Consider the following 57,671-nt stretch of genomic DNA (forward strand, 5'->3'; position numbering starts at 1 on the left):
GGCTAAAGGATTAGACATCTCCTGATTCACATAGTGAGATATACCGTAAGGGTTTCCGTTGGCATCTCTTATGATGTATTGATTATTATAGTCTGCCGGAAAAGGCTGATTTTGTATTCCGTTTGTTACAACCACCGGCGTTATAGGATCTAAGTTGATAGCTGAACTTAAAGGTCCTCCAAATTCACCATTAGCGGTAATTCCTGCTGATTTGGTATGCGTGTAAGCAAAAGTCTGTCCTACCGTTAAAAAATCAAATACCTTATGAGTAGAGTTTAATCTGGCGTTGATTCTTTTATAGTTAGAAATATCTCTCATTACAATCCCCTGTTGATCGTAATATCCAAAGGATGAATAATAAGTGGATTTATCATTCCCGCCACTGATACTGAATTCATGCGAAGAGCGCTGAGCACTGTTGAAAATAACTTTTTGCCAGTCAGTCCCCACGCCATAGGATGAAGGATTTGCAAATATATTACCATGCCCGTCATTTGTACTTGCCTCATTCATAATGGTAGCATATTCAGTAGCGTTCAACAGGTCTAGTTTATTTGCTGCGCTGCCTACACCAAAAAAACCGTTATATGAAAGGTTTAATCTTCCTTTAGTCCCTTTTTTGGTTGTGATAAGAATCACCCCTTTTGCGGCGGATACTCCATAAATAGCAGCTGAGGCTCCATCTTTCAGGATTTCCATGTTTTCAATATCAGATTGATTCAACCAACCGATATTATCCACAACAATCCCGTCAACAACCCAAAGAGGATCGTTACTTCCGGCCCCAAAACTGGTAACCCCACGTACCCTGATGGTTGCTGCTGAGCCAGGTTGCCCTGAATTTGAAATTACAGAAACCCCCGCGGCTCTACCCTGCAGGACCTGCTCCGGTCTTCCGGCAGGCACGTCATCAATATCTGATGCTTTAATACTTGAGATTGCTCCGGTTACATTGCTTTTCTTCTGAGTACCATAACCGATCATTACCACTTCCTCTATTTTCTGCTCTTTCGGAATGGTATCATTCGCTGTGTTCTGGGCATTGAAATTGGCTGTGAAATAGAGTACAGCAACCATCCCTAAACTTCTAGATATTCTTACATTCATATACAGTTAGTTTTTAATTCTCAAATTGAGACAATAAAAATATATTTTTTTTTAAATAATTAACATTATATTAATAAATATTTTAATTTTTCGTTTATTTTTGGGGGTTGAAAGGCATAATTCAACGATCATAAATCATAAAAAATCATAAAATCCAAATAAAAAAATTCCCCAAAATGATTACCAAACCCTCCGAAATCTCACTTCCATTAAAACTTACTTTTTTGATTTTTTCAATGGTTCTGAACTGTATGGGTATCGTAATCTTACAGCTTTCCGAGGCAAAGATTACCTTTGAAAAACTGGGTTTTCTGGAATCTTTTAAGGATCTTCCGATTGCCTTTATTTCACTTTTTGCCGTAAACTTTATCAGTAAGTTCGGAACCAAAAAATCATTGATCTTTGCGTTAACGGTTGTTGGAATCTGCTCTTCGGTCCTTCCTTTTGTAGAAGTTTTCTGGTTTTATAAACTTTGGTTTTCCATAATAGGGATTTGCTTTGCCATCGGTAAGATCTGCGTTTTTGGAATTATCCGAAACAACATATCTGAGGAAAAATCGCTCGCAAAAACCATGAACAGCGTGGAAGCTTCATTTATGATCGGGATATTTGTTGTCAATACCGGATTTGGCTGGCTTATTTCAAGCCGGTATTCTGAATTCTGGAAATTTGGCTTTATGTCTATCTCTGTACTCTCTGCCATTGCAATTATCCTTTTCTCAAAACTACCCGTTTCGGAGCCTCCGGCTACTGATAACAAAGACATTCTTTCGGATCTGTCGGGATTTGCCAAACCTCACGTTATCCTATTTTTTACAGTCATTTTCTTCATTGTTTTTATAGAGCAAAGCTTTAACTCATGGCTTCCTTCCTTCTATAAAAATCATTTAAAGGTAAATTCCTTTTTCGCATTGCAGGCATCCTCGTTCCTGGCTCTTTTTTCCTATATAGGAAGAACCGTCACTGCCAATATCATCCAAAGATTCTCATTATCGAGATATTACACTCTTTGCCTTGTGCTGATCATCTTTATCCTTTTTATTATTTGGGGTGTTGAGCATTTCGGATCATCAGATTCCAGAGTATTATTATTTTTATTCCCGGTCATTGGATTATTTTTATCTCCCCTTTACCCTGTTATCAATTCCAAAATGATAGCTAAAATCGACAGGGAAAAAATAAATCTTCTCACTTCTTTTATTGTTATTTTCTCTTCCTTGGGCAGTTCTGTCAGCTCAATCATCATGTCATTACTGTTCGCAAACCAGCTCCTGAACCTGTATTCCGTTTATATTTTACTCGCTGTATCACTGTTGTTTACGATAAGTTTACTATATTTTTATTCCTTAGGGAAAAACATATAAAAAATAATTTTATTTTTACTCCCATGAAAATCGAAGACACTAAAAATAAACAGACCCTTCAGGAGCTTATTGATACAAAAGATTTTGTAGCACATGTATCTGTTGACTGCACCATATTTGGTTTTCACAACAATATTTTGAAGGTTTTGCTTTTGAAATATCATGACCTGGATCTGTGGTCACTTCCGGGAGGATTTGTTTTCAACGATGAAGACCTTCGGGAAGCCGCCGCACGCGTACTGTATGAAAGAACACACCTTAAGGACCTTTTTCTGAAGCAGTTTCATACTTTCGGAAGAATAGACCGTACAGAAAATAATGTTCATCAGATCCTGCTTCAGAATAAAGGGATTGAAGTGCCCAAGGACCACTGGATCTTTCAAAGATTCATCACCGTAGGATATTGCAGCCTCATCGATTTTTCCATCGCCGATACTTTTCCGGATGCCTTTAATGAGACCTGTGAATGGTTTGAAGTAAATAAACTTCCTAAAATGGCTTTCGACCATGACAGGATCATTGAAACAGGCCTTGAATACCTTCGTATGAACATCAATACGGAAGTAGCGGCAAGTAATCTCCTTCCCGAAAAATTTACAATGAAGGACCTCCAGTCTCTTTATGAAACCATTTTGGGTGAAAAATTCAGAAGGAACAACTTCCAACGTAAAATTTTAAGCCTGAATATTCTTGAGAGGCTTGAAAAACTCTATGACGGCTCCGCCAATAAAGCACCGTATCTTTATAAATTTAAGAATAAGGGACATAATTCAACCAGCCAGTATCCTATCTCCGGTAACGAACAGAACTAGTCTCTTTCCGTAGCTTCATATAAGAAACTAAAAACCAGGCCGTTCAAGGCACTAAAAAAAATTTCTCCGAAATACTGAAAAGTCTTATTTTTAGAAAAATAAAAAACATGTCATATTATCCTCTTACAAGCATTCCCGATTATTATGGAATTGATGCTTTGCTTACTGAAGAACATAAACTGATCCGTCAGTCAATAAGGAATTGGGTAGAAAGTTTCGTTATGCCTAAAATTGATCAGGCAGCACAGAATCATACCGATCTGCCTGGTCTGATGAAAGAATTAGGAAACATCGGGGCGCTTGGCCCATATATACCTGTGGAATACGGAGGTTCCGGCCTGGATCAGATTTCTTACGGCCTTATCATGCAGGAGTTGGAAAGAGGAGACTCAGCGGTGCGATCTGCTGCGTCAGTACAAAGCTCCCTTGTCATGTTTCCGATTCATGAATTCGGTTCTGAAGAGCAAAAAAGAAAATATTTACCTAAGCTGGCTGCCGGAGAGATGATCGGTTCGTTCGGACTTACCGAGCCTAATCATGGTTCTGACCCCGGATCCATGGAAACCCACTTCAAAGATATGGGCGATCATTATCTTTTAAACGGAGCCAAAATGTGGATTACCAATTCTCCTTTATGCGATATCGCCGTAGTCTGGGCTAAAAATGAAGAAGGAAAGATCCAGGGACTTATCGTAGAAAGAGGTATGGAAGGCTTTACCACACCCGAAACCCATAACAAATGGAGCTTAAGGGCCTCTAAAACAGGCGAGCTGGTGTTTAATAATGTAAAAGTTCCCAAAGAAAATCTACTTCCCGGCGTTACAGGCCTAAAAGGACCTTTATCCTGTCTGAATTCAGCCAGATATGGGATCTCATGGGGAGTAATAGGCGCTGCCATTGACTGCTATTGTACTGCCGTTCAGTATGCTAAGGAAAGAAAACAATTTGGGAAACCTATTGCTTCTTACCAGCTCCAGCAGAAAAAACTGGCGGAATTTTTAACCGAGATCACCAAGGCCCAGTTACTCTGCCTTCAGTTGGGAAATCTTAAGAATGATCATAAAGCTACTCCCGCTCAGATCTCAATGGCTAAAAGAAACAATGTGAAAATGGCTATTGATATCGCAAGGGAATCAAGGCAAATCCTGGGCGGTATGGGAATCATGGGTGAATTTCCGATGATGAGGCATGCTGCGAATCTTGAATCTGTAATTACCTATGAGGGGACCCATGACGTTCATTTATTAATTACCGGCCTGGACATTACAGGAATCAACGCTTTTTAAAAAGATAAAAAATTATATATTTCAGATCCCGGCTATCGCCGGGATCTTATTCTTATATTTATTCTCTGAATAACGAAAGAAATCCGGCAAGAAAGTGAAATGAATCATTTCTTCTCATCCTTATTGAAAGCAACTTGGCGACGGTTGTTTTTTAACCGGTATAAGGTTTAACCGTTTCCGTGAAATTAATGTCAGGATTCAATATTTCAAGGATCAGGCTTTTCACAGACTCCATAGCATTATCAATACTTCCCTTCTCGAACTGCAGAGTTACCACTCCTTTCCTGGCCTCCGCAAAACTCCAGATCCCTGTTTCAACAGGTAATCCCCAAAATTCGGGAAGACTCTGGATGACATATTGGTAAATGCATAACTGCAATGCCTGCTTCCTGTCGCTGTTATGAAAATATTCAGCAATATTGTCTTCATCTATCTTTACAACCAGATTTCTGATTTTAGCTGTTTTATAGTCGATGATCCTCAAAGTACCGTTCAGGCGGTCGATCCTGTCTATAAACCCGAAAAAGGAAACTTTATCACTACCGTCTAGATAAAAATCTACATTTTCAAATTTCCTTTCAATATCAATGATTTCTAATTTATTTCCTTTTCTGATCAGCTCAAGATCATAATTCAAAATGCTTTCAATGACTTTTTTGGCAATCGCCCGGTGTATGAAGTTCATCCCTTTCTCATAAAATTCAGGCTGATGTTTTAGTTTTTCAATGGCAACATCTATATATTGATCAATCACTTTAATCAACCCGTTCAAATCGCTTTCTTTAAGCACTTTACCTTTTATCACTTCATATATTTTTTGAAGTGAATAATGGACCAGATTCCCGTAATTTTTTACGGACAGCTCTTCTTCAATCTCATCCGTTTCAGAGGTATTCAGAATTTTTGACAGGTAGAAATCTACCGGATTATAAAGGTAGCTGGTAAGGTGTGAGGCGGATACCTTTTCTTTCCATTTCTGTAGCCTTTCAAGGACAATCTCTGTCTTTGGAATCTCAATGGGTTGCATGACAATCGGCTCCGAAGAATTTTCAATGATGAGATGTTCTATCCGGTGAGAGCTTTCCATTTCGATCTGTGTAATGAACCTGCTTTTCTCTCCGGTATTTACTCCCGAACTGAGCGCGTTATAGAGCAAATGCACATTCTTTGCATCCTGAATAAGCCTGTAAAAATGATAGGCATAAATACTGTCGTTTTCTATAAAAGTATGCAGATCAAAATATTTTCTGATATCAAAAGGGATATAGGTATTCTGTGAGTTTCCTAGCGGCAGTTTCCCTTCGTTTACCGAAAGCATGATAACGTTTTCAAAATTTAAAAGACGTGTTTCCAGAAGCCCCATAATCTGAAGCCCCCGTAACGGTTCACCCTGAAAGTCAATACTTTCAGAATTGATATGCTGATTGATCAGGATCTCCAGCGTCTCCATTTTGATCTCAAAAGAATAAGGGGCCAGCTGATTCTTGATGATCCTGAAGGCGCTTTCAAAGTGTGAAACGTTCTCATATTGGATATCATCTATTTCCAGCCATTTGATCTGTTGGCAGAAAGCGATAAGCATATCCAGGTATTCCCTTGTGGAGCCGGCTTTCAGAAGCAGATCGAAATAAGAAAGCCTGCCCAGAAGTTCATGAAGCAATTTTTTTGAAATGTACACAATATTCCTTTCCTCTACCCTGGATTTAAATTCATTGATAACCTGCTCATCATCAGCAGACTTAGGCAACTCTTCAAGGATAGTAAAAATATCTCTGTAGTAATATGAGGTTTTATTTTTTTCAAGTTGCTTCTGAAGATAGAACAATTGCTTTACAGCATTGGAAAAGGAAAGATTTTTCAAAGGAAAGCCCATGGTAATATTCAGACTCTGAATACCATACATCACATCAAGACTTGCAGGAAGGAGACTTTCATCCAGGAGCACTACTGCCGTGTCAGAATAGGTTTTATTTTCTATTTCCTTAAAAATTTCAGGAAGTATCTTAGTTTGGGTCACATTTCCGGAAACTTCATAAACCTTGATATTCTTGGGCTGGTTAAAGTCATCCTCAATCCATTGGAATGGTCTATTTTCATTAAATTCTTTCCAGGTCTTATGGTTTCGCAGAAATTTTCCGGCTTCCTGTCTTTCATCATCAAAGTAATAATGATCTGCCTGAAAAAAACATTGAGCCTTGTCCCATTGCAAAAGGCATCTTACCAGCTTTTCCTCTACCGGCGTGAAGGCATTAAATCCACAGAATACAAATTGCTCGGAAGTAGTTCTGGCAAAATCATTGATCCTGGTTCTGGCTGTTTCATGGATCATGCCTGAGGTAGCCCAGTTTCTTTCCTTCAGCTTTTTCTTCAGAACAGGAAGGAAGATATTCATATTCCGCCAGAAATTCAAAAACTTTTTCCTGGGAATATGGTCTTCCTCGCCAAGATTCTGGGCCCAGTCCTTGATCCTTTCTTCATCAAACATATATTGAAGTACCGCCTGGTCACCTTCAGAAAACTTAAGGATATCATCCCAGTCTTTCTGTAAGGTAGGGAACCATTTCAAAAATTCGGCAAAATCATCATTGGGAATGAGATTAAGACTTTTATAAACATCAAAAGCAAACAGCCACAGAGCAATTCCCTGGATCGGCTGCTGATCTGCAATCCTGTCTATCAGTTCTTCGATGGTAAAAAAGTTGGGCAAAAAACCTGAATAATTACGTTCCTCCAGAATCCGCCTGATGAACACAATGGGACGTTTGCCGGGCAGAACGATGTTAAATACGGATAAATCCGTATTCCGGGCCAGCAGTTCATCGATGATTTTATTGAGAAATTTCAAATGGTACTATAGCTTTTAAGGTTTTCCAGTTCTTCAGCAATAATACGATTATATTCGGCTTGTTTTTCTTCATCTATTCCATTTTTGGTGTCTTTATCATAAGATACCTGAAATTTTCTGTAATCGTTCAGAATTTTGTTGTAGATAGACTGGAAATATTTATTATAATCCCCGGAAGTTTTGATTTTCTCATAAACCTCCTTACGCAGCTTTCTTGCAAAAACTTCGGCTATATCAAAATGTTTCTGCTCGTGGGCCAAAACATAATCATTGATGTGCTTGACGTCTTTCCACGATTTATCCTCGTTAAAAACGGTCTCAATAGCAATTTTTACCGGAGATTTCGGATTTGTGGATTTTACCACGGAATATACCCAGCCACAATTGGTATAGGCTACAACATTATTCCCTCTCTGATTGTTTATTTTACTTTTAAAGTTGCTCCACTTAAGCTTTACATCCTCTTTCCAAACTATCCTCTGACCATGCAGGATGCCAATAGCCAGAAAACAAGATAAAAAAATCCATTTCAATATCATTCAACTACAATTGTTTTGGTGATCCAGCTATCACCTCCATTCCAGAATTTAAAAGTATAGGTTCCGGCCTGCTGGGGATTGAAGTTGATCTGGCTGGTTCCTGTATAGCTTCCCTCGGCGCATGGTCCGTTGGTAATATATTTATAGGCAGTTACTGTTCTTGAATGATTATCTCCGTAAATATAGTCATAGCCATAAAAGCCCTCACAATGAGAAGGATAGGTAGAATAGGTCCTGATACTCTGAACGGCATATACATCCATGGTATCATTGGCAATCTTCACGCTATCTATTTTTATCTTATCTATGGATTCTATGGTTTGATAATCATCATCGTCATCACAAGAAATAAGAAATAATGCTAAAACCGCTGCAGAAAGTCCGATGGTAACACATTTTTTCATAACTACACAATTTTGATCAGTTAATAAAATATTCAGCAAAAATTATTCCTCAAATATGTTAAATCAAGAATTAAAATTCCCTTTTGATACATAAACTACTTTCTTTGTATCAAAGAATTCTTCATCAAAGTAATTTTTAAGATTAAAGATTTCACATTTTATTCCGGCCAGCTCTTCTGCAAGATCTCCGCCCTTTAAATATAAAACTCCGTTATGTTTTGGATTGAGCTGTTCTTTTTCAAATTTTCCTTTCAGCCATCTTAAAAATTCCGGCATCCGGGTCACTGCCCTGCTTACCACAAAATGGAATTTCTCCTTTAGCTTTTCCGCTCTGCCGTGAACGGCCGTTACGTTTTTCAGTCCTACCCCTTCAGCCACAGCCTTTACTACCGTTATTTTCTTCCCGATGGAATCAATTAAGGTAAATTCTGCTTCGGGAAATAAGATAGCCAGAGGTATTCCAGGAAATCCACCGCCTGTCCCGATATCCAATACCTTTGTTCCGGGTGCAAAACCCATTACCTTTGCAATTCCCATTGAGTGCAGAATATGTTTCTCATACAAAGATTCCATATCCTTTCTGGAGATCACATTGATTTTTTCATTCCATTCATTGTACAGTTTTTCCAGTTTTGCAAACTGTTCCACCTGTAATTCTGTAAGATCCGGAAAGTATTTTAATAGTAACGATGTAGACATGTAGATTATTATAAGAAAGCAAAAATAAGTTTTATTTCATATTCCATTCAAATTAAGTTTTTATTATATATTTGTTCAAATGCAAGAAATTATATGGATAAACTTTCGGACAGAGTAAAAAGATTAGGTTACTCTCAGACTTTCGTAATGTCTAACAGGGTTAGAGAAATGAAAGCCAACGGAATAGACGTCATCAGCCTAACCTTAGGGGAGCCAGATTTCGATGTTCCGGAAAATATAAAACAGGCAGCTTTCGATGCAATCAATCAAAATTACAGCCATTATTCTCCCGTTCCGGGATTTTTAGAACTTCGTGAAGCTATAGCTTATAAATTAAAAAGAGATAACGACCTGGAATACAAACCCACCCAGATCTGTGTTTCAAACGGTGCCAAACAGGCTATTTTAAATGTTCTGGCAGCCATTATCAATGACGGCGACGAAGTTTTGCTTCCTGCACCTTATTGGGTGAGCTATGATGAAATGGTAAAAATGATGGGCGGAACTTCTGTGATGCTGCAGACCTCTTATGTCACCGATTTTAAAGTTACCGCCGAACAGCTGGAAGAAGCTATTACCGATAAAACCAAAGCAATCCTCTTCAGCTCTCCATGCAATCCTTCAGGCGGATATTACACTTACGACGAGCTCCAATCCTTAGCCAGAGTTATTGCTAAATACCCTCACGTTACCGTTATTTCTGACGAAATTTACGAATATATCAACTATGAAACAAGAACAACCTCTATTGCACGGTTTCCTGAAATTTATGAGCAGACTGCCGTAATCAACGGAATGTCCAAGGCATTTGCCATGACGGGCTGGAGAATCGGATATTCCGCATGTCCGGAATGGCTTGCCAAAGCTTGTGAAAAGATCCAGGGACAAATGACCAGCGGTGCCAATACAATGGCTCAAAGAGCTTCCATTACCGCATTAAGAACCGACCCTTCGGAATATCAATATATGATCGACGCTTTTAGGAAAAGAAGAGATCTTGTTTATGATCTGATAAAAGAAATTCCCGGTTTCAAAGTTCTTCTTCCTAAAGCAGCTTTTTATTTTTTCCCGGATGTTTCTCATTACATCGGAAAAACCCTCAATGGAACGGAGATCAGAAATTCCGATGATTTTGCTATGTTTTTACTGGACCATGCCCATGTGGGGACTGTTGGGGGAGTTTCATTCGGTAGCCCTGAATGCATCAGGTTTTCTTATGCTGCTTCCGAAGAGGATTTAAAAGAAGCCATGAAACGAATCAAGAATTTATTAGACCAATTCAACTAAAAAAAATAACGGAAATGAATTTTTTAAAGAGAATCACAATTGTAACAAGCATTGCTGCGGCGAGCTACTGCGGATATGCTTACGGACAGGATTTCCAATGGAAAGAAGCAACATCCAATGGCTACACCTACAGATATGTAACGAATGATCCTACTTCAGCGAGATATTATACCCTAAAAAACGGATTAACGGTCATCCTGAGCCCTACAAAAAAGGATCCCAGAATCCAGACTTTTATCGCTACAAAAGCAGGTAGTAAAACCGATCCCGCAGATCATACCGGTTTAGCGCATTACCTCGAGCATATGCTCTTTAAAGGAACCGACCAGTTCGGGTCAAAAGACTGGGTGAAAGAAAAACCGCTTCTGGACCAGATCGATGCGCTTTACGAAAAATACAACCAGACCAAAGACGAAGCCAAAAGAAAAGAAATTTACAAAGAAATCGACAGGATTTCCGGTGAGGCCTCAAAATACGCCATTGCCAATGAATATGACAAAATGATGTCCGGAATGGGAGCAGATGGCACCAATGCCTTTACCTCTTTTGAGCAGACCGTGTATACAGAGGATATCCCCGCAAATGTTGCAGACAAGTTTCTGGCTGTTCAGGCGGAAAGGTTCAGGCAGCCTGTCCTGAGACTTTTTCATACGGAATTGGAAGCTGTCTATGAAGAAAAGAACAGAGGCCTTGATAACGACCCAAGAAAAGTGTATGAAGCCATGTTTGCAGCAATCTTCCCCAATAACAATTATGGGAAGCAAACCACCATCGGGACAGTTGAGCATTTGAAAAATCCTTCGCTAAAGGCAATCAGGGAATATTTTAATAATTACTATGTCCCTAATAATATGGGTGTGATCATGTCCGGAGATTTTAACCCTGATGAAATGATTGTAAAAATCGACAAAGCCTTTTCTTACATGAAGCCGAAACCGATTCCTGAATATAAGGTAGGAACGGAACAACCGATCACAACCCCTATAATCAGGGAAGTTTACGGCCCTACTCCGGAAAATATCACGATCGGGTTCAGGTTTCCCGGCGCTACAACAAAAGATGCAAGAATGCTGAACTTCATCGGAAGTATGCTGACAAACGGGCAGGCAGGGCTGATTGATTTAGACCTTGTTAAAAAACAGAAGTTGCTGGCAGCTTACGCCTTTCCGTATGTATTGAAAGATTATTCGGTACTCTTGTTACAGGGAAATCCTAAGGAAGGTCAATCTTTGGATGATGTGAAGGCCTTATTGCTTCAGGAGATCAACAAACTAAGAAAAGGTGAGTTTTCTGATGACCTGATCCAGTCCATTGTCAATAACGAAAGGAAAAACGTTATCCAGAGATACGAAAAATATACATCCAGAGCAGAATCCCTGATGGACGAGTTCACTTCTGAAGTAGACCATAAAACACAACTGGCCTACATTGATGAGATCTCCAAGCTGACCAAGAAAGATATTATGGATTTTGCTTCAAAATACCTTCAGGATAACAATTATGTAGCGGTTTATAAAAGAAAAGGAGAAGATAAGAACATTGTAAAGGTTGACAAACCTGCCATTACTCCGGTTTCCGTGAACAGGGATGATCAGTCTTCTTTCCTGAAAAAGGTGAATGATATGCCGGAAGCACCGATTTCTCCGGTTTGGCTAAACTTTGACAAGGATATTGCCAAAAATAAATTAGGCGATGCAGAGGTACTTTCTGTGAAAAATACAGAAAACTCACTTTTCAGACTTTATTATTATTTTGATTCGGGGAAATGGAGCAATAAGATGCTTCCTTTGGCAGCAGAATATCTTCAGTATTTAGGCACTAAAAATAAATCATCCGAAGACATCAGTAAAGAATTTTACAAGCTGGCGTCCAGCTTCAATGTAAGTGCAGGAAATGAAGAAACTTATGTCACCCTGGAAGGGTTGAATGAAAATTTCGATAAAACGGCAGCCCTGTTTGAAGACCTGATCAAAAACTGCCAGCCTGATCAGGCCGCTCTGGATGCTTATAAAGCACGATTGAAAAAAGCAAGGGCTAATGCCAAGCAAAATAAAAACTCCATTATGGCAGGCTTAAGGAGCTATGCACAATACGGTCCGCAAAATCCGTTCAACAATGTGTTAAGCGATGCTGAACTGGACGCATTAAAGGCCGAAGATCTTGTCAACATACTCCATGACCTGTTTAATTATAAGCATAAAGTATTATATTACGGTCCAAAGTCAGGGAACGAGCTTATCACTTCACTCACTCCTATCCATAAGTCTTCGGGGCCATTAAAGGATATGCCGAAGATCAGGACCTTTACACAGATTCCTACCGATAAGAATAAGGTGTTGTTTGCCCACTATGACATGGTGCAGGCCGAGATCTTCTGGGTAAGGAACGGAGAGCAGTACAATTCGGCAATCACTCCTACTGTAAGCTTATTCAACAACTATTTCGGAGGCGGAATGGGCTCTGTGGTCTTCCAGACCATCAGGGAATCCAAAGCGCTGGCTTATTCTACCTATTCTTACTTCTCCCTGCCGAGCAAAAAAGAGGATAAAGACATGATTATGGCCTATGTAGGTACCCAGGCAGATAAATTCAATGAATCTACAACAGCCATGAATGAGCTTTTAACCAGCCTTCCTCAATCACAGCAATTATTTGAGACTGCTAAAAACGGATTGAGGAAAACCATTGCCGCCGAAAGAATTTCGCAGGACGGGATTATCTTCAGCTATCTGAGAGCTCAAAAACTGGGAAATAATTTCGATATGAGAAAGAACGTATATGAGCAGGCTCCTAAATTAGCCTTTACGGATATCAGCAATTTCCACGACAAGGAAATGAAAAATAAAAATTATACCTATTGTCTGGTAGCATCACAAGACAAAGTAAAAGAAGCCGATATGCAAAAACTGGGCGAAGTCAAAAAGCTCAGTCTTACCGAAATATTTGGTTATTAAATTAAAGAAAAGCTCTGAATTCAGAGCTTTTTCTTTATGACGTACCAAAAACAATTATAGATTTTATTTATCAATAACAACTTGTTCCATAGACAAAATATTTATATATTTGCAACAGAAAATTTAAATAAAACAGAAAATTATGTCTTTAGTAGGAAAAAAATTCCCGAATGTAACAGTAGATGCGATCTCTGAAATGGGTGATGATCTAAGAATCAACATCTTTGAAGAAGCAACAGCTAACCAGCAAAAAGTTCTTTTATTCTGGTATCCGAAAGATTTTACTTTCGTTTGCCCTACTGAACTTCATGCTTTCCAGGAAGCTTTAGGTGAATTCGAAAAAAGAAACACTAAGGTAATCGGCGCTTCTTGTGATACCAACGAAGTACACTTTGCATGGCTAAATACGGCAAAAGACAACGGAGGTATCGAAGGGGTTACTTATCCGCTTCTGGCTGACACGCACAGACAGCTGGCAAACATCCTGGGGATTGTAGATCAGGATTTTGAATATGATGAAGATGGAAACGAAACTTTTACAGGTTCTAATGTAACTTACAGAGCAACTTATCTGATTGATGAGACAGGAAAAATCTTCCATGAATCTGTAAACGACATGCCTTTAGGAAGAAACGTAAAAGAGTATTTGAGACTGATTGATGCTTATACTCACGTTCAAAAGCACGGAGAAGTTTGCCCTGCAAACTGGGAAGAAGGAAAAGAAGCTATGAAAGCTGACAGAAATTCTACTGCAGAATATTTAGCAAAAAACTAAAATAATGTGCTACCTGAAAATGAGATAATTTGAAGATTATCACCAATGGTTTGAAAATTATCTCATTTTCTTTCTTATATACGACTGCACATTCCCAATCAATAATTAATCACATTGAAATTATGTATACAGAATTAACAGAAGACACGCTGCAAAATATTGTAAGCGACAATGAAAAGGTTGTAGTTCAGTACGGTGCCACATGGTGCGGAAACTGCAGGATCATGAAGCCTAAATTTAAAAAATTAGCCTCGGAGAACCAGGATATTCCATTTTTATATGTAGATGCGGAAAAACTACCGGAAAGCCGAAAATTGGCTAAAGTGGATAACCTTCCTACCTTTGCTATTTTCAAAAACGGAGAACTGGTAAACCAGGTTCAGACTAACCAGGCTGAAAGCTTAATTAACCTATTTAATGAATTGAAGTAATGAAGTTACCTATAATCAGACAATTTTATCAGAACCAGACTCCGGAAAACCTCGAAAAGACACTTGAAGTTTTGGAAAGCTTCTGTGAATTCAGAGGAACAAGTGAAGAAGACCTGAATGTTGCCGGAGAATTGATTACCAATATCTGCGGAGCTTTGGAAGTTCATGCCAACGTTCAAAATGGAATGAACGAAAAGGACGCCCTGAACTCTTTTGCCCAAAAGGTCTTGGGATCAATTGACAAATAACGACCAGAGAACACTGAAAGTTTAAACATCCGGATTTAAACTTTAAACACACAATACTTCGCGAAGTTTTTTTCAAAAACCTTAACCATACAACCTTTAAAAAGACACAAGTAATGACCCTGGATCCCGTCATTACAACCGTCACTTCGAGTAGCAAAGCGTATCGAGAAGTGACACCATATCACATTTTAAGCACTTCAAACAAAACAGATCGTTATAAAAAGCAGAACAGCGTGGCCTATCAGGAAACTCAAAAATATATCCAAATAAAAGATCCCAATGAAAACATCAGGATCTTTAATTTATAGTGCATCTATCTCAGGCCTTTTAACTTCTCCTGCTCATTAAAATTCTAAGAATATACCAGAACAACAGCATAATAGAGGCAAAAAGCTGTAAAGAAGCACCTACATACTGCCCTGTTGTATAAGTTTGCTGAAGCTTACTGGTCTCATATAAAATACTGGCTGAGGCTAAGATCACCATTCCCACAGAGAACCAAAGCCCAAGCCCGAATCCGAAAATCGCTCCCGCGATAATCAGCCCAAGGGAGATAAAGCCTCCGATGATGATGATATTCCTCAGGAACGAAAAATCTTTTTTAGAAGTAAATGCTACAGCCGATAATCCGGCAAACATCGCAACCGTAAGCGTAGCCGCCTGGAAAATGACCATTCCGCCTGCACTGGCAACAGCAATATAAATCATCGGAAGGAAAATAATGGCTTCTAAAAGGATATAAAAGCCTAAACCAAAATATTGGGTCGACCGGCTTTGTGATAAAGACCATTTATTCGCTAATACCGAAGCCAGCCAGAAAATTCCGATGACCAAAAGCCAGATATAATTTTTACTTATCATTTTAAAAATCAATTCGGCGGGAACGATTCTTAACAATAAAGCTTCCACCCCGATAAATGCAAGGACGGATAAAGCCACATGCAAATACGTTTTTCTGTAAAAGCTCGCTTTTTCTACTTCTGTAGAATGAGCAACAAGAACATCTGTCATCATAGTTATTTTTGTTAATTATTTAGAAACAGGATTATTTTTTACAGGCTTGATTCCGAGAATTTTTCCATCGTTTTCAAATATAGCCGTAATGATTTCTTTTGGCGGTGACCCCGCATCATCAGTATATTTGTATTCGATCATGGGATAGCTGCTGCCATCTTTCAATGATTTATAGCCGCTTCTGAAAATTTCAAGCTTTTTACTAAAATCAATATCCTCTGAAAGCCTGGTATAAACACGATCAGTCACTACCTTTTTTGCCTTTTCAGAAAGCAGTTCCTCCATTGCCTTACGGTCGGAAGCCTTCAGTGCATTGATAAATTTAAAGAAGGCTTCATTATAAAGGGCTCTTTTTTCCTGATCCAATTCCGGAGCCTGTGTTGTTATTTTCTGGTTGCTATCAGTCTTCGATTGTGAAAAGTCCAACTGAAAAACCAGCATTGCGAATACTAAAAGTATCTTTTTCATATATGGGGTAATAAATGACCCAAAAGATACGAAAAATCAGACCACTTCCAAAAATTTCATTGTATCCACATTATCGGCGTAGGTATCCAGCCCCGGATTCTGCGCTTCCCCGAACGGGATGGAATCCAGCCCCAGATCTGCCTTAGCCACCACGCATTGGATGTTTTCTTCATTTTCAGCAATAAAGGCTTTAACATCTTCCAACGAGGAATACCTGCTGAAATTAATTACGGAAAGCGGGCTAAACAGCCGGTCATCTTCCTTCAGCATTACAAAGTTATTATCCCAGAACTGTTCCTGGTTCAGGAGATAAACCGCTCTGTTATAATCATAATTATTAGCATATTTATTATGATTGATAATATCCTTAAACCCTAAAAAGTTTTCAAAAAGCCTGTCAATCACAAAATCCTGCGGAATGAAAAGCCTGGTAACATTTCTGCAGCCTAAACCGAAATACTGGAAAATGTCTTTAGCGAGAAGCTGTAATTCACCGTCGGTTTCATCACCTTTCAATACCGCTATTGAAGTCCTGTTTTTACGGATAATGCTCAGGTAATCCTTAAAATAATACTCCAGGTATCTCGCCGTATTATTGCTACCGGTAGCAATTACGGCATCAAAGTTTTCAAGCTTGTCAACTATTTCATACCCAACATACCCTTCAGAAAACTCTTTCCATTTTCTCAGCAGATACGGGATCATGTATTTATCCTTTGAAGAAAGCTTGATCACCGGAACATGATTGGCCAACACTACTGAGACCACATCATGAAGCCCTACCAAGGGAATGTTTCCCGCCAGGATAAGCCCTACCCTTTTAGAAATTTTAGAAATAGAATAATTTTTAAGCCAGTTTCTTATATTTTTCTCATTCAATAGGTCCGCCCATTGCTGAAGAGCAAACTTCTGATTATCAATAGTAAACCACGGATTTTCTATTTCAGACTTTTTCAGCAATAATTCAAATTCAGAATCATTCTCATTATAGCTTTCAGGACTCTTTGCCAAAAAACCATTGATGTATTCACCTAGTCTCGTAAGTCCTAAAACTTGATTTTCGATATGCATAATTACTTTTAAATTGGGGAATATTTTGTAATTTTGTGCAAATTTAAAAAAAATTAGCGATGGCTATTAAAATAACTGATGAATGCATTAATTGTGGAGCCTGTGAACCGGAATGCCCAAATAATGCAATATATGAAGGGGCCGTAGATTGGAAAGCTTCTGAAGGTACCGCTCTTAAAGGAACTGTTACATTACCGTCCGGGCTGACAATAGATGCAGATGCACCGCAGGAACCTGTAAGTGATGATGTTTACTTTATTGTTACCGATAAATGTACAGAATGTAAAGGTTTCCACGAAGAGCCGCAGTGCGCAGCAGTTTGCCCGGTAGATTGCTGTGTTCCTGATGAAGACCACGTAGAATCTGAAGAAAGCCTGCTTAATAAAAAAGCATTCTTACACGGTGAATAAAAATGCCGTCTCATACAGCATGAGACGGTTTTTTTAACTATATCTCTGAAATCAATCTTAAAATATTAAAATGAAACCGCAGGAACTTATGTTCCGCAAAAAAACAAAAATATGAGTAAAAAGCACAATTTTAGCGCAGGACCATGTATCCTTCCACAGGAAGTATTTCAAAAATCGGCGGAAGCTATTTTAGATTTTAACGGAATCGGTTTGTCCATTCTTGAAATCTCCCACAGAAGTAAAGATTTCGTTTCAGTAATGGAAGAAGCGCGTGCGATTGTAAAAAGACTGATGAACCTTGGTGATGAATATGAGGTTTTATATCTGGGAGGCGGTGCCAGTCTTCAGTTTGCGATGGTTCCTTATAACCTGCTGAAAGTAGGCGGTAAAGCAGCTTATCTGGATACGGGAACCTGGGCTGCCGGAGCTATCAAGGAAGCAAAAAAACTGGGAACAGTGGACATTGTAGGTTCCTCAAAAGAGGAAAACTACTCCTTCATTCCAAAAGATTACACGGTAGGCCCGGAGTATAACTATTTCCACTGCACCTCGAACAATACCATCTACGGGACGCAAATGAAGTCTTTCCCTGAAGTGGATACCTTGATGGTTTGCGATATGAGTTCCGATATTTTCTCCAGACAGCTGGATTTTTCCAAATTTGACCTTATCTATGCCGGAGCTCAAAAAAATATGGGACCAGCCGGTGTTACCCTGGTTGTGGTAAAAAAAGAAATCCTCGGAAAAACAGAAAGAGAAAATATGCTTTCCATGCTGGATTACTCACAGCATATTGCCAAAGAATCCATGCTGAACACACCGCCCGTTTTCCCTGTTTACGCTTCCCTGCTAACTTTGCAGTATCTTGAAAGAAATGGAGGAATTGCCGCGGCAGAACAGAGAAATGAAGCCAAGGCCAAACTTTTATACGATGAAATCGACAGCAATCCACTGTTTGAAACTTTCTGCGTAAAAGAAGACCGCTCCCTGATGAATGTCTCTTTCAGACTGACAGATGAAAGCAAAAAAGAGGAATTTGACAACGCCTGGAAAGCTGCAGGAATTAACGGATTAAACGGACACAGAAGTCTGGGAGGATACAGGGCAAGTTTATACAATGCCTTACCTATCGAAAGTGTTCAGGTTCTGGTAGACGTAATGAAATCCATCAGATAGTTTTAACCAATAAAAGCCAAAATTTGAAGATTCTGACGGTTATTTTAAATTTTATTAATTTGCGGATCGATTTAAAATTTAAATATCACCCTTTTTAATCTTTAAATCAACAAAATTTATGAAAGTTTTAGCTAATGATGGAATCTCCAAATCCGGAGAGTCAGCTTTAAAAGAAGCAGGGATCGAAGTACTGGATAACAGGGTTGCCCAGGATCATGTGATCAGCTTCATCAACGAAAACAATGTGGATGTACTTCTGGTAAGAAGCGCAACAAAAGTAAAGCAGGACGTCATCGATGCCTGCCCCGGCCTCAAAATTATAGGAAGAGGCGGTATCGGAATGGATAATATAGATGTAGACTATGCCAGAGGTAAAGGTATAAAGGTGATCAATACCCCTACCGCATCCTCAAAATCAGTAGCCGAACTGGTATTTGGCCACTTTTTTTCACTGGCGAGATTCTTACATGAATCCAACAGGCTCATGCCTCTGGAAGGAGAAACCCACTTCAACGCGATGAAAAAATCATTCAGCAATGCCTATGAGCTTTCAGGGAAAACCTTAGGCGTTATCGGATTTGGAAGCATCGGACAGGAAGTGGTAAAAATGGGGATCGCATTAGGAATGAAAGTTATGGTTTTAACAAGAAAGCCTAAGACAGAGGTGCTTACGCTGAACTTTTTCGACGGACAGTCGGTAAGCTTTGAAATTACTTCATCCAATGATACCGATGCATTCCTTAAAAATGCAGATTTCATCAGTATCAATACCCCAAAAACAAATGAATATATAATAGACACCGAACAGTTTAAGAAAATGAAGGACGGTGTTTATATTGTAAATACTGCAAGAGGTGGCGTGATTAACGAGGTGGCCCTGATTGATTTTATAGAATCAGGAAAAGTTGCAGGAGCGGCCCTGGATGTTTTTGAAAATGAACCTAATCCGGAGCTGCCGTTATTAATGAATCCCGCATTGTCCCTTTCTCCGCATGTAGGCGGAAATACGGTAGATGCCCAGGAAAAAATCGGAGTTGAACTTGCACAACAAATTATTAAGCTACAAAAAGAAACTATAGAATAAATATGCCTGTTTTTAAACCTTTCCGTGGAATAAGACCTCATAAAGACTTTGAGAGCACTTTCCCAACGCATCCTCTTGACAACTTCACCCAGGAGGAGATCGCAGAGAAAGCTCAAGTTGAAAATACTTACATCAATATGATAAAACCCTATGTTGTAAGTAAATCCAAAGATATCGACCGCAACCTGAGAAAGATCCGTTCTACTTTTGAAGAACTTCTGGATGATAATAAGCTGGTTCAGGACAGCTCGTCGTACTATCTGTATGAGCAGATCTATCCCGATAAACAGGTTTTCAGAGGATTGCTAGGCCTGGCAAGTATTGAAGATTTCTGGAACGGAAAAATAAAAAGGCACGAAAGTACCATTCCCCAGAAAAAAGAAAAACTTGCACATTATCTGGAAAAGGTAAACCTGCAGGCTGAACCTGTACTGCTTACCTACCCTTCCAATTCCAAAATCGAGTTGCTGATGAATCACGAGGAAAAGAACGTTCCTATTTTCAACCACGTAGATTCAAAAGGTATCAGGCATAAAATATGGAGGATAGACAACCGTCTCAAGCTCCAGCAGTTCAAAGAAGTAATAGACCAGATCGATTCCTTCTACATTGCAGACGGGCATCACAGGATCGGTTCTACCGCCCTGAACGCCAAACATCAGAAAGATAAAAATAAAAGACATAATGGCACAGAGCCTTACAACTTCGTATACAGCTTTATAGTTTCAAACCAGTCAATAAAGATCCATGATTACAACAGAATCGTCACAGATCTGAATGGCCTCTCCAATGAAGACTTCCTAAAACAACTGGAGCAATATTTCCTGATCCACGAAAAAGGCGAAACAGCCTACTACCCCTCCCAGAAATTCCATATTTCCATGTATCTGGATGGAAAATTTTACTCACTCCACGTAAAACATGATCTCCGCTCCCCGGAAATGTCTCTGGATAATCTGGATCATCATCTTTTAGATAAATACATATTCAAGAGCATCCTGAAAATTGATGATCCTGACAGCTCGGAAAAGATCTGTTACGTCAAAGGAACTTCAAATATTGAAGGGATCAACATCCTGAAGAATATGGTTGACAATGGAGAAGGAAAGGTAGGCTTCGGGATCTATCCGGTAAGCTTTAATGATATGATCAAGATATCAGACCTTAAGCTGAGCATGCCTCCAAAATGTACCTTCATTGAGCCTAAATTGGTTACTGCACTGTTAATGTACGACATGAAATCTTAGATTCCTATTTTTTTCCTACTTTTATCATCGGAAAAAGAAAGGTAAATAAAAAATGAAAAAACTGTTCATTATAATTCCACTCTTTTTGGGTGGATTTTTATTTTCTCAAAAAAAAACTTATAAAAAACCGGTCAGGAAAACTACCACAGCCAAATTTAATTATAATGACGAGTTTAAAAAGATTTCTGACGAAATTCTCACCAACGGAACTGCTTATGATAATCTCAGAGAGCTTACCAAAGGAATAGGTTCCCGTTTCAGTGCAACGCCGGGATACAATAAGGCTGCAGACTGGGCTGAAAAGAAATTAAAAGAAGCAGGAGCCGAAAATGTATGGCGGCAGGAAGTGAAAGTTCCTGTATGGATCAGAGGCAGAGAATCTCTTCAGATCAAAACCTCAAACGGTGACTGGAAAAATATTAAAATGCTTTCCTTCGGAAATTCAGAAGGAACAGGCGGAAAAGATCTTATCGCCGATATTCTGCTGGTAAAGGATGTTACGGAACTTAATACTTTAACGTCAGCACAGGTAAGAGATAAGATCATCTTCGTTAATTCCCTGATCGATCAGACCATCGTTAACACCGTTGATTCCTATCTGATCGCTGCTAAATCCAAACTATTATCGGCATCCGTCATCGGAAAAAAAGGAGCCAAGGCATTAATCATCCGATCACTGACAACAGCCCTGGATGATACACCGCATGCCAAAATGGTTTATTATGAGCCGGACGACAGGGTAAAGATCCCGGCGGTTACCATCGGCGTAAAATCTGCCGACGAGCTTGAAAGGCTGCTGAAAAAACAGCCGGTAAAAGCCAAAATCAATCTTTCTGCGGAATCAAAAGGAGAAACCACGAACCCGAACATTATCGGAGAAATTCCCGGAAAAAAGGATTCTAAAGTCATCGTTCTGGGAGCCCAGCTGGATTCCTGGGATTTTGCAGAAGGCGCACATGACGACGGTTCTGGAGTGGTACAGTGTATAGAAGTTTTAAGGGCTCTGAAAGCTCTGGGTATCAACAACAATCATACGATCAGGGTCGTCCTGTATGCCAACAGTGAGAATGGCGGACAAGGAAGGGATGCATATGCCGCCTATGTAAAGAAAAAAGAGGAAAAACACATCTTTGCCCTCGGGTCTGATTCCGGAGGATATTCACCCCGCGGCTTTTCATTGGATATGCCGCCGCAAAGAAGGAGACAAATCTTCGAATGGAAAAATTACTTTCTTCCTTACGGGGTCTACGATTTTGACCAAACCTATGCCATTCAGGACATTTCCCCGTTGAAGAAGCTGGACATTCCTCTGTCTGAGCTTGTTGTGGATACCCAAAGATACTTCGATTATCACCACTCTGTAGAAGATACTTTTGATAAAGTTAACAAACGTGAGCTGCTGCTGGGTGCCGTAGCAATGACACAAATGATTTTCATAATTGATAAAAACTGGTAGAATGAGAAAAATTATAAGCACATCTCTATTGCTTCTCGGAATAGCTGTATCAGGACAGATAAAAGAAGACTCCATACAGTTCAGCAAGATTTCCACAGAGATTTTAAATAACGGAAAAGCATACACGGAATTAAAAGATCTCACTAAGAATATCGGTCACCGACTGAGTGGTTCCGAATCCTATGAAAAGGCGGTTCAATGGGCTGCACAGAAACTTCGTGAGGCAGGAGCCGACAAAGTTTGGCTCCAGGAAGTGATGGTCCCGGTATGGGTAAGAGGAAAAGAATCACTTCAGATCAAAACCCCCGACGGAAAATGGGAAAGCCTGAAAATGCTTTCTTTAGGTAATTCAGAAGGTACCGGAGGGAAAGATGTTTCCGGAGAGATCATCATGGTAAAATCTATGGAAGAATATGACAGGCTTCCCGCTGAGGAGGTAAAGGGGAAAATAGTTTTCTTTAATTACCCTTTCAGCCAGTCTTTTGTGGAAACTTTCAAAGGGTATAGTGACGCCGCTAAATACAGAGTGAACGCTGCATCCTTAACTGCCAAAAAAGGCGGGAAATTTGCCATTATCCGTTCCCTTTCTTCAGCATTTGATGATGTGCCCCATACAGGCTCAATGCATTATGAAAATGAAGATCAAAATAAAATTCCGGCTGTTGCTATTGGAAATACTACGGCAGATCAGCTTGAAGCCCTTTTAAAAAGCCGGAAAGTAACCGCAAAATTAAATTCCAACTGCGGAATGAAGGGAGAAAAGCTCTCCCATTCAGTGATCGGTGAAATTACCGGAAAAAGGGATCGAAGCGTTATTCTTGTTGGCGGGCACCTGGATTCCTGGGATGTGGGTGAAGGCGCCCACGACGACGGGGCCGGCATTGTTCAAAGCATTGAAGTACTCAGAACGTTCAAAAAGCTGGGGATCCAGAATAACCATACAATCAGGGTTGTTTGTTTTGCCAATGAAGAAAATGGCATAAAAGGAGGGATACAGTATGGAAAAACAGCCAGAGAAAATAATGAAAAACATCTTCTTGCCATAGAAACCGATGCAGGGGGCTTCACCCCAAGAGGAATCTCCCTCAAAATGGATGATGCGAAAAAAGATCAGATCAAAAGCTGGGCAAACCTGTTTTTTCCTTATGGAGTATATAATTTTGAAGGGACAGATACCGGAACAGACCTCTTGCCTCTCAATGAGATGGGGATTCCGACCGCAGGGCTGGTTCCTGATTCCCAAAGATACTTTGATATCCACCATACGGAAGAAGACACCTTTGATAAAGTAAACCGCAGGGAGCTACTCCTGGGAGCAGTTATTATGACACAGCTGATCTATATGATTGACAAGAACTGGTAAAATAAAAGCCGCCTTAAAGGCGACTTTTATTTTGTGAATATCAGATCTTCAATATCAGAAATATCGATCTCGTTATCGTTTCCGAAAGAACAGTATGTTTCATCTGAGATATAGCTGAATGCCAGTTTCCCGTCTTCCAGCTTCTTTAAATGAATCCTCGCATTTTTTATTGAGCAATCCGTATATTGTATAAAATATGCCTTTTTTACTTTCACCTCATATTCAGACGGAGCAGGAGAAGAAAGTTCACTTTCATCAATAATAAATTCCTCTTTATTCACATTGATAAGCGAAAACCGAAAAGTTTTACCGGCTTCCCTGATTTGCAGTATAAGCGGGCTTCCTTCCACTTCTGTTTTCCACGTTCCGGATAAGGCTGAGAAGTCTTTATAAGCCTCAAAGCTTTTTTGGGAATATCCAAAGCATACGGTTAATATTCCAGACAGCAGTAGTATTTTTTTCATGACCTGTATCCTGATATGGCTAGGTATTCTTATTGCAAATATTCTTTTTTATCCAATTTAAAATCCAGAATACTTCCGTCCCGGTTAACCTTTACAGTAATGGACCGGGCATCTTTCTCTACTCGGTTCATAAAGTAATGACAGGCGGATTCCTGGTTAAGGTCATCAAGCTTTACATCATTAATACTGATTATGGAATCTCCTGTTTTAAGCGGGAAATTTTCTTCACGGAAAACGAAAGCCACTACCGGCTTATTATTTACGAAACGGTACCCGAAGCCAAAAGATTCCAGTTTTGCATAAGGATCTTTAATAGGTTTCATGTAGACCTTATCGTTTTTCCAATCCATGACGAAAACGAAATTTTTAAAGAAGTCATTTCCTATGAGATCCGAACTTCCGGTAGCGATCAGCTCATTTGGAAAGTTCCGGTTTCCCAAAGGCAGTTCAGCTTTAAAGATATATCCAACCGCTGGTTTTGCCGCTCCATAGGCCCCGGCCGTACTGGAGCCATAAGTTTCAACAAATTGTTTTACTTTCTGCGGATCAAAATAGCTGTCTGAAATTTTCAGCCTTCCGGAGAAACCAGTATCAAAAGTGAGTTCCACATTTTTATCTAAAATCCTGGTTTTCACAACCGGAGTTTTCTGTGGCTTGGCCTCAAACGGAACTATAGTTTCATATCCGTTCAGATCAAATTTAGACAGATCTTTTGTAGCTTCCAGTAAATTCTCAGAATAATTGACCCTCCAGAAAAGCTTGGCCATCTGATTGGCTCCGATGATCCCATCGATTTTAAAACAGTTAAGATCCGAATTATTGAGATCCATAACAATAGCTCCAATATTTTTGAAAACCACATTGTCAACAATCATTTCAGGAAGCACTGTAAAGATCTGTGACTGCTTGTTTTTCTGGGAGTCTTTTACTTTGCTTTTATGCTTTTTCTCAAGACCAAGCTCTGCGTATATAGTACTGGAAATTACTGTTGGCGCTCCCGAATCAAACAGAAAATTGTACTGCTTGCCACCGATATTCACCAATATAAAAGGAAGATCATTGGCAAATCTCAGATTAATTTTCTCAACAGGATGTTGTAATTGCACATCTCCGGTTTCAAAGAATCTTTTACCTTGTGCGGAAAACAAAACGGAACTGAACACGAGAAGCGAATAGAAGATTTTTTTCATGAAAAAATTTTACACGAAAATAGTGTTTTCTACGATTCCGGAAAAATGAAATACGGTTATACACAGATAATATTGTTTTTCCAAGTCGTATTGACCCTGCAAGTCACACAATCCATTCTCTGATTCAATCATTGCTATAAATAAAAAGCCGTCCTTCCGGACGGCTTTTATTTTAATATTTATTTCAATTATTTTATTGCACTTTCACAAGTTCAACATCGAAAATCAGCCATGCATTTGGCGGGATCACCCCTCCTGCACCCCTTTCTCCGTAAGCCATAGCAGGCGGGATCAATAAAGTGGCTGTTTCTCCTTCTTTCAATAACAGGATCCCTTCATCCCATCCTTTGATCACTCTTCCCATTCCGATAGGGATCTCGATGGGCTCATTTCTTTTGAATGATGAATCGAATTCTGTTCCGTCCACTAATTTACCTGCATAGTGTACAGATACATTATCCCCAGCTTTCGGAGCTTTTCCCGTAGTTGTTTTTGTGATTTTATAATAAAGGCCGGATTCTGTTTTCTGCATTCCTGCTTTAAGGTTCTCCACCATTTTTTCCTGGTTGGCTTTGAACTCCTCTTCTTTTTTCTTTCTTTCAGCCTCTTCTTTAGCCATGAATGCTTTATTGTTTTCAGCAATCTTAGCTTTTCCTTCGGTGAAAGTTTTGGCAGGATCATAGTTTTTGTATTCGTCCCCTTTGCTGAATACGGACACTTTTTCCAAAACTACATCCGTTTTAGGCTTGTCATTAGCTCCTTTTTCAACATTGGCAATAGCATCAATCACCTCTTCTCCTTTTACTACTTTTCCGAAAATAGTATGTCTGCCGTCTAACCATGGAGTTGGCACTTCAGTGATGAAAAACTGGGAACCGTTGGTATTCGGACCGGAGTTGGCCATAGAAAGGATTCCTTTTCCGGTATGCTTAAGGTCGTTTTTCTCGTCCTCGAACTTATATCCCGGATCACCCATTCCAGTTCCCTGAGGATCGCCTCCCTGGATCATAAAATCCTTGATCACCCTGTGGAAAATAGTTCCATCATAGTAAGGAACTCCCTTAGCTTTGGCTTTGTTATCAATTTTTCCTTCTGCAAGGCCAATAAAATTAGCTACAGTTACCGGTGCTTTCTTATCTTCAAACTTTACAATCATGTTTCCTTTGGAAGTCTGAAGATTAGCATAAAGTCCGTCATTAAGACCTTCGTAAGTTTCTTTGTCTACGTTCATTTTCTTATAAATTGGTGTACAACTCATCAGCGAGATACTTGCCGCTGCCAGAATCATATTTTTGTTAAACAATCTCATTTATAATGCTTTTAATTTTATGATTAAAGGAATATCGTTATCTATTTTTTTCTCATCTCCATACGTTCCGTACGCAAGAGCTGAAGGAACTAAAAGTGTAACTTCCTCACCATCATGGATAAAACGCAAAGCATTTTCTACAGCTTTTAATTCATCAAAGTGTCCGAATTTAGCATCTCTTCTTTCGACAGGCTGGTCATAGATCCTCGTCTGGTCAAAGTCATACAGCTCATAAGAATAAGAAATCAGGGAATTATCCGGTCTTCTTGTTCTTTTGTCGAAACCTTCCGTACTTACCCAGTAATTGAGCTGTGTGGGATAAAACTTTATGGGCTGTCCGTCGATCCATTCCTGGATATGTTTCCTTTCCATGGCATTAAGGTTCTTCACCCTTTCCTTGGAAACATCCAGGTCTTTCTGGCTTAGCACCCCGCCTACCGGCGGATGTGTCTGTGCATTTCTGTTACAGCTTAGCAATCCTAATATCGATATGAAGAGTATTTTTTTCATAAACTTTTGCGAAAATACACATTTCGGAATCAATTACAAAACATATTGCACTAATGTACTGAACAGATAATTTTTGCCCGGATACAGACAGCTTAAGCAAAAAGCCGGGAATTTCCCGGCTTCATACATATTTTGTATTTAATAGAGAATTAAACTGTTTCAAGTACTTTTTTTTCCACAAGCACTCTCCATCCGAACGGGTCTTCCGCAAGATTGTTCTGGATATCCAGCAGGTCTTTTTTAAGGAGTTCCGCATAGCTTTCCTCAGCCGGAAGTTTTGGCAAATCAAGCTTTTCTCCGTTATACCCTAAAGCCTGGAAAATAGTGGTAACCACAGCAGTTCCTACACCCCAAACTTCTTTTAAAGTACCATTTTTCTGTGCTTCGATCACTTCTTTTACGGCCACAGGCTGTACCTTTACCTCAATGCCTCTTCTTTTTGCCAGCTGAATAAAGCTGTCTCTGGTAACACCGTCAAGGATTTTTTCAGATGTCGGCGGTGTATAGATGGTATCGTTAATCCTTACAAATACATTCATTGTTCCGCTCTCTTCGAAAAATTCATGGGTAGCGTCATCCGTCCAGATGATTTGCTCATAGCCTTCTTCAATAGCCAATTGAGTAGGATAGAAAGAAGCGGCATAGTTACCGGCAGCTTTGGCAGATCCCACACCTCCATTGGCCGCTCTTGAATAATGATCTGATATTTTTACAGAAACAGGCTCTGTATAATAGCTTTTGGCAGGTGTTGCCACAATGGCAAACATATATTTATTTGCTACTCTCGCTTTCAAAGCTTCTTCCGTAGCAAAAATCACCGGTCTGATATATAAGGACATTCCTTCTCCGTGAGGGATCCAGTTTCTGTCTATATCCACTAATGCTTTTAATCCGTCTAAAAACATTTCTTCAGTTACCTCCGGCATGGCAAGACGTTTAGCCGATTTATTGATACGTTCAAAATTCTTTTCAGGTCTGAAAAGGAAAACTTGCCCATCCTTGTCTTTATAAGCTTTCATTCCTTCAAAACAAGCTTGTCCGTAATTTACTCCCATCATGGCTGGGGTAAAAGGTATCGGACCATAAGGTACTAATTTTACTTCACCCCATTTTCCGTTTTCATACTCGCAAATGATCATATGATCAATGAAAGTATTTCCGAATGAAAAGTTATTAGGGTCGAATGTAGAAATTCTGGAGTTTTCAGTTTTTTGAATTATCATTTCTAAAATTTTTTATGATGTTCTACAAATTTAACATAATTTTCTAAATATAAAAATTTTGGAGTAAATTTGGCAAAAAAATAGCTTGAAAAGAGAAATCAGAACTACCAACGACGGAAGTAAAACACTGTTTATCAGTGATTTAAATGAAAACTATCATTCCCATCACGGAGCGTTACAGGAAGCCGAACACGTGTTTATCAAAAATGGATTAAATTTAATAAATCGTTGCGAAATTAATATTTTAGAACTCGGATTTGGCACAGGATTAAATGTTTTGGTAACAATTAATGAATATTTAAAAACTGACAAAAATCATGTGATAAATTATTTTTCTCTCGAAAAATACCCCGTAAATGAATCCGAGATTAAAGATTTGGCTTATTTTGAACTTTTTGATAACCCTGGATTCAAAAATATTTATCAAAAAATTCATCAATCAGATTGGGGAAAATCGTTTGAAATTATTAAAGGTTTCAACTTAAAAAAGATAGAATGTGATTTTTTTGACCTGAAAGACATTGACTTACCAAAAATCAACCTTGTTTATTATGATTGCTTCGGAGCCAGGGTTCAGCCTGATCTTTGGGAAAAGCCCCTGTTTGAAATCGTTGCCGGTAAAATGGATGTTAACGGTCTGTTAACTACCTATTCTTCGAAAGGAAGCGTAAGAAGGATTCTTCAGGAGCTGGATTTTAAAGTGGAAAAAAAACAAGGGCCTCCGGGAAAGAGGGAAATGATCAATGCGATCAAACTTTAATAATAAGCAATCAAGTTGACTACCAGGCCCACTTAACTCATAACTCATAACTCATAACTTATAACTCCCATTTCACTCTCACCAAATTTCCTTACCTTAGCTATACAAAATATGATATATGATAGATAAGATAAACATAAGGGTTTATGCTTGTGCTGTAAAAGACAGAAAGGTTTTGACATTGTTCGAGGAATACGCAGGAGAGCCATTAATGAAATTCCCGGGAGGAGGGTTAGAATACGGAGAAGGCTTGCTGGAATGCTTACATCGTGAATTTGATGAAGAGCTTAACGTGAAAATAGAAATTGTGGAGCATCTTTATACCCAGGAAAATTTCCTGGTTTCCCGTTTCAGGGAAAACGAGCAGCTGCTTACCATATATTATATAGTGAATATCATCAACGAAGAAGACTTTCTTATCCTGGATCCCTGTATTGAAAAAACAGAATGGATTGATATTGCCAGACCCGACAATCCGTTCCCTCTACCGATAGATCAGATCGTATTTGATAAGTTAAAAGAAAAATTCCTGTAGATTTACAGGAATTTTTTTTAATTATTGATCGGTTAGTTACTTTCCGGGTTTGAAGTTATTTGCACCCGGATAAGGCTGGAGATAGCCCGAGTTCCAGTTGGACTGCAACAGTGACTCTATAAATTCATCTGTTCGGTTTACCCGTGGGTTATACCGGTCTTTCAGATCTATATCAGCCATTTTCCCTTTTACATTCCACCAGAAGGCGCTCCATCCGCCTCTCAGTTCCCTGATGATCTCGTAAACATTCTTTCCTGTAGCCCTGTTCATGAGCTTTGCAAATACCTGCCCTTCTGTAGTTGTCAGGTCTCTCAACTGCTTTTCATATTGGTCGGCGAGCATATTCTGCCGTTCTTTTACAAATTTCCTTTTGGCTTTGTTATCCATATCCGTCATATCTTTCTGGATATCTCTGTACTGCTGAAGAGCCGTTAAAAATAAAGGATAAACTCTATATAATTTTTTATTCAGGAAATAATAGTAATTTCGGTCCAGCTGGTTGTTGAATTTCGGTTTATTAAGCAATACAAGCTCATCCATTACCACCACGGTCTCTCCGTTTATTTCATAGATTTTGGCTTTTTGCTTTTCATCGTAATAATATTTGTTCCCAAATTCATCTACTCTTAATAATTCCGCCGGGTATTGGCTCAAAGGTTTTGCGATTACTGAATCTTTCTGCCCGAAAACCCCTACCCCAAAAAAGAAAAGAAAAAGGCAAATAATCTTACTAAAATTCATTATTTTTACACTTATTAGAACAAAAATTCACCGCAAAAATCATTCCTTTTTATGAAATTTGAAAAGAAATCTTTAAAATTTTTAGAAAAATATTTAAACACTTCATCGCCAACAGGTTACGAGCATAAAGGACAGGAAATCTGGATGGATTACATCAGACCTTATGTGGATAAGATTGAAATAGACCATTACGGTACCTGCTACGGTATAATCAATCCTGAAGCAGAATTCAAGGTCGTTATAGAGGCTCATGCCGATGAAATCTCATGGTATGTAAACTACATCACAGATGATGGCCTGATCTATGTGATCAGAAACGGAGGCTCAGACCAGACCATCGCCCCTTCCAAGGTAGTGCATATCCACGGGGAAAAAGGCATTGTAAAAGGAGTTTTCGGATGGCCCGCCATCCATACAAGAACCAACCAGAATGAGCCTACACCAAAGATCGAAAATATATTTATTGATTGCGGCGCCACTTCAAAGAAGGAAGTGGAAGACCTGGGAATCTATGTAGGCTGTATGATCACCTATCCTGATGAATTTTTTGAACTGAATGACCGCTATTTTGTATGCCGGGCACTGGATAACAGGATCGGAGGATTTATGATCGCAGAAGTGGCAAGGCTTTTGAGGGAAAACAAAAAAATACTGCCTTTCGGGCTCTATATCACCAACTCCGTACAGGAAGAAGTAGGATTATACGGGGCGGACATGATCGCAGATACCATTAAGCCCAATATTGCCATCGTTACGGATGTCACTCACGATACCACCACCCCAATGATCGAAAAGAAAAAAGAAGGTGACCAGAAATGCGGTGCAGGCCCGGTAATTTTCTTTGCCCCGAGCGTTCACCACACAATCAGGCAACTAATCATAGACACGGCAAAAACCAAGAAAATTCCTTTCCAAAGGGCAGCTGCAAGCAGGTCTACAGGAACGGATACAGATGCTTTCGCCCATTCCAACGGCGGAGTTCCAAGTGCATTAATTTCACTACCTTTGCGCTATATGCATACTACAGTGGAAATGGTTTCCAAAGAAGATGTAGGCAATGTGATCAGGCTGATCTATGAAACCGTTTTAAGGATAAAGCCTGAAATGAAGCTGAAATATCATTAAGAGGAAAGAATAAAGAGAAAAAATAGTAATAATGTGAATCTACGGTCACTTCCTCTTTGAAAACCGAAAAGTATAAAAGTAAAGTATAAAAAGTAAAATGAAAACGAAGCTTATTGCTCCTTCCCTTTTATCTGCAGACTTCGGGAATCTGCAAAGAGACATTGAAATGCTGAACAATTCTCAGGCTGACTGGTTCCATATCGATGTAATGGACGGCAGGTTTGTTCCGAATATTTCATTCGGCTTCCCGGTGATGAAAACGATCCAGCAACATGCCAAAAAGTTTGTTGATGTACACTTAATGATCGTTGAGCCGGAAAAATATGTTGAAGAATTTATTAACCACGGTGCCGATCTGGTTTCCGTTCATTATGAAGCGTGCACCCACCTGCACAGAACCATTCACCATATCCAAAGCAAAGGAGCAAAAGCCGGTGTCGTACTGAATCCCTCTACCCCTGTTCTGATGCTTGAAGACATTATTGCAGATGTGGATCTGGTATTGCTGATGAGTGTAAATCCCGGATTCGGAGGACAAAAATTCATTGAAAACACCTATAAGAAAATTGCTGAGACCAAAGATCTGATCATCAGCAATAATTCCACTGCCCTGATCGAAATAGACGGAGGAGTAAACCTGGATAATGCAGCCAAGCTCTTTGAAGCCGGAGCTGATGTCCTGGTGGCAGGTAATGCCGTTTTTTCCTCTGAAAACCCTGAAAGAACGATCGAGCTTTTAAAGATCTGAGCATAATGGATATAAAACTAAAGGAGACGGCAGCCGATGGCTGCCGTCTCCTCTTTTGAACCTGCATGGTTATAGTTATTGATTCTGATCCGAATGTAAATTTCCTGATAAAAATCCATACCGCATATCCGTAAAAACACGGAATTTTATGACCTGTAAATTCTGAATACTATTCTGCCTTGCTCCAGATACAACCGCAGATTACAAGTACAACACTGATCACCGAAAAAACGGTCCTGATATGATTAAGGAAATTCCAACGGTTTTCAAAGCCTTTCCGCATCCTGGCAATTGCCTCTTTAGAAGCAGTTGCTATGTCAAACTGGTCCAGCCGGTTATTCAAAGGAACATTGCCAAACACCGTTATTCCAAAAACTCCGATCAGATAAGCTGCCGAAGCCAGTAAAAGAAAAATGAAAACAGGATGTGACCGGAAAACAAATGTAGAAACAGGAAGCAAAACAGCTGTTCCCATAAAGCTCATGAAAAACATGGGATTAAGAATTTCCCTGTTGATGGACTGCATAGCCTTCAGATATTCCATATCCGATAATTTTCCCAGTCCCGGAATCACAGAACAGGAATAAGCATAGAAAAGTCCCGCGATCAGAGCGGTTAAAATGGCGGTAATAAGTAAGAGTAGTGTTGCCATTTTCATATGTTTTTATTTAATGATATCGAAAGATAAAAATACTATATATATTAGTGAAAAGCCGGATTCATCTGATTTTTCGGAATATATTGTCTGTATTCCTTATTTTAGCCTTAAAAAACGATGAGAAGCAGACTGCTCAGTGCTACTTTGTTAGGTTTATTCCTAAATTTCCATGATTTAAAAGCTCAAAATACGGTATCTGATGATAAAAAAATGGAATGGTTCCGGAATGCCAAGCTGGGAATCTTTATTCATTGGGGAATTTATTCTGTTGATGGGATTTCAGAATCGTGGTCGTTCTTTAATAATTACATCAATTATGATCATTATATGAAACAGCTGGGCGGCTTTTCTGCCTCCCGTTACCAACCTGATTACTGGGCAGAAATAATCAAAAGTTCAGGAGCAAGGTACACTGTAATCACCACCAGACACCATGATGGTGTCTCTCTCTGGAACTCAAATGCCAAACACGCGATCACCATATCTAAGAATGCTCTGGCAAAAAGGGATGTCCTTACTCCTTTTATTTCGGAGTTGAAGAAAGCAGGACTGAAGACAGGCCTTTACTACTCTCTTCCTGACTGGAGCCATCCGGATTACGACATCAATACAAGGACCAAAAAACGGTATGAAATTAAAAGTGAACCAAAACGCTGGCAAAGCTATATCCACTACTATCAAGCCCAGCTCAATGAGCTTTTGAGTCTTTATCAGCCTGATTTATTCTGGTTTGACGGCGACTGGGAGCATACTCCGGAAGAATGGAATACTTCCGGAACAAAGGAGATACTGAAAAAGTATAATCCAGGCATCATCATTAACTCCCGGCTTGATCAGCATGGCGATTATGAGACTCCTGAACAGGGTATCCCGGTCACACCGCCTAAAAGCAAATATTGGGAACTATGCTATACCATAAATGACTCATGGGGTTACCAGCCTTTTGACAGCAACTATAAAACCCCGAACATGATTATCAGAACTCTGGCAGACGTGATCAGTATGGGCGGAAACCTTTTGCTGGATATCGGCCCCAAAGCAGACGGCACAATTCCGGCAGAACAGGCAGAAGTTCTGAAAGCTCTTGGCAGATGGATCTCTAAAAATTCGGGTGCGGTCTACGGAACACGCCAGGGTCTGCCATTTGAAAATTATAAGGGAAAATCGGCAATATCCGAAAATAAGAAATCCGTATTCCTGTATCTTGATCATGCCAAAGATTTTGATAAGATCTATGGGCTATCTACCCGCCCTCTTTCTGCAAAAATTGTTGGTGAGGATACCCAGGTCAGTTTTGATCTCAGTAAAAATAAGGTGCTGACTTTACATCTGTCTGATATAAAATTTGACCGGGATGTAACTGTGGTACAGATTACTTTCCAGAATCCTCCTGTATTTCTTACCGGTGGTTTTCAAAAAGAAAAACGTTCCCTTTCTGAAATTCTTGAAAATAACAATACGGGATTGGCTGTGTATGATCTCGCCAGCGATCTGCACCACGGGAATAATCTTTTGGACAATTCAGGCTTAACCAATGACGGTATGGATATGAACATTCAAAAAACAAAACATACCAATCCGGAAACCTTAGCCTGGATAAGCAAACATGCCGAAGCTCTTTATGAGACCGGTAAAGGGCTTCCTGACGGACATTATCCCGGAATGAGCGCCCTTTCCAGAGACAGACAGACCCTTTATCTTTTTGTGGAGGGAAGTCCTACGGGGCCAATAGCCCTGAAAGGCATTAAAAATGGAATCTCCAGAATCAGAATTGTGGGTAACGGCACCCTGCTCAGCCATAAGGTTTATAATAAACTGTACTGGAGCGACAGGCCGGGAATTATCTACATTGATATTCCAAAAGAAAAGCTGGATAAGAACCTGACCGTAATTGCTGTTTTGCTGGATAAGCCCGTAGCATTATACCGGGAGGAAGTGGGTGCAATTGAAAGTAATTTATAATATATTGATCATTCTGGCAGATTTATGACAATATATCCTGCCATCAAAAATAAAAATCCAGAGATATTCTCTGGATTTTAATATGTTAAGTTTATTCTTCTTAGAAAATTTCTCTTCCTGAAAAATGGAACCGGGCTTCAATAAGAGCATTTTCATCAGAATCCGAACCATGAACGGCATTTTCCCCTACACTTCTTGCAAACATTTTCCTGATTGTGCCTTCAGCAGCTTCAGCAGGATTAGTGGCACCGATCAGTTTTCTGAAATCTTCAACAGCGTTTTCTTTTTCCAAAACTGCCGCTACGATCGGTCCTGAGCTCATAAATTCTACCAATTCTCCATAGAATGGTCTTTCAGCATGAACTTCATAAAACTTTTTTGCATCCGCAACTGTAAGCTGAGTAAGCTTCATTGCCTTAATCTTGAAACCAGCTTCTGAAATCTTTCCTAATATAGCACCGATATGACCATCTGCAACAGCATCAGGCTTTATCATAGTGAATGTGATGTTAGACATAAATTATTATTTTTTTAATCCCGCAAAATTACAAAAAATATCTTTGTTTTTAATTTTAATTTTTTTTAACATAAAAATAACTTTTATTAAGAAAATCCGAATCAATCTTTGGCACAGTAATTGTTTATTCTATTGCGATTCTCATGTTTAATTTGAGTTTTCATGGTTATTAGTTTTTACCCAGCTTCGGCTGGGTTTTTTGTTTAATAATCCTTTGAAAATTAAACAATTGTATAACATTTTCCGTCCCCGTGACAGAAAAAATAAAGCAATATGCTAAAAAAATGTGATTATTAAAGGTAGTGACTATTTTTGGGATGCTTCATCCGCTTCTTCCATCAGCTTAATATAAGTAGCATATCTGGAATGGAAAATCTCGCCGGTATCCAAAGCAGCAATTACGGCACATTTGGGCTCATTGATATGAAGACAGTTGTGAAATTTACATTCCTCCCTTTTTTTAAAGATCTCGGGAAAATAATGTTGTACTTCTTCCTTCTCTATATCGATCATGGCAAATTCGCGTACTCCCGGAGTATCGATTACATTTCCCCCAAAGTCCCAGAAATGCATCTGGGCAAAAGTGGTGGTGTGTTTTCCTTTCAGATGAGTGTCTGAGATTTCCGAGGTCTTCAGATTCAGCCCAGGCTGTAACGCATTCACCAATGTAGATTTACCACAGCCCGAGTGACCAAAAAAAACTGAGGTTTTGTTTTGCAGTGTTTCCTGCAGGATATCCAGATTTAGCCTGGAATAGGAAGAAATCTCCAGCGTATCATACCCTATTTCCCGGTAAAGAAATTCAATATCTTTTACCACTTCAATTTCTTCTCCATTCAGAACGTCCATCTTATTAAACAGGACAAGCGGTGTAATGTTGTACGCCTCACAGCATGCCAGAAATCTGTCTAAAAAGCCCAGAGAGGTTTCCGGATATTTAAGCGTAAAGATAAAGCATGCCAGATCTATGTTGGAAGCAATGATGTGTGCTTCTTTAGAAAGGTTAACGGATTTCCGGATCAGATAATTTTTTCGGGGTTCAATTTTAGTGATCCATGCAATATCGTCTTTTTCCAGCTGAAATTCCACAAAATCACCCACAGCAAGCGGATTGGTAAGCCTGGTTTTAATCAGTTTAAACTTACCCCGGATCCGGGCCTCGAAAATTTTACCAGTTTCCAATTCCAAAACCTGGTACCAGCTTCCCGTAGATTTGATGATTTTTCCTTTCATATACTTTGCTGGTTGCAAATATAAGGAATTAGGGCTTAGTATCCAGACCCGAAGATTATATTAATCCTCGCAGTCTATTTTCTAAGCCCCGTTATTTTATCTGTCGATCATGATGCTGTTCTGCACCTCAATGGATTCTTCATGGATAGCTTTGAAAACTTTTTCGATAAAATCCTGGGACATTCCCGTTTCTTTAGCTTTCTGGACAGCGTATTCCGTGATGATCTTCCAGCGTTCAGGCTGAAAAATGGCTACATCATTTTCTTTTTTAAGCTTTCCTATTTTTGCCGACACTTTCATCCTCTGAGACAGCAGTTCAATCAGCTGAAAATCGATATCGGAGATCAGGGTCCTGTATCTTCCCATCTCTTCATCAAAACCTACCAGCTCCGTATTCCTTATTTTCAGGTTCGAGATCAGCTCTGCCAGAACTTCAGGAGTGATCTGCTGTGACGCATCGCTCCAAGCTTCATCCGGATTAGAATGGGTTTCAATGATCGCTCCCTGATAGCCTACATTCAATCCTTCCTGGGTAATATCCGCAAGCCCTGTTCTGTTCCCGCAAATATGTGAAGGATCTATCAGCATCGGAATATTAGGGAACTGGCTTTTAAAATCCAGGGCGATCTGCCAGTTAGGATTATTCCTGTATTTTGTTTTCTGATAAGTAGAGAATCCCCTGTGGATGACCCCAAGCTTTTTTATATCCTGTCCCGCGAGTCTTTCCAAAGCTCCAATCCATAAAGCTAAATCCGGATTTACAGGATTCTTAACGAGAACCGGCTTATCCACACCTCTCAGCGCCATTGCAATTTCCTGCACCGTAAAGGGGTTTACTGTAGATCTGGCACCGATCCAGAGAATATCCACATCAGCCTCCAGAGCTGCAAAAACGTGATGGGCATTGGCTACTTCTGTAGCGGTTTTGAAACCATATTCCTCTTTCACTTTTTTCAGCCAGTTAAGCCCAATCACTCCCACTCCTTCAAAACCGTTCGGTTTTGTACGGGGTTTCCAGATTCCCGCACGGAAAATAGGCACCTGTGCTCCGGTTTCTTTTATTCTTCTGGCTGTTTCCAGCATCTGGGCTTCACTTTCCGCACTGCACGGGCCCGCAATCATCAGCGGCTGGGGAAATTCATTGATCCACTCGTTTTTTAGGTCTTTTAAATTCATTATTCTTGTTTTATTTTTTTAAAATTACGTCAATAGTTTATTCAATTATAAAATTACTTTATAATTCTTTTCAAAAAATATCGTTAAAATCATTTATGGAACCAGGAATTCGGGATGTGAATAATTTTCCTGTATTTTTTGAAGAAGAATCAGCTAGCAATACCAGTAAAATCGGTAATAACTTCTGAATCTTCCGGAGTAAAACAAAAAGCCGTAATAACCGCTAAAAAAATTAGCGGGAGCAAAACCGAAACGGTTTTTTACAGATCGATATGGATTCAACATTATTTCCATTTTTCTCCGAGCTCTTTATTTATGGCTTTTACACGTACTTTTTTGCTTGTTTTGAAACTTTTAAGCAGAAAATATCTGACAAATATATAAAAAATTATGACAAATCAAATTTCATCAGATCATCAAGATCTTTAAGTAAGGGATTTTTTTCAATGAATTTTTCAAATATTTTTCTTTTGGTCATTACTTCTATCTTCAGGTTTTCGAAGTCTCTTTTATATTCCACTTCGATGGCATAGTTATGAACCTTTCTTTTAAAATGGTTGAAAAATTCTCCGCTTACTTTGTCAAATTCAGCCTTAGCCGAATCGGAAGGGTATAAAACCCGTACAACATTTTCGTCTGCCTTTTCCAGTTTAAATGCCTTAATGGCATTAAAAACAAAGGTATCCCTGGATTGGAGCTGTTTTAAAAACAGATTCCATTCCATCTGCAGATCTGTTTCGGTAAAGTGGTTTTGTGGAAGGTTTTCCGGTTTGACGGTAACGTTTTCTTCTTCTTCGGGTTTATCTTCTCTGTTTATAAAGGATGTGATGCTGAAACCGGAAGAGATGACCTGCTTTGTAAGTGGCCTGGATGTCTTTCTGACAGTAATCTCCTGAGTCTGTTCTACAATGACTACCTGTTCAATCTTTTCTTCCTTTACCTGCGGTTTTTCAGGAAGCTTTAATCCCTGTCCGCTATCTGGAAAGGGCGCTAATATTATAAACTTTTTTTTTTAGAAACGTCTGTATTAGCGGTAAGAGAAGCTAATTGCATCAAAGCAATTTCTACCGTAAGCCTCGGATTTTTAGAGTTCTTATAGTTGATATCGGCATGATTACAGATCTCAATGGCATCTATGAGCTGCTGGGCATTCCATTTCTGGCTTTGCTCAACAAATTTTACTTTTGTCTTTTCCCCTACTTCTATCAGATCCATGGTAGAAGGATTCTGGGCCATCATAAGATCCCGGAAATGGTTTCCCAATCCCGCAATGAAAATATGGGGATCAAAGCCTCTTTTTACAATTTCATTAAAGGCAGAAAGCACTTCGGGAATTTTATTCTCTTTGGCCAGATCCACTACATTCAGGTATTGGTCATAATCCAGAATGTTCAATACTTCAGCCGCTTTGGCCAAGGTGATATTCTTTTGGGAAAATGTGGAAAGCCTGTCGAAAATGGAGAGGGCATCCCTCAATGCGCCGTCCGCTTTCTGTGCAATGAGATATAAAGCATCATCCTCATACTGAATATTCTCTTTTTGGGCTATATTCCTCAGGTGTCCCTGAATATCTTCAATAGTGATCCTTTTAAAATCATAAATCTGGCAACGGGATAATATCGTAGGGATGATTTTGTGCTTCTCCGTAGTAGCCAGAATAAAGATAGCATGTGCGGGAGGTTCTTCCAGTGTTTTAAGGAAGGCATTGAAGGCAGCAGAAGACAGCATATGAACCTCATCTATGATATATACTTTGTATTTGCCTACCTGCGGTGCAAAGCGCACCTGATCAATCAACTCCCTGATGTCATCCACTGAGTTGTTTGATGCAGCATCTAATTCATAGATGTTGTAAGCAAAGCCATCTTCTGAGACAGAACCATCTTTTTCATTGATCTTTCTTGCCAGGATTCTTGCGCAAGTAGTTTTACCAACGCCACGGGGGCCGCAAAAAAGCAGCGCCTGTGCCAGCTGATTCTCTCCAATAGCATGTTCTAAAGTATCCGTAATATGGAATTGGCCGACAACAGTATCAAATTCCTGTGGACGGTACTTTCTTGCAGATACAATAAAATTTTCCATTGGCCAAAAGTAAGAAATAAAGTTTTAATTTAAAAGTTTTAGGTTTTCAAGTTTTCAACAAAAACTCATTCCTTTCCGGCAACAGAAAATATCTGGCAATTATTTTTCGTAAGCAAAATCAATGATCTCAACAATAGCTTTTTCAATTTCTTTTCTTCCTTCATCGGTTTTAAGATCTATGCCACAGAATTTGCTTGCATTATAGCCTGTATAAAGATTCAGATAATATGCTCCTGAAACCAGAAGAGCGGCAATAGCACGGTATCTGGTGGCTCTTTCCTTGAAGTGCGGATCCACAATATTGGTAAAAAGCAGCTCCCCTATTTCTTCTCTTTCATCTGCAACCTTTTTCAGAATAGGTTTGCTTTCAGAAAGGCCCCAAAGAATAATTTTCTGAAGCTCCTTATTTTTCTTTATTTGTTCAAACTGATTAAGAATGGCTACCTTAGAAAGTTCCTTCCCGCCATCAGATAAATCGACATGGAGGTTATCCTGATTCATCTTACTCCAGTAATCCTGGGATTTAATATACTCATCTATGAGTTTTTCGGTACTTCCGAAATACTCATAGATAAGTTTTTTATCAAAACCTGCCACGGCGGCTATCTTGCTCACCTTCAGCCCTGAATAACCTTTTGTTCTTAAAATTTTTCCTACTGCTGCAAGCAGTTTTTGTTTTGTTTTCTCTTTATCCCTGATAGGACCTTGTACAACTTTTCTTGGCATTTGTCATTTATTTTTTTGCAATATGCAATTTTTTATTGATATCCTCAAACGCATTGAGGGTTTTATCAAGATGTTCCTTCTCATGTGTGGCCATTATACTCATCCTGATCCGTGCATCTTTTCTGGCTACTGCCGGATAAATAATAGGATTGGTATATATTCCTCTGTCAATAAGTAGCTTTCCTACGTCACCTGTTACATGAGGATCACCAATTTTTACCGGAACGATAGCAGAACATGTAGTTCCGGTCTCCAATCCAAGATCATCCAATCCTTTTTTGAAATAGTTTATATTATCCCACAGTTTAGCACGCCACTGCGGTTCTTCATCAATCAATTCAATAGCCTTAATGATCCCCATTGAAGAGGGAGGCGCTGTTGCAGAGAATATCTGCTGGCGAGACTGGAATCTGATAAATGTAGCCAGCTTTTTATCTGCGATCACATAGCCCCCTAAATTTCCGAAAGTCTTACTAAAGGTTCCGGTTATGATGTCTATTTTATCCAACAGTCCTGTATCTTCTATCGTTCCTCTCCCGGTCTTTCCTAAGATCCCTACCCCATGCACATCATCGATCATTAGATATGCATTATATTTTTTCACCAACTTATAAATCTCTTCTATCGGCGCGATATCTCCGTCCTGAGAATATACCCCGTCTATAACCACCAGCTTGGTACGGTACTGATGCTCTGACGTTTTTAAAATATTTTCCAGAGCTTCAAGGTTGTTATGCGGAAATGTCTTTCTGTTGGTAAGAATACATCCCTCATAAACGCTTGCATGTACCGCCATATCTACAATGGCAATGTCTTCTTTCTGAAGCAGGATCTGCAATGTTGCACTATTTGCCGTATATCCTGTAGTAAAAACCACGGCTTCTTCTTCATTCCTACCGAAAAAAGAAGCTATTTTTTCCTCCAGATTGTTATGATACAGATAGTATCCTCCGATAAGCGGAGTTGCCGCCGTTCCTGTACCAAATTTCTCTATTCCTTCAATCGCGGCCTGCTTCACTTTCGGATGCTGAGTAAAGCCCAGATAATCACTGGTGACAAAACTTATATAATCCTGTGTTGCATCTTCCGTGCCAACATTCATCACAGAGCTACATCCTGTATTATTTCTCAGTCTGTAACGGTGCCCGTTTGATTTCATGTAATCCAGAAAATCATAATAAACATTAGCACGTTCCATCATATCGTACCCCGGGATATTCTCAAAATCCTTAAAAGTTGCTTTCGTAAAGTCAATATTCATCCTTAATTTAGTTTAGCTGTTTAGAGTAACAAATATATGACTAATTCCACGGAAGGCTTTTATCTCATTTAAAATTTATGATATCTGGAATATTTTCCATGTTAGAGATTAAAAAAAATAAATTCTTCATATATTTCGTTTACTTTTTTGTGAAAATTTTCATCACTTCTGTTAAGTTTAGCTAATATGAATATATGAAAATTTTAAAGAACAGGAAAATCTAAGTGCTGATTTTGTTGAAACAGGGTCCAAAATTCTATACTGTTACAGCTCCGGAGCCTTTTAAATAACCCTGGACAGCTTACCATATCATTCTTCCGAAAATATTTAATATTATTTCAGGATTCCACTGTTAAAGGCTGTAATAGAATTTTTCACATTCAGCTTTTCAAGGATGTTCTGACGGTGCCGGCTTACTGTATTAATACTTATGGAAAGCAGATCTGCAATTTCTTTGCTTGTATGTCCCTCTCCTACGAGCCTCAATATTTCCATTTCCCTTTTTGATAAAATATTCCTGTAGTTGAGCTTATCATCTTCTATCACTTCTCCCGTTACGGAATTAACAATCAGGAACTCCGACGGCCTGTGTAACGGCTCATCAATCGCCAGGTTATATAAGCAAAGTGCGAATCTTAATTTTTTATTGAATGGAGAATATACATAGAACATCCTGTGCTGCACCGGTCTGTACCTGGCATTCTTATCTTTCATCCGTAGCCTGGATAAAACACTGTATTCGGGATATTGCGCAAAATTTGCCGATTCCAGCAGTTTAAAGAAACGAAGCTCGTGGATATATTTTTTCAGTTTATCATCAGGGTGTATTTTTTTCAGTATATCTTCTTCCCAGATAGAGTCTATTTCTACAGGGAGCTCCCTGAAGTCCAGTCCTAAAGCCAAAGCGGCGCCGGAAGAATACACGTAGCTTTTATCGGCCTGCATATCACTTAATACAGAAATGGCATTTTCTACTCTGGAATACATTAAAGCCATCTGCTTATAGGCGTTAATATCGAGCAGGCATTCCTTATCCGGATCCGGTTTTCCATTCAGCAATGTTTTATTCAGCGTTTCTACTATTTCCATAAAAAATGGTTATTTATAAGTATTGATGGATCTTTCTCAAAATTATACTTTTGTTATGCTAAAATAATGATTTATAAGCAGCAAAACCCATAGCCGTAATGAATAAAATTTTGAGCCTTTGCCTGTTATTTTTTCTCACTGAAAGCTTTGCACAGACTCTGGAAAAGATGAACTGGTTTAATGAACCTGAAAAATGGGAGATCAGAAACAATTCCTTATCCATGTTTGTTACGCCACAGAGTGATTACTGGAGGATCTCACATTATGGTTTTACAGTGGATGATGCCCCGTTTTATTACAGCACATACGGCGGAGAGTTTGAAGCCAAGGTTAAAATCAAAGGTAACTATAAGGCCAGATTTGATCAGATGGGATTGATGCTGAGGGTGGACAAGGAAAATTATATAAAAGCCGGAATTGAATTTGTAGACGGAAAATACAATTTAAGCACGGTTGTAACCCATCATACCAGTGACTGGAGTATGATCAGCCTGGAAAAACTCCTTCCGAAGTATGGATAAAAGCTGTAAGGAGGCTGGATGCTGTTGAAATTTTTTATTCTTTCGATGATAAAAACTATATCATGATGCGAAATGCACACCTGCAAGACAATACTCCTGTTATGGTAGGTCTTATGGCAGCCTGCCCGGATGGCAATGGTTTCCAGGCAACTTTTGAAAATTTCTCAGTGAAACATCTTCCTGATCTGCGCCGCCTTGAATGGCTGAAGCACCACCAATAGCCCGATTGAATTTGCATTCAATATATAGTCAATTTTTATTTACCTCTCAGCAATGAGGGGTTTTATTGTAATAATCCAGGGTAATATTACAAGCTTTTTCTAACCCAATCACTTAATCTTCATCTTAATAAAAAAACCGGAAATTATTACAATTTCCGGTCTTTAACATAAAAACAAGAATTTAATTATTAACAATTAAATTATATCTTTCAATACGCCATCAGTATTTTTCTATCTGGCCATTATAGCAGAACTTCCGTTTTCTGTTGGTAAGTAAGGCTGAAAAAATCTCAATGGGAACCAAATAATTTCAGCCTTAACATTTGCACTTTTTAGAATCAATCGCCTGGCATTGATCATTAAGAGATCCTGATGACCAATGCATTTTTAAATCTTGTGACAAAAGTATCATTATAAAGGGTACGGAAAAAACAATTCATGTAGAATTAAAATGACATCATATAGAAATATTACTACAAAAAGCGTAGAAAAACTTCTAAAAAACAATAAATATCATCTCTTTACCGGGTTTCAAATGAAAATTTATTCTGAACTTTGCCTGCAAAGTGTCTGCTCAATATTCCAGAATTTAAATGCAAAAGATATGAATACAGAAAAGACAGGAAAAGACAGCCGCCGGTTTAAACGTATCAGGCTATGCATCTTTTTTTCGGGTCTTTCGGTATTTGCCCAGCTTTACCTGTTTCAGCCATTGCTGCCTGCGGTTGCGGAACATTTCAAAACAACAGTTGGGGATAGTTCCTTACTTGTATCGTCGGCCACTATTGGCATGGCAGCCGGTCTGCTTTTTTTTGCCTTTAAGGCGGACAGCTATTCAAGAAAAAGCCTTATGGTCTTTTCATTACTTTCGTCAGCATTGCTTACCATAATTTCGGCGTGGATCCCCAGCCTTCCCCTGCTCATTGCCATCGGTATTATAAAAGGTTTTGTCATTTCCGGTGTTTCTGCCGTAGCCCTGGCCTACCTTACCGAAGAAGTTCACAATACTGTTGTTGCATTAGCGATCAGCATGTACCTCAGCGGAAATACCATCGGCGGAATGAGCGGAAGAATTTTCGCGATCATTCTTGCCGGGGAACTAGGCTGGAGGAACGCCGTTCTCATTATCGGCACGGAAAGCCTGATTCTAGGGCTGGTATTCTGGAAACTGTTTCCCGGCTCACGGTTCTTCAATCCGCAGAAGACGGATTACTCCATGAAAATAAAGCAGATGAAAAGATTACTGACGGACACCTATTTGCTCCGGCTATACTGTATAGCAGCATTGCTGATGGGAGTTTTTGTAAGTATTTATAATTACCTTACCTTCCGCCTGGAGACTGCTCCATTCTCATTGAATCATTTTCTTATCGCATTTATTTTCCTGATGTATATCTTCGGGGTTTTTGGTACCATGATCGTGGGAAGGCTGTCCAGAAGGTTTGAAAAAAGCCTTCTTCTGAAAGGAAGTATCCTGCTTATGCTCATAGGAATCGTGTTGTTGTTTTCAGAAAGCCTTTTCATTGTCATTTCAGGTCTGGGAATCGTAACTCTTTCCTTCTTCGCTGCCCATACCATGGCAAGCCAGATGACGGCCCTGCACGCCAGGGAAGGAAAATCTTCCGCTACGTCTATTTACTGGTTATTCTACTATTTCGGATCAAGCATTTTAGGAAGCGGAACCGGATACCTGCTTCATGCCACTTCGTGGAACTTTTTTATTCTTGTTCTTATTGTTTCTGTTCTTTCAGCCTTGCTGTTTTCTGCCCGCACGGCTACCACGCGGGTTAATACCTTTAAGGGTAATTGATCTGTAATTTTTATTATTGATCCCAATAATTGAAAATAATTAATTTTATTTATAAAATTCACCACGTAAGGCATAATATTTGCAAATTTAAATCTACCAATACACCTACTCATTATACTAAGCTTTAATAACCTTAACACACAAAATATTATGAACGTTGCAGATCTAAAAATTAATAATTTAGTGGAATATAAGAATCAGATTTTCACTATTACTGAAATATTCCAACATGATGAAAAAGATTATTTTGTAAGAATTGAAAATGATGTTCGTAGTGTTTCCGTTCCGGCAGATTCCATCAAGCCTATAAAGATCACAGAGGAATGGCTTGAAAAATTTGGTTTCTTAAGAACATACAGCTCTGATCAGAGGATTCGTTATGAAAGACCGGAATCTTTCATAAAGTATGATATCGATCTGAGCTCAAGAAAAATTGTAGAAGGCTTGAAAATTTATGGTAACTCTATCAAATGTAAGTACATCCATGAATTTCAGAACATTTTCTCTTGTCTGTTCGGTAAAGAACCTGCCACTATGGGTTATGGATTAGTAAAAACTAATTCTTAAATATAATTATATATTTATAAAAATATCCACGGTATTACCGTGGATATTTTTATTTGATGCTACTATAAAACCTTATCGTTAACGAATCTTTAAAACAAGCTTAATTTTCAATTCAAGCCTTTTCCTATATCGAAATCTATTTTTGTCTGAAATATATAAGGAAAGTGAAAAAAATTTTTACATCTGTTTTATTTTGCGCATCTATTTACTTTTATGCCCAGACCGGTACTGTTTCCGGAAACATCAATGACGATTCCAAAATCGCATTACCGGGAGCCAGAATTTCCCTGACACCGGGAAATATTTATACTACTTCTGATGAACGCGGAAATTTCATTTTTTTAAATGTTCCCGCAGGAAACTATACCATGAAGGTGGACTACCTCGGCTATGGTACCCATGAATACAGTGTACTGGTAGAGTCTGATAAAAATACAAGGCAGAACATCATATTCGCCAGAAAGGAAACCGCTATTGAAGAGGTAGTGGTAACCGGAGCCTCGTTGAAAAACCAGGCCAGAGCACTCAATAAACAAAAAAGCAATCCCAACATCACTAATGTGATCTCTTCTGATCAGATCGGACGCTTCCCGGATGCCAATATCGGGGATGCTTTGAAGCGGGTGCCGGGAATTACAATACAGAATGACCAGGGGGAAGCCAGAAATCTGATCATCAGAGGACTTGCACCAAACCTGAACTCTGTAACATTAAACGGAGACAGGATCCCGTCCGCCGAAGGTGACAACAGGAATGTACAGATGGACCTTATCCCCTCGGATATGATCTCTTCTATAGAGGTCAATAAAACATTAACTCCCGATATGGATGCCGATGCCATTGGTGGCTCTGTAAACCTCATTACCAGGGCCTCCCCTAACGGACAAAGGATTTCTGCAACGTTAGCAGGAGGCTACAGCCCGATACGGGAAAAAGGAAATCATACCGCCGGATTGGTGTATGCCGACCGTTTCCTGAATAAAAAGCTTGGTGCCGTCTTCAGCTTTTCTTATAATAATAACCATTTTGGCTCAGACAATATCGAACCCACCTGGAGCCTTGCCGATGATGCCGCACAAACGGCTTATGTAAGTAAAATGGGTATACGTTATTACAATGAACACCGTATCAGGCACAGCTTTGACCTGAATCTGGATTATGAATTCAATTCAAAAAATAAGATCTATGCTTCCGCAATGTACAATTTCAGGAATGATAAGGAAAACAGATATGCACTCGGATACAAGATCGATCCGGTTTATAATGATGACGAAACAGCGATCACAGGATGGGAAGGCAGCATAACCAGGCAGAATAAAGGTGGTGATGCCGATAATGACAATACCCGTCTTGAAAGACAGAAAGTACAGAATTATGCATTGAGGGGCGAGCACGTTCTGGGTTCCAAAATAGATCTTGACTGGTCTATGAACTATGCTACGGCAAGTGAAAAGAAGCCTCATGAACGATATATTGAATTTGAAAATGAAGATCTGACATTCGCCACCGATTTCAGTAATCCCAGAAAGCCGATGGTCAGCCCCATCACTCCTGATAATCCAGGAGATTATGAGCTAAGCGACCTTTCGGATGCCAACAGCTTTACTCAGGAAAAAGAATTCGGGGCAAAAGTGAATTTACGTTTCCCTCTGTCTGTCATCGAGGATCAGAAAGGAAGACTCCGGGTAGGAGCCCGTCTCCGTCTGAAAGAGAAGGAAAGGAATAATGATTACTATGAATTTGAACCGGTAAGCGATATGGGAAGCTTATTGTCTGTTCCTACCGTTTATTTTAACGGACACAATTTCCAGCCGGGGAATTACGTCCCGGGGACATTTGCCAGCGCCGCTTATATGGGCAGCCTGGATCTGTTCAATCCGAGCCTGTTTAATGGAGCACTTAAGCCTGAGGAGTTTCTTTCAGGGAACTACAGTGCCAAAGAACAGATCTATGCCGGATACATCCGGTGGGATCAGGATTTCAATGACCGGCTATCAATGATTGCCGGTGCCAGAATCGAGACAACAAGAATAGATTATACCGGAAATTATATTATGGACGAGGAAGATCTGGTAGGCCAGATCAATAACACCAATACCTACACCAATATTCTTCCGAATATCTCATTCAAATACGTGCCTGTACAGAACCTGGTATTGCGTGCAGCATTTACCACGGCACTGGCACGCCCCAACTATTACGCACTGGTCCCTTATCTGAGCGTGATCTCAGGAGATGAGGAGATTTCCGCCGGAAATCCGAATCTTAAAGCCACCTATGCCTATAATTTTGATTTTATGGCAGAGAAATACTTTAAATCTGTGGGTATTCTTTCAGGGGGTGTATTTTATAAGAATCTTAAGGATTTTATTTATACCTATTCCAGAAAAAACTATTCCGCAGCGGATTTTAATACAGATTTTGCAGGACAGTCCAATCCTATTCCGGTGGGAGAAAATAACTGGAGATTCACACAGCAACGTAACGGAGATAATGTGGGTATTTATGGCTTCGAGCTTGCCTTACAAAGACAGCTTGACTTTATCCCGGGAGCCTTCTGGAAAGGCCTGGGAGTATATGTAAACTATACCTATACCAAATCAAAAGCGAAAGGGATCACCAATGAGGATGGTGTTGAAAGAACGGATGTAGGACTGCCGGGAGCCGCACCTCATATGTTCAACGGATCGCTGTCATGGGAAAACAAGCGTTTTTCGGCAAGGGTTTCAATGAACTACGCTTCTCATTATATTGACGAGCTTGGCGGAAACTCATTTGAAGACCGGTATTATGATAAGCAGCTTTTCCTTGATGCCAACGCCTCATTTAAAATTACAAGTCAGCTCAGGGTTTTTGCAGAGGCTAATAATCTGACCAACCAGCCGTTAAGATATTACCAGGGAATTGAAAGCAGAACCGCCCAGGTTGAATATTACAGGCAAAGGTTTACTTTAGGCCTGAAGTTTGATTTTTAATGATAGAGACTGATATAATTTCATGAAAAAAATAAATCATATAACCGTCTTTTCAGCTTTATCACTGCTGATACATTGTACAGGACAAAACCGGTTAGGAAAAAAAATAGAGCCGGCTGTTATCACAGAAGCCGTAATGTATGATACTGATGATCCTGCTATCTGGATCAATCCTGAAGATGCCTCGAAGAGCATCATCGTAGGAACAGACAAAGATTCAGACGGAGGTTTGTATGCCTTCGATCTGAATGGAAAAATCCGGCATAAGGTATCCGGCCTGAAACGACCCAATAATGTAGATATAGAATATGGATTTCTTTTTAAAGGTAAAAAGACGGATTTTGCTGCTGTTACGGAAAGAGAAACCAATAAAGTAAAGCTTTATTCTCTTCCTGAGCTGAAAGAGATCGGTGAGTTTTCCGTTTTTGATGGTGAAGCTGAACGCGCCCCCATGGGAATTTCAATTTATAAAAATCCTCAAACGGCCGAAACTTTTGTGATCGTGGGAAGAAAATCAGGGCCGAAAGAGGGCTATCTGTGGCAATACAGGCTCGTGGAAAAGAACGGTAAAATGGCCGGTGAGGTTGTCAGAAAGTTTGGAAAATACAGCGGGCTGAAAGAAATAGAAAGTATTGCCGTAGATGATGAAATGGGCTATATTTACTATTCTGATGAACGGTTCGGGGTACATCAGTATTATGCTGATCCGGCCAAAGGTAATGAAGAACTTCTGGTCTTTGGCCAAGGTGATTTTAAATCGGATGTGGAGGGCATTTCCATTTATCCCACTTCCCTGGACACCGGATATATCCTGGTTTCAAATCAGCAGAAAGATACCTTTAATGTATATCTGAGAGAAAACCCTTCCACAGGAAGGATTGCTGAAATCCCTGTTTCCACCAGGGAAAGCGACGGGTCTGAAGTAACGAACATCAATCTGGGACCCAGGTTTCCGAAAGGGATATTCGTAGCTATGAGCAATGGTAAAGTTTTCCATATTTACGACTGGCGAGCCATTGAGGAGAGGATCCGGCTGAACAGGAGATAAGGCCTCACATTTACAATTCAATTATTCAGCTTGTACCATTCGCCGATGATCATTCCGAGCATTCTCTGGGAAGGCTGCCTTTTTGACCTGAATCTGATGGATATTTAGAAACTAAAACCGGTTTATGAGAGGTTCTGTTACCGACTATTCTGAATAATTTCTTCTGAGCTTAACCCGAACATAGGTGGTGTTTTTACCTCCAGCAGGTTCAGGTAAAGATAAAGCTGTGCCCTGTGATGGATTTCGTGCTCGGTCATGGCCCTCAGCCACTTCCATACCGTAATCGGAGCATTCCCGGGAGTAAGGCATTTTCGATGCAGATCTTCATTGCTTAAGTTTCTGAAAATATTCAAAGATTCTTCATGCTTTTCACTGAAATATTTCAGTATATTCTCATATCCGTCCGCCAGTTCCCTGCCACATCCGTTGTAGGTACAGGGGTTGCCCAAAATGGTCTCAGCAAACATATAGCGTTCAATGGCTGCAATGTGGCGTATATGATCTGCAATGGTAAATTTTCCGGTTTTATAGGCCCAGTCCATATGTTCCGGAGAAATTACCGAAATCAGACGATTGGTACGCTGCCTTATTTTTTCATAATATTCAAGGAAGGATCCTATATTGGTGATTTCCATATTCTTTTGTTAAGGGATACCTGCGGTATCATACATAATGTAAAGGTACTTAACTTTCAATACCAATTGTATCCGAGTAGGATTCAAATATATTATTTTTCCAGTTCAATCCATACAGGGGCATGGTCACTGCTCTTTTCCCACCCCCGGACATGCTTGTCCACCCCGGCAGCCTTTAGTCTGCTGGCAACAGCAGGGTCGATAAAATATTCTGGTCATTATCATACTCCTGTAAAATATTTTTCATTTTAATTTTTTTTACAGGTACCAGTCCTTATATCTTTTCAGTGCCTCCAGAAAATAATAATCAGCATAGATCAGGGGAACATCGATTTCCGAATGAAGGGGAAGCCCTCCCGTACTGTGTTTCAGCAGGAAACCTCCGTTTTCACCCGGTATAGCCTGGTATTGGTTTCCGGATAAGCTTACCAGCATCTGACGTGCCACTTCTAAGTATTTTTTCTTTTCAGTTCCCCGGGTATATTGTCCCAGCTCCAGTAATGCGGAAGCCGTAACGGCTGCAGCCGAAGCATCCCGCGGAACATTGGGAATGCCGGGATCATTAAAATCCCAATACGGAACCTTATCTTCGGGCATAGAAGGATTATCCAGGATAAACCCTGCAATATGCCTGGCCTGATCCAGGTATTTTTCATCCCTGGTAAACCGATACATCATGACATATCCATACAACCCCCAGGCCTGTCCCCTCGCCCAGGCAGAAGCATCTGAATATCCCTGAAACGTTTTTCTGCCCAGTACCCTGCCTGTTTCTGTATCATAATCTATTACATGGTAGGAGCTGTAATCGGGACGGAAATGATTTTTCATCGTAGTATTGGCATGGGCAACGGCCATTTCACCCAGCTTTTTACTCCCTCCGTTCTGTGAAGCCCAGTTCAGCATCTCCAGGTTCATCATATTATCAATGATCACAGGCCCTTTAAAATCCGCCATTTTATCCCAGGAAAGGATGGCCTGCATTCCAGGCTTGAAACGCGTGGAAAGAGATTCTGCCGATGTCAGGATAACTTCTTTGTACCTTGGATTTTTGGTGATTCTGTATGCATTTCCGAAACTGGTAAACATCATAAAACCCAGATCATGGTCCCTGGTATATGTTTTATTAGGCTCTATCACAGCAAGCGTCTTCTCCGCCTCTTTCCTGATCTCCGGGTCTCCGGTCTGTTCATAAATCAGCCATAAGGCACCGGAATAAAACCCGGAACACCACCAGGTGATATCTTTGCTGATAACTTTTCCCGTGGAGGCATCAAAAGATTGTGGCATCTTGTTTTCCGGAATGGCTTTCATCAGGTATTTATATTGTTTTCCGGCCAACTGAAACTCATCGCGGATAAGCTTCTCCATCCGCTTTCCGCCTTGTGCCATGACAGCGATATTTAAAACCGTAAAAACAGCCAGACTAATTTTCTGTAAAATCATGCAGTACATATTCTTATGCTCAATTTACTTAATTCTGATAATATTTAAATCAATTTCAACTAAAATATGATTATGGAAAATTATGATTTTTTTGCCCGGATATTCGCACGCAAGATTTCAAGCGTAAATGAGCTGGATAAAAACAAAACTGTCTCCACTGCGTTTAGACAAATGTTTAGCTGAAAGCTGATGTAAATTGCCTGGATAAGCTTCAGACAACAAGCCGGGTTCGTATGGCATTGCCGGAAAAGCATTTACGGTGCGGCCTTCATTGCTTAGGCTTCTGAAAACAAAGATTCTTCATATTTGTCACCGGAATATTCCAAAATCTTCTCATTCAAATATATTATTTTTCCAGTTCAATCCATACAGGGGCATGGTCACTGCTCTTTTCCCACCCCCGGACATGCTTGTCCACCCCGGCAGCCCTTAGTCTGCCGGCAACAGCAGGGCTTAATAAAATGTGATCCAGCCGTATTCCGGCATTTCGGTCATAGGCCCTATACAGGTAATCCCAAAAGGTGTAAAGCTTTTCCTCGTCCGGAAACAAGGTCCGGAGCGAATCTACCCAACCTTCGGCCGTTAAATCTTCAAACGCTTTTCTTACTTCGGTCCGGAACAGGGCATCATTTACCCATCGTTCGGGTTTGTGGACGTCTCTGGGAGTGGGAATAATATTAAAATCACCGATAAGTATTGCCGGCAATTCCAGTTGTAGCAACTGATCAGCTCTTTGCCTGAACCGGTTGATCCATTTCATTTTATAATCAAATTTAGGCCCCGGATACGGATTCCCATTAGGAAGATACAGGCAGCAAACCACCATCTGATCTATAATTGATTCAAGATACCGGCTTTGCAGATCTTCATCATCACCAGGCAAAGTCCTCTGCACTTCAATAATATCCAGATTTTTTGTAAGTATGGCCACACCATTCCAGCTTTTTTGCCCGTGCCATACCGCCTGATAACCTGCTTCATTGATTTCTTTTAAAGGAAACCTGTCCTGAGGTGCTTTTAACTCCTGGAGACAGACTATATCAGGCCGGGCCTCGTCAAGCCAGCGCAGCAGCACAGGAAGTCTTGCATTAATTCCATTAACGTTGTAGGTAGCAATTTTCATGGTTTGAATATATTAATTGAATAGCGGTAATATCTGAAGATGCAATAACCGTGCAAACTATCTTCCAATAGCTAGGTTCCGGTACCGGTTCATCTGTTTCTATTCCTTTACACCGAAATCCACGGAAAATTAGTGGCCAGAATCTCTACCGGGGATTCAGGCAGTATGTATATTACCAATAATAATGATCATATTGAACCTTGAAGTATAAAGAAAAGTTGATATATAAAAAATGTGATAAAAGTTCAATAGCAACGGCAACGGGTTCAGTAAAACGGATACAAGAACGTTCGGATATACACTATAAATAAATCACCCTATTTTGATATTATACATCTTTTTAAATTTTTTAAGATATTTTATTTATTTTAGTACTCATTCAAAATCAATTATTTATGGACAAATCATTAATAATAATGGGCTAAAAAAGCTGATAATGGAGTTCCGAATGATGCCGCAATATGACAAGGCAATAATACAGCAAGTCATCACTTTGGTTAAATTAAAGGGAATTTCGGTTAAATTTAATACTTATTTGATGCAGATCTTTGCATAAAAAGATAGAACAATGAAAGCAATCAGAATTTATGAATTCGGCGAACCTGAAGTGATGAAAATTGTAGAAGTTGAACGCCCTGTCCCCAAAGCGGATGAGATCCTGGTAAAAGTATACGCTGCCAGCATCAACCCGGCCGATTATATTATACGCCGGGGAGGAAATGAAGGTTTAAAGCCGTTGCTGAAACTGCCGATGGGGTTAGGCATTGATGCGGCAGGAATTGTAGAAGAAGTCGGAAGCCAGGTAACGGAATTTAAAAAAGGTGACCGCGTGTATGGTGTCCCTAATTATCTGGATGGCAGTTATACTGAATATCTCGCGACCAAAGCAGACCTGTTTGCTTTAATGCCACATACACTATCCTTTAATCAGGCGGCTGCATTACCTGCCTGCGCACGTATGGCTTATAATGGTATAGTAGAAAAGGCAAAGGTGCAACCGGGTCAGAGCGTCCTGGTTCATGGTGCAGCGGGTGGTATCGGCAATCTGGCATTACAAATTGCCAAAGCCTGTGGCGCATATGTTATCGGGACAGCATCGGCACATAATGCTGATTTTTTAAAAACGTTGGGCGCTGACGAAGTGATTGACTATAACACACAGAAATTTGAAGATATTCTAAGCAATATTGATGTTGTATTTAATGCCACCCCTACCACAACTGTTGATGAAGCTTTACGTTTAAGATCGGTTCCGGTTTTAAAAGAAGGAGGCATCTTTGTATGTACGCATGGGGTATGGCCCAATGAGGAGTTTAAGGAACTTTTGAGCAGGAAAAAAGCCACGGTTTTTATGGCTGGTGCCGATATTCATCACCGGCATTGTTTCACTGAAGTGGCCAAATTGATCGACTCAGGCAAGATGAAGCCTGTTATCAGTAAGATTTATCCCTGGCAACAGGCAGCTGAGGCACATCGCGATAGCGAGTCGAAGCATGTTCGCGGAAAAGTCGTGTTGGAAATTCGTAAGGAAGATTAAATAAATGGTGCATTATAAAACCATAACTGAATGGTGCCTGGCCTGGCAATTGCCAAAGCCTCAACACCCGCTTATCAATGTAATTAAAATAGATTCAACCGTAAAGATGCATCGTGGTGACACCTTTACTTCCTTTTGCGACTTTTATTACATAGCGCTGAAGCGGGTTAATGGCACCGAAGAACTCAAACTGAAATATGGACAGCAACCTTATGATTTTAATAAAGGGATTATGGCTTTCGTGTCGCCTGGTCAGGTATCAACCCTTGTTGTTGAAAAAGACGCAGAAGTCAGGCAGTCGGGATGGCATTTGATCATCCATCCCGATTTCCTTTGGAATACTCCATTAGCCCATAGTATAAAAAAGTATGAGTTTTGGGATTATGCTGTGAACGAATCCCTGTTTCTTTCTGAAAAAGAAGAAGAGCTAATCGCAGGTATTATCCAAAATATCCACCGGGAAATCCATGCTGATATTGACAAATTCAGCAAGCCAATCATTATATCACAGCTGGAAAGCCTTCTCAACTATACCGACCGGTTCTATAGCCGCCAGTTCTTAACACGCGAAAAAGCCAGCCACAAAGTGCTTGATCGCCTGGAAAAAGTACTGAATGACTACCTGATCAGCGGACAAACGGCAACAAACGGACTACCAAGTGTACATAACATTGCTGAGCTGCTCCATATCTCCCCAAAGTATTTAAGCACCCTGCTAAGAATGCATACCGGACAAAACACTCAGCATTATATTCACGAAAAGCTGATCGAAAGGGCTAAAGAAAGAATATCTACCACTGATCTGTCAATAAGCGAGATCGCTTACGAACTGGGATTTGAGCATTTGCCATCATTTAGCCGCTTGTTCAAAGCGAAAACCCGGCTTTCCCCTCTGGAATTCAGGCAATCATTCAGGAATCAGAACGGAGATTCATCTTCCTCATAAGCTCTTAAATCAAACAAAATATCGTAAGACTTAGTCTGCACCGCTATCTCCATCTTTACTACAGCCAGAGTGTAACCAGACAATTTGGCTGGCTTAACCGGCTATATTAAAATTATAATAAAAATATGGATTCAACATGATTAATATTGTGAATATTTTGGATATTTGATAAATTTTTTCAGACAACTAAATAATTATGCCAGCCATGTTTAATGTAATGAAAAAAATCTGCTTATTTACATTTTTAATAATGCTGATCCCGGTAACTCTGGAAGCCCAGCACTGTAATTGTGAAGAGAACTATCAATGGGTAAAAAAGACGTTTGAAGATAATGATGCTGGATTTCAGTATATTATTGATCAAAAAGGGAAAGATGCTTACGAGGCACATAATCAGAAAACGTTTTTGAGTGTAAAAAATATCCGTACAGTTCCCGAATGCCAGCAAGAACTAATAAAATGGCTAAAATTTTTTAGAAAAGAACACTTTGGAGTTGCTATAAAAAATCAGAATAATAATGAAACTAAAACGAGCAACCCTCCGGAATTTTTTAATATTGACGAAAAAAGATTTCTAAAGCACATTAATTCCTTATCTGTACCGGGACTCGAAGGAATATGGAGCACCGGTACTTATAAGATCGGAATCATAAAAACCAAAGAGAATTACACAGGATTTATTTTAGATGCTCCGAATACGGGCTGGAAAAAAAATCAGGTTAAATTAAAAATTGCATCTGATGGGAAAACTTGTGATTATTGGATGAGAGATTTTACTAAACTGGATCATGTTTCTATAGAACTTATTGGAAATAATTTCATCAGAATCAACAGGTCCATTAACTTACGAAGGGAGTCCACACATTTCCCTGACAGTAAAAATATTGAAAACTATATCACATTCCTTACCCAGAACCAGCCTTATTTCCAAAAATTGTCTGCACAGACAAATTATCTAAGGATACCCAGCTTTGATTTGGAATATAAAAAGAATATTGACAGTATTATAAGCTCAAATCTCACTTCCATCACAGGCTCTAAAAATCTCATCATTGATATCCGTAATAACGGCGGTGGCGGGGACAGCTCTTATAAAAATATTATCCCATTATTGTACACCAATCCCATCAGAACTGTGGGCGTTGCTTTTTACTCCACTAAACTGAATAATGAAGCTATATTAAAGTATGCCCAAAATCCGAACCTGTCACAGGAAAACCGGGATTTTTACAAAAAGTTTTATGAGAAATTAAATCAAAACCTGGGTAAATATGTTTCTCTGACAGATCAGGAAGTATCAGTGAAAGAACTGGATAAAATTATGCCCAATCCCGTAAATGTTGCTATTATCATTAACGAAGCCAATGCCAGCTCTGCGGAACAGTTTTTACTGACAGCAAAACAAAGCAGAAAAGTGAAGCTGTTTGGTACCACTACGCTGGGGGCACTCGATATCTCGAATCAGACTGAAGTTGATTCTCCTGACGGTAATT

At 39.6% G+C, this 57,671-nt stretch carries 54 protein-coding genes and 1 pseudogene (2 of these 55 running past the window's edge); 29 read left to right on the plus strand and 26 right to left on the minus strand.

Going from position 1 to position 57,671, the window contains the following annotated elements; all coding sequences use genetic code 11:
- Positions 1-1,107, minus strand: partial view of a SusC/RagA family TonB-linked outer membrane protein gene (locus ABMQ40_RS02870; protein ID WP_370896346.1) — the beginning only. The gene continues 1,803 nt to the left of window position 1, outside the view; only the first 1,107 of its 2,910 coding nucleotides appear in the window; the start codon lies at positions 1,105-1,107; its stop codon lies beyond the left edge, outside the window.
- A 176-nt stretch (positions 1,108-1,283) separates the two neighbouring features.
- Between ABMQ40_RS02870 and ABMQ40_RS02875 the strand changes: the two genes are divergently transcribed.
- From ABMQ40_RS02875 to ABMQ40_RS02885, 3 genes are all read left to right on the plus strand, one after another.
- Complete coding sequence (locus ABMQ40_RS02875; protein ID WP_370896348.1) at positions 1,284-2,471, plus strand: MFS transporter; 1,188 nt, start codon at positions 1,284-1,286, stop codon at positions 2,469-2,471.
- Between the two features lie 23 nt (positions 2,472-2,494).
- Entirely contained in the window at positions 2,495-3,283 is a 789-nt protein-coding gene (locus tag ABMQ40_RS02880) for an NUDIX hydrolase (RefSeq protein ID WP_370896350.1), read from the plus strand.
- A gap of 107 nt (positions 3,284-3,390) precedes the next feature.
- Entirely contained in the window at positions 3,391-4,569 is a 1,179-nt protein-coding gene (locus tag ABMQ40_RS02885) for an acyl-CoA dehydrogenase family protein (RefSeq protein WP_370896352.1), read from the plus strand.
- 151 nt (positions 4,570-4,720) lie between these two features.
- Here ABMQ40_RS02885 and ABMQ40_RS02890 read toward each other — a convergent pair whose 3' ends face one another.
- The 4 genes from ABMQ40_RS02890 to rsmG all read right to left on the minus strand — a co-directional run bounded on the left by ABMQ40_RS02890 (position 4,721) and on the right by rsmG (position 9,056).
- Positions 4,721-7,414 (minus strand): PD-(D/E)XK nuclease family protein, encoded by a 2,694-nt coding sequence (locus tag ABMQ40_RS02890; protein ID WP_370896354.1) that lies wholly within the window; start codon positions 7,412-7,414, stop codon positions 4,721-4,723.
- A complete protein-coding gene (locus ABMQ40_RS02895) occupies positions 7,411-7,953 on the minus strand; it encodes a DUF922 domain-containing protein (RefSeq protein ID WP_370896356.1) in 543 nt (180 codons plus the stop codon). The genes ABMQ40_RS02890 and ABMQ40_RS02895 overlap by 4 nt, the downstream gene beginning before the upstream one ends.
- Positions 7,950-8,357: a hypothetical protein gene (locus ABMQ40_RS02900; protein ID WP_370896358.1), complete on the minus strand. Its 408-nt coding sequence runs from the start codon at positions 8,355-8,357 to the stop codon at positions 7,950-7,952. The genes ABMQ40_RS02895 and ABMQ40_RS02900 overlap by 4 nt, the downstream gene beginning before the upstream one ends.
- A 63-nt stretch (positions 8,358-8,420) precedes the next feature.
- Positions 8,421-9,056, minus strand: a complete 636-nt coding sequence (gene rsmG, locus ABMQ40_RS02905; protein ID WP_370896360.1) for a 16S rRNA (guanine(527)-N(7))-methyltransferase RsmG — start codon at positions 9,054-9,056, stop codon at positions 8,421-8,423.
- A gap of 93 nt (positions 9,057-9,149) precedes the next feature.
- On the opposite strand from rsmG, the gene ABMQ40_RS02910 reads away from it, so the two are divergent.
- From ABMQ40_RS02910 to ABMQ40_RS02935, 6 genes are all read left to right on the plus strand, one after another.
- Positions 9,150-10,343 carry a pyridoxal phosphate-dependent aminotransferase gene (locus ABMQ40_RS02910; protein WP_370896362.1) on the plus strand — a complete coding sequence of 398 codons (1,194 nt, stop codon included), beginning with the start codon at positions 9,150-9,152 and terminating at the stop codon, positions 10,341-10,343.
- 14 nt (positions 10,344-10,357) lie between these two features.
- Positions 10,358-13,297, plus strand: a complete 2,940-nt coding sequence (locus ABMQ40_RS02915; protein WP_370896364.1) for a M16 family metallopeptidase — start codon at positions 10,358-10,360, stop codon at positions 13,295-13,297.
- Between the two features lie 142 nt (positions 13,298-13,439).
- Positions 13,440-14,072, plus strand: a complete 633-nt coding sequence (locus ABMQ40_RS02920) for a peroxiredoxin (RefSeq protein ID WP_370896366.1) — start codon at positions 13,440-13,442, stop codon at positions 14,070-14,072.
- 122 nt (positions 14,073-14,194) lie between these two features.
- On the plus strand, positions 14,195-14,503 hold the full coding sequence (locus tag ABMQ40_RS02925; RefSeq protein WP_370896368.1) for a thioredoxin family protein: 309 nt from the start codon (positions 14,195-14,197) through the stop codon (positions 14,501-14,503).
- Positions 14,503-14,751 (plus strand): DUF6952 family protein, encoded by a 249-nt coding sequence (locus ABMQ40_RS02930; protein WP_370896370.1) that lies wholly within the window; start codon positions 14,503-14,505, stop codon positions 14,749-14,751. The genes ABMQ40_RS02925 and ABMQ40_RS02930 overlap by 1 nt, the downstream gene beginning before the upstream one ends.
- Before the next feature lie 113 nt (positions 14,752-14,864).
- Entirely contained in the window at positions 14,865-15,059 is a 195-nt protein-coding gene (locus ABMQ40_RS02935; protein WP_370896372.1) for a hypothetical protein, read from the plus strand.
- A 19-nt stretch (positions 15,060-15,078) separates the two neighbouring features.
- Here the strand turns inward: ABMQ40_RS02935 and ABMQ40_RS02940 are convergent, their stop codons facing one another.
- The 3 genes from ABMQ40_RS02940 to ABMQ40_RS02950 are packed head-to-tail and all read right to left on the minus strand — an operon-like array spanning position 15,079 to position 17,304.
- Positions 15,079-15,765: a Bax inhibitor-1/YccA family protein gene (locus ABMQ40_RS02940; RefSeq protein ID WP_370896374.1), complete on the minus strand. Its 687-nt coding sequence runs from the start codon at positions 15,763-15,765 to the stop codon at positions 15,079-15,081.
- A 15-nt stretch (positions 15,766-15,780) separates the two neighbouring features.
- Positions 15,781-16,233 carry a peptidylprolyl isomerase gene (locus tag ABMQ40_RS02945; protein WP_370896376.1) on the minus strand — a complete coding sequence of 151 codons (453 nt, stop codon included), beginning with the start codon at positions 16,231-16,233 and terminating at the stop codon, positions 15,781-15,783.
- A gap of 36 nt (positions 16,234-16,269) precedes the next feature.
- On the minus strand, positions 16,270-17,304 hold the full coding sequence (locus ABMQ40_RS02950; RefSeq protein ID WP_370896378.1) for an acyl-CoA reductase: 1,035 nt from the start codon (positions 17,302-17,304) through the stop codon (positions 16,270-16,272).
- Between the two features lie 59 nt (positions 17,305-17,363).
- Here ABMQ40_RS02950 and ABMQ40_RS02955 point away from each other — a divergent pair, with 59 nt between their 5' ends.
- The 6 genes from ABMQ40_RS02955 (at position 17,364) to ABMQ40_RS02980 (ending at position 24,040) form a co-directional block, all read left to right on the plus strand.
- Positions 17,364-17,714 carry a 4Fe-4S binding protein gene (locus ABMQ40_RS02955; protein ID WP_370896380.1) on the plus strand — a complete coding sequence of 117 codons (351 nt, stop codon included), beginning with the start codon at positions 17,364-17,366 and terminating at the stop codon, positions 17,712-17,714.
- A 111-nt stretch (positions 17,715-17,825) separates the two neighbouring features.
- A complete protein-coding gene (serC, locus tag ABMQ40_RS02960) occupies positions 17,826-18,890 on the plus strand; it encodes a 3-phosphoserine/phosphohydroxythreonine transaminase (RefSeq protein WP_370896382.1) in 1,065 nt (354 codons plus the stop codon).
- A 118-nt stretch (positions 18,891-19,008) separates the two neighbouring features.
- Positions 19,009-19,974, plus strand: a complete 966-nt coding sequence (locus ABMQ40_RS02965) for a D-2-hydroxyacid dehydrogenase (protein WP_370896384.1) — start codon at positions 19,009-19,011, stop codon at positions 19,972-19,974.
- Positions 19,975-19,976: 2 nt separating this feature from the next.
- A complete protein-coding gene (locus ABMQ40_RS02970) occupies positions 19,977-21,221 on the plus strand; it encodes a DUF1015 domain-containing protein (protein ID WP_370896386.1) in 1,245 nt (414 codons plus the stop codon).
- 52 nt (positions 21,222-21,273) lie between these two features.
- Positions 21,274-22,677: a M28 family peptidase gene (locus ABMQ40_RS02975; protein WP_370896388.1), complete on the plus strand. Its 1,404-nt coding sequence runs from the start codon at positions 21,274-21,276 to the stop codon at positions 22,675-22,677.
- Between the two features lies 1 nt (position 22,678).
- Complete coding sequence (locus ABMQ40_RS02980) at positions 22,679-24,040, plus strand: M20/M25/M40 family metallo-hydrolase (protein ID WP_370896390.1); 1,362 nt, start codon at positions 22,679-22,681, stop codon at positions 24,038-24,040.
- 26 nt (positions 24,041-24,066) lie between these two features.
- On the opposite strand, the gene ABMQ40_RS02985 is transcribed toward ABMQ40_RS02980, so the two are convergent.
- The 5 genes from ABMQ40_RS02985 to ABMQ40_RS03005 form a co-directional block, all read right to left on the minus strand.
- Positions 24,067-24,504 (minus strand): hypothetical protein, encoded by a 438-nt coding sequence (locus ABMQ40_RS02985; RefSeq protein ID WP_370896392.1) that lies wholly within the window; start codon positions 24,502-24,504, stop codon positions 24,067-24,069.
- 29 nt (positions 24,505-24,533) lie between these two features.
- Complete coding sequence (locus tag ABMQ40_RS02990) at positions 24,534-25,694, minus strand: aspartyl protease family protein (protein WP_370896394.1); 1,161 nt, start codon at positions 25,692-25,694, stop codon at positions 24,534-24,536.
- Positions 25,695-25,887: 193 nt separating this feature from the next.
- Positions 25,888-26,925 (minus strand): peptidylprolyl isomerase, encoded by a 1,038-nt coding sequence (locus tag ABMQ40_RS02995; protein WP_370896478.1) that lies wholly within the window; start codon positions 26,923-26,925, stop codon positions 25,888-25,890.
- A gap of 78 nt (positions 26,926-27,003) precedes the next feature.
- Positions 27,004-27,513, minus strand: coding sequence for an FKBP-type peptidyl-prolyl cis-trans isomerase (locus ABMQ40_RS03000; RefSeq protein ID WP_370896396.1), 510 nt, complete (start codon positions 27,511-27,513; stop codon positions 27,004-27,006).
- Positions 27,514-27,662: 149 nt separating this feature from the next.
- Positions 27,663-28,736 carry a branched-chain amino acid aminotransferase gene (locus ABMQ40_RS03005; RefSeq protein WP_370896398.1) on the minus strand — a complete coding sequence of 358 codons (1,074 nt, stop codon included), beginning with the start codon at positions 28,734-28,736 and terminating at the stop codon, positions 27,663-27,665.
- Between the two features lie 85 nt (positions 28,737-28,821).
- Between ABMQ40_RS03005 and mnmC2 the strand changes: the two genes are divergently transcribed.
- Entirely contained in the window at positions 28,822-29,496 is a 675-nt protein-coding gene (gene mnmC2 / locus ABMQ40_RS03010; RefSeq protein ID WP_370896400.1) for a tRNA (5-methylaminomethyl-2-thiouridine)(34)-methyltransferase MnmC2, read from the plus strand.
- Between the two features lie 118 nt (positions 29,497-29,614).
- Entirely contained in the window at positions 29,615-30,031 is a 417-nt protein-coding gene (locus tag ABMQ40_RS03015) for an NUDIX domain-containing protein (RefSeq protein WP_370896402.1), read from the plus strand.
- 36 nt (positions 30,032-30,067) lie between these two features.
- On the opposite strand, the gene ABMQ40_RS03020 is transcribed toward ABMQ40_RS03015, so the two are convergent.
- Positions 30,068-30,772, minus strand: coding sequence for a DUF4294 domain-containing protein (locus tag ABMQ40_RS03020; RefSeq protein ID WP_370896404.1), 705 nt, complete (start codon positions 30,770-30,772; stop codon positions 30,068-30,070).
- Between the two features lie 51 nt (positions 30,773-30,823).
- On the opposite strand from ABMQ40_RS03020, the gene chrP reads away from it, so the two are divergent.
- Entirely contained in the window at positions 30,824-31,897 is a 1,074-nt protein-coding gene (gene chrP / locus ABMQ40_RS03025; protein WP_370896406.1) for a chryseobasin maturation metalloprotease ChrP, read from the plus strand.
- 97 nt (positions 31,898-31,994) lie between these two features.
- Positions 31,995-32,645: a ribulose-phosphate 3-epimerase gene (gene rpe, locus ABMQ40_RS03030; RefSeq protein WP_370896408.1), complete on the plus strand. Its 651-nt coding sequence runs from the start codon at positions 31,995-31,997 to the stop codon at positions 32,643-32,645.
- Between the two features lie 169 nt (positions 32,646-32,814).
- On the opposite strand, the gene chrI is transcribed toward rpe, so the two are convergent.
- A complete protein-coding gene (chrI, locus tag ABMQ40_RS03035) occupies positions 32,815-33,297 on the minus strand; it encodes a chryseobasin maturation helper ChrI (RefSeq protein ID WP_370896410.1) in 483 nt (160 codons plus the stop codon).
- 123 nt (positions 33,298-33,420) lie between these two features.
- Here chrI and ABMQ40_RS03040 point away from each other — a divergent pair, with 123 nt between their 5' ends.
- Positions 33,421-35,265 carry an alpha-L-fucosidase gene (locus ABMQ40_RS03040; protein WP_370896412.1) on the plus strand — a complete coding sequence of 615 codons (1,845 nt, stop codon included), beginning with the start codon at positions 33,421-33,423 and terminating at the stop codon, positions 35,263-35,265.
- 100 nt (positions 35,266-35,365) lie between these two features.
- On the opposite strand, the gene ABMQ40_RS03045 is transcribed toward ABMQ40_RS03040, so the two are convergent.
- The 4 genes from ABMQ40_RS03045 to ABMQ40_RS03060 form a co-directional block, all read right to left on the minus strand.
- Positions 35,366-35,782: a nucleoside-diphosphate kinase gene (locus ABMQ40_RS03045; RefSeq protein WP_370896414.1), complete on the minus strand. Its 417-nt coding sequence runs from the start codon at positions 35,780-35,782 to the stop codon at positions 35,366-35,368.
- A 306-nt stretch (positions 35,783-36,088) separates the two neighbouring features.
- Positions 36,089-37,015: a ribosome small subunit-dependent GTPase A gene (rsgA, locus tag ABMQ40_RS03050; RefSeq protein WP_370896416.1), complete on the minus strand. Its 927-nt coding sequence runs from the start codon at positions 37,013-37,015 to the stop codon at positions 36,089-36,091.
- A gap of 96 nt (positions 37,016-37,111) precedes the next feature.
- Complete coding sequence (locus ABMQ40_RS03055) at positions 37,112-38,191, minus strand: chorismate mutase (RefSeq protein ID WP_370896418.1); 1,080 nt, start codon at positions 38,189-38,191, stop codon at positions 37,112-37,114.
- A gap of 388 nt (positions 38,192-38,579) precedes the next feature.
- Positions 38,580-38,915, minus strand: coding sequence for a DUF8439 domain-containing protein (locus tag ABMQ40_RS03060; RefSeq protein WP_370896420.1), 336 nt, complete (start codon positions 38,913-38,915; stop codon positions 38,580-38,582).
- A 27-nt stretch (positions 38,916-38,942) separates the two neighbouring features.
- Between ABMQ40_RS03060 and ABMQ40_RS03065 the strand changes: the two genes are divergently transcribed.
- Positions 38,943-39,155, plus strand: coding sequence for a hypothetical protein (locus tag ABMQ40_RS03065; RefSeq protein ID WP_370896422.1), 213 nt, complete (start codon positions 38,943-38,945; stop codon positions 39,153-39,155).
- 32 nt (positions 39,156-39,187) lie between these two features.
- Here ABMQ40_RS03065 and dnaX read toward each other — a convergent pair whose 3' ends face one another.
- The 4 genes from dnaX to ABMQ40_RS03085 form a co-directional block, all read right to left on the minus strand.
- Positions 39,188-40,273, minus strand: coding sequence for a DNA polymerase III subunit gamma/tau (dnaX, locus tag ABMQ40_RS03070; RefSeq protein WP_370896424.1), 1,086 nt, complete (start codon positions 40,271-40,273; stop codon positions 39,188-39,190).
- Between the two features lie 99 nt (positions 40,274-40,372).
- The gene (locus tag ABMQ40_RS03075) at positions 40,373-40,999 is read right to left on the minus strand and encodes a TetR/AcrR family transcriptional regulator (RefSeq protein ID WP_370896426.1); all 627 of its coding nucleotides are present in this window, start codon (positions 40,997-40,999) and stop codon (positions 40,373-40,375) included.
- A gap of 7 nt (positions 41,000-41,006) precedes the next feature.
- Complete coding sequence (locus ABMQ40_RS03080; RefSeq protein ID WP_370896428.1) at positions 41,007-42,260, minus strand: aminotransferase class I/II-fold pyridoxal phosphate-dependent enzyme; 1,254 nt, start codon at positions 42,258-42,260, stop codon at positions 41,007-41,009.
- Positions 42,261-42,593: 333 nt separating this feature from the next.
- Entirely contained in the window at positions 42,594-43,349 is a 756-nt protein-coding gene (locus ABMQ40_RS03085) for a response regulator transcription factor (protein WP_370896430.1), read from the minus strand.
- Positions 43,350-43,447: 98 nt separating this feature from the next.
- Here ABMQ40_RS03085 and ABMQ40_RS03090 point away from each other — a divergent pair.
- The 5 genes and pseudogenes from ABMQ40_RS03090 to ABMQ40_RS03110 all read left to right on the plus strand — a co-directional run bounded on the left by ABMQ40_RS03090 (position 43,448) and on the right by ABMQ40_RS03110 (position 50,491).
- Positions 43,448-44,091, plus strand: a pseudogene (locus ABMQ40_RS03090) (DUF1349 domain-containing protein).
- A gap of 604 nt (positions 44,092-44,695) precedes the next feature.
- Positions 44,696-45,901 carry an MFS transporter gene (locus ABMQ40_RS03095; RefSeq protein ID WP_370896432.1) on the plus strand — a complete coding sequence of 402 codons (1,206 nt, stop codon included), beginning with the start codon at positions 44,696-44,698 and terminating at the stop codon, positions 45,899-45,901.
- A 150-nt stretch (positions 45,902-46,051) separates the two neighbouring features.
- Positions 46,052-46,468 (plus strand): hypothetical protein, encoded by a 417-nt coding sequence (locus tag ABMQ40_RS03100; protein WP_370896434.1) that lies wholly within the window; start codon positions 46,052-46,054, stop codon positions 46,466-46,468.
- Between the two features lie 164 nt (positions 46,469-46,632).
- Positions 46,633-49,443 carry a TonB-dependent receptor gene (locus ABMQ40_RS03105; RefSeq protein WP_370896436.1) on the plus strand — a complete coding sequence of 937 codons (2,811 nt, stop codon included), beginning with the start codon at positions 46,633-46,635 and terminating at the stop codon, positions 49,441-49,443.
- A 22-nt stretch (positions 49,444-49,465) separates the two neighbouring features.
- Positions 49,466-50,491, plus strand: coding sequence for a phytase (locus tag ABMQ40_RS03110; protein ID WP_370896438.1), 1,026 nt, complete (start codon positions 49,466-49,468; stop codon positions 50,489-50,491).
- A 137-nt stretch (positions 50,492-50,628) separates the two neighbouring features.
- Here ABMQ40_RS03110 and ABMQ40_RS03115 read toward each other — a convergent pair whose 3' ends face one another.
- The 3 genes from ABMQ40_RS03115 to xth form a co-directional block, all read right to left on the minus strand.
- Positions 50,629-51,126 carry a DinB family protein gene (locus ABMQ40_RS03115; protein ID WP_370896440.1) on the minus strand — a complete coding sequence of 166 codons (498 nt, stop codon included), beginning with the start codon at positions 51,124-51,126 and terminating at the stop codon, positions 50,629-50,631.
- A 258-nt stretch (positions 51,127-51,384) separates the two neighbouring features.
- Positions 51,385-52,572, minus strand: coding sequence for a glycoside hydrolase family 88 protein (locus ABMQ40_RS03120; protein WP_370896442.1), 1,188 nt, complete (start codon positions 52,570-52,572; stop codon positions 51,385-51,387).
- A gap of 346 nt (positions 52,573-52,918) precedes the next feature.
- The gene (xth, locus tag ABMQ40_RS03125; protein WP_370896444.1) at positions 52,919-53,695 is read right to left on the minus strand and encodes an exodeoxyribonuclease III; all 777 of its coding nucleotides are present in this window, start codon (positions 53,693-53,695) and stop codon (positions 52,919-52,921) included.
- 568 nt (positions 53,696-54,263) lie between these two features.
- On the opposite strand from xth, the gene ABMQ40_RS03130 reads away from it, so the two are divergent.
- The 3 genes from ABMQ40_RS03130 to ABMQ40_RS03140 all read left to right on the plus strand — a co-directional run.
- On the plus strand, positions 54,264-55,232 hold the full coding sequence (locus ABMQ40_RS03130) for an NADP-dependent oxidoreductase (protein ID WP_370896446.1): 969 nt from the start codon (positions 54,264-54,266) through the stop codon (positions 55,230-55,232).
- Between the two features lie 4 nt (positions 55,233-55,236).
- Positions 55,237-56,178, plus strand: a complete 942-nt coding sequence (locus tag ABMQ40_RS03135; RefSeq protein WP_370896448.1) for a helix-turn-helix domain-containing protein — start codon at positions 55,237-55,239, stop codon at positions 56,176-56,178.
- Between the two features lie 250 nt (positions 56,179-56,428).
- Positions 56,429-57,671: the 5' portion of a S41 family peptidase gene (locus ABMQ40_RS03140; protein ID WP_370896450.1), read on the plus strand. Its footprint extends 146 nt past the window's final position; only the first 1,243 of its 1,389 coding nucleotides appear in the window; the start codon lies at positions 56,429-56,431; its stop codon lies off the right edge, out of view.

It is taken from the genome of Chryseobacterium gossypii (assembly GCF_041361455.1).
Classification (GTDB): Bacteria; Bacteroidota; Bacteroidia; order Flavobacteriales; family Weeksellaceae; genus Chryseobacterium; species Chryseobacterium gossypii.

Excerpts from the sequence above, each read along its gene's own strand:
- ABMQ40_RS02875 (WP_370896348.1), top strand. The coding sequence starts at position 1,284 with ATGATTACCAAACCCTCCGAAATCTCACTTCCATTAAAACTTACTTTT.
- ABMQ40_RS02880 (WP_370896350.1), top strand. The coding sequence starts at position 2,495 with ATGAAAATCGAAGACACTAAAAATAAACAGACCCTTCAGGAGCTTATT.
- ABMQ40_RS02885 (WP_370896352.1), top strand. The coding sequence starts at position 3,391 with ATGTCATATTATCCTCTTACAAGCATTCCCGATTATTATGGAATTGAT.
- ABMQ40_RS02895 (WP_370896356.1), bottom strand. The coding sequence starts at position 7,953 with ATGATATTGAAATGGATTTTTTTATCTTGTTTTCTGGCTATTGGCATC.
- ABMQ40_RS02900 (WP_370896358.1), bottom strand. The coding sequence starts at position 8,357 with ATGAAAAAATGTGTTACCATCGGACTTTCTGCAGCGGTTTTAGCATTA.
- rsmG (WP_370896360.1), bottom strand. The coding sequence starts at position 9,056 with ATGTCTACATCGTTACTATTAAAATACTTTCCGGATCTTACAGAATTA.
- ABMQ40_RS02910 (WP_370896362.1), top strand. The coding sequence starts at position 9,150 with ATGGATAAACTTTCGGACAGAGTAAAAAGATTAGGTTACTCTCAGACT.
- ABMQ40_RS02915 (WP_370896364.1), top strand. The coding sequence starts at position 10,358 with ATGAATTTTTTAAAGAGAATCACAATTGTAACAAGCATTGCTGCGGCG.
- ABMQ40_RS02920 (WP_370896366.1), top strand. The coding sequence starts at position 13,440 with ATGTCTTTAGTAGGAAAAAAATTCCCGAATGTAACAGTAGATGCGATC.
- ABMQ40_RS02925 (WP_370896368.1), top strand. The coding sequence starts at position 14,195 with ATGTATACAGAATTAACAGAAGACACGCTGCAAAATATTGTAAGCGAC.
- ABMQ40_RS02930 (WP_370896370.1), top strand. The coding sequence starts at position 14,503 with ATGAAGTTACCTATAATCAGACAATTTTATCAGAACCAGACTCCGGAA.
- ABMQ40_RS02935 (WP_370896372.1), top strand. The coding sequence starts at position 14,865 with ATGACCCTGGATCCCGTCATTACAACCGTCACTTCGAGTAGCAAAGCG.
- ABMQ40_RS02940 (WP_370896374.1), bottom strand. The coding sequence starts at position 15,765 with ATGATGACAGATGTTCTTGTTGCTCATTCTACAGAAGTAGAAAAAGCG.
- ABMQ40_RS02945 (WP_370896376.1), bottom strand. The coding sequence starts at position 16,233 with ATGAAAAAGATACTTTTAGTATTCGCAATGCTGGTTTTTCAGTTGGAC.
- ABMQ40_RS02950 (WP_370896378.1), bottom strand. The coding sequence starts at position 17,304 with ATGCATATCGAAAATCAAGTTTTAGGACTTACGAGACTAGGTGAATAC.
- ABMQ40_RS02955 (WP_370896380.1), top strand. The coding sequence starts at position 17,364 with ATGGCTATTAAAATAACTGATGAATGCATTAATTGTGGAGCCTGTGAA.
- serC (WP_370896382.1), top strand. The coding sequence starts at position 17,826 with ATGAGTAAAAAGCACAATTTTAGCGCAGGACCATGTATCCTTCCACAG.
- ABMQ40_RS02965 (WP_370896384.1), top strand. The coding sequence starts at position 19,009 with ATGAAAGTTTTAGCTAATGATGGAATCTCCAAATCCGGAGAGTCAGCT.
- ABMQ40_RS02970 (WP_370896386.1), top strand. The coding sequence starts at position 19,977 with ATGCCTGTTTTTAAACCTTTCCGTGGAATAAGACCTCATAAAGACTTT.
- ABMQ40_RS02975 (WP_370896388.1), top strand. The coding sequence starts at position 21,274 with ATGAAAAAACTGTTCATTATAATTCCACTCTTTTTGGGTGGATTTTTA.
- ABMQ40_RS02980 (WP_370896390.1), top strand. The coding sequence starts at position 22,679 with ATGAGAAAAATTATAAGCACATCTCTATTGCTTCTCGGAATAGCTGTA.
- ABMQ40_RS02985 (WP_370896392.1), bottom strand. The coding sequence starts at position 24,504 with ATGAAAAAAATACTACTGCTGTCTGGAATATTAACCGTATGCTTTGGA.
- ABMQ40_RS02990 (WP_370896394.1), bottom strand. The coding sequence starts at position 25,694 with ATGAAAAAAATCTTCTATTCGCTTCTCGTGTTCAGTTCCGTTTTGTTT.
- ABMQ40_RS02995 (WP_370896478.1), bottom strand. The coding sequence starts at position 26,925 with ATGAACGTAGACAAAGAAACTTACGAAGGTCTTAATGACGGACTTTAT.
- ABMQ40_RS03000 (WP_370896396.1), bottom strand. The coding sequence starts at position 27,513 with ATGAAAAAAATACTCTTCATATCGATATTAGGATTGCTAAGCTGTAAC.
- ABMQ40_RS03005 (WP_370896398.1), bottom strand. The coding sequence starts at position 28,736 with ATGATAATTCAAAAAACTGAAAACTCCAGAATTTCTACATTCGACCCT.
- ABMQ40_RS03015 (WP_370896402.1), top strand. The coding sequence starts at position 29,615 with ATGATAGATAAGATAAACATAAGGGTTTATGCTTGTGCTGTAAAAGAC.
- ABMQ40_RS03020 (WP_370896404.1), bottom strand. The coding sequence starts at position 30,772 with ATGAATTTTAGTAAGATTATTTGCCTTTTTCTTTTCTTTTTTGGGGTA.
- chrP (WP_370896406.1), top strand. The coding sequence starts at position 30,824 with ATGAAATTTGAAAAGAAATCTTTAAAATTTTTAGAAAAATATTTAAAC.
- rpe (WP_370896408.1), top strand. The coding sequence starts at position 31,995 with ATGAAAACGAAGCTTATTGCTCCTTCCCTTTTATCTGCAGACTTCGGG.
- chrI (WP_370896410.1), bottom strand. The coding sequence starts at position 33,297 with ATGGCAACACTACTCTTACTTATTACCGCCATTTTAACCGCTCTGATC.
- ABMQ40_RS03040 (WP_370896412.1), top strand. The coding sequence starts at position 33,421 with ATGAGAAGCAGACTGCTCAGTGCTACTTTGTTAGGTTTATTCCTAAAT.
- ABMQ40_RS03045 (WP_370896414.1), bottom strand. The coding sequence starts at position 35,782 with ATGTCTAACATCACATTCACTATGATAAAGCCTGATGCTGTTGCAGAT.
- rsgA (WP_370896416.1), bottom strand. The coding sequence starts at position 37,015 with ATGAAAGGAAAAATCATCAAATCTACGGGAAGCTGGTACCAGGTTTTG.
- ABMQ40_RS03055 (WP_370896418.1), bottom strand. The coding sequence starts at position 38,191 with ATGAATTTAAAAGACCTAAAAAACGAGTGGATCAATGAATTTCCCCAG.
- ABMQ40_RS03060 (WP_370896420.1), bottom strand. The coding sequence starts at position 38,915 with ATGGAATGGAATCTGTTTTTAAAACAGCTCCAATCCAGGGATACCTTT.
- dnaX (WP_370896424.1), bottom strand. The coding sequence starts at position 40,273 with ATGGAAAATTTTATTGTATCTGCAAGAAAGTACCGTCCACAGGAATTT.
- ABMQ40_RS03075 (WP_370896426.1), bottom strand. The coding sequence starts at position 40,999 with ATGCCAAGAAAAGTTGTACAAGGTCCTATCAGGGATAAAGAGAAAACA.
- ABMQ40_RS03080 (WP_370896428.1), bottom strand. The coding sequence starts at position 42,260 with ATGAATATTGACTTTACGAAAGCAACTTTTAAGGATTTTGAGAATATC.
- ABMQ40_RS03085 (WP_370896430.1), bottom strand. The coding sequence starts at position 43,349 with ATGGAAATAGTAGAAACGCTGAATAAAACATTGCTGAATGGAAAACCG.
- ABMQ40_RS03095 (WP_370896432.1), top strand. The coding sequence starts at position 44,696 with ATGAATACAGAAAAGACAGGAAAAGACAGCCGCCGGTTTAAACGTATC.
- ABMQ40_RS03100 (WP_370896434.1), top strand. The coding sequence starts at position 46,052 with ATGAACGTTGCAGATCTAAAAATTAATAATTTAGTGGAATATAAGAAT.
- ABMQ40_RS03110 (WP_370896438.1), top strand. The coding sequence starts at position 49,466 with ATGAAAAAAATAAATCATATAACCGTCTTTTCAGCTTTATCACTGCTG.
- ABMQ40_RS03115 (WP_370896440.1), bottom strand. The coding sequence starts at position 51,126 with ATGGAAATCACCAATATAGGATCCTTCCTTGAATATTATGAAAAAATA.
- ABMQ40_RS03120 (WP_370896442.1), bottom strand. The coding sequence starts at position 52,572 with ATGATTTTACAGAAAATTAGTCTGGCTGTTTTTACGGTTTTAAATATC.
- xth (WP_370896444.1), bottom strand. The coding sequence starts at position 53,695 with ATGAAAATTGCTACCTACAACGTTAATGGAATTAATGCAAGACTTCCT.
- ABMQ40_RS03130 (WP_370896446.1), top strand. The coding sequence starts at position 54,264 with ATGAAAGCAATCAGAATTTATGAATTCGGCGAACCTGAAGTGATGAAA.
- ABMQ40_RS03135 (WP_370896448.1), top strand. The coding sequence starts at position 55,237 with ATGGTGCATTATAAAACCATAACTGAATGGTGCCTGGCCTGGCAATTG.